51 protein-coding genes, 5 tRNA genes and 1 pseudogene (1 of these 57 running past the window's edge) are annotated in these 55561 nt (G+C 72.6%); 25 read left to right on the top strand and 32 right to left on the bottom strand.

Annotated elements, in window-relative coordinates; all coding sequences use genetic code 11:
- Positions 1 to 186: 186 nt before the first annotated feature.
- From ABT369_RS46250 to ABT369_RS46240, 3 genes are all read left to right on the top strand, one after another.
- The gene (locus ABT369_RS46250; RefSeq protein WP_350622949.1) at positions 187 to 1470 is read left to right on the top strand and encodes a citrate synthase; all 1284 of its coding nucleotides are present in this window, start codon (positions 187 to 189) and stop codon (positions 1468 to 1470) included.
- Between the two features lie 125 nt (positions 1471 to 1595).
- Entirely contained in the window at positions 1596 to 2255 is a 660-nt protein-coding gene (locus ABT369_RS46245; protein WP_350622947.1) for a hypothetical protein, read from the top strand.
- A gap of 565 nt (positions 2256 to 2820) precedes the next feature.
- Positions 2821 to 3576 carry a hypothetical protein gene (locus ABT369_RS46240; protein WP_350622945.1) on the top strand — a complete coding sequence of 252 codons (756 nt, stop codon included), beginning with the start codon at positions 2821 to 2823 and terminating at the stop codon, positions 3574 to 3576.
- Here the strand turns inward: ABT369_RS46240 and ABT369_RS46235 are convergent.
- Both ABT369_RS46235 and ABT369_RS46230 read right to left on the bottom strand, forming a co-directional pair.
- On the bottom strand, positions 3573 to 3959 hold the full coding sequence (locus tag ABT369_RS46235) for an STAS domain-containing protein (RefSeq protein ID WP_350622943.1): 387 nt from the start codon (positions 3957 to 3959) through the stop codon (positions 3573 to 3575). The two genes, ABT369_RS46240 and ABT369_RS46235, sit on opposite strands and share 4 nt — an antisense overlap.
- A 35-nt stretch (positions 3960 to 3994) precedes the next feature.
- Positions 3995 to 4960, bottom strand: a complete 966-nt coding sequence (locus ABT369_RS46230; protein WP_350622941.1) for a sodium:calcium antiporter — start codon at positions 4958 to 4960, stop codon at positions 3995 to 3997.
- 537 nt (positions 4961 to 5497) lie between these two features.
- Between ABT369_RS46230 and ABT369_RS46225 the strand changes: the two genes are divergently transcribed.
- The 9 genes from ABT369_RS46225 (at position 5498) to ABT369_RS46185 (ending at position 8761) form a co-directional block, all read left to right on the top strand.
- Entirely contained in the window at positions 5498 to 6229 is a 732-nt protein-coding gene (locus ABT369_RS46225) for a flagellar basal body-associated FliL family protein (RefSeq protein ID WP_350622939.1), read from the top strand.
- A gap of 59 nt (positions 6230 to 6288) precedes the next feature.
- Positions 6289 to 6699, top strand: a complete 411-nt coding sequence (locus tag ABT369_RS46220) for a response regulator (protein WP_350622937.1) — start codon at positions 6289 to 6291, stop codon at positions 6697 to 6699.
- Between the two features lie 82 nt (positions 6700 to 6781).
- Positions 6782 to 7402 (top strand): hypothetical protein, encoded by a 621-nt coding sequence (locus ABT369_RS46215; RefSeq protein WP_350622935.1) that lies wholly within the window; start codon positions 6782 to 6784, stop codon positions 7400 to 7402.
- A gap of 288 nt (positions 7403 to 7690) precedes the next feature.
- Positions 7691 to 7763, top strand: a tRNA-Leu gene (locus tag ABT369_RS46210).
- Between the two features lie 58 nt (positions 7764 to 7821).
- Entirely contained in the window at positions 7822 to 8265 is a 444-nt protein-coding gene (locus ABT369_RS46205; protein WP_350622933.1) for an HNH endonuclease, read from the top strand.
- Between the two features lie 56 nt (positions 8266 to 8321).
- Positions 8322 to 8394: transfer RNA gene (locus ABT369_RS46200), tRNA-Ala, on the top strand.
- 1 nt (position 8395) lies between these two features.
- Positions 8396 to 8468 (top strand) — tRNA-Leu (locus ABT369_RS46195).
- A 104-nt stretch (positions 8469 to 8572) separates the two neighbouring features.
- Positions 8573 to 8657 (top strand) — tRNA-Ser (locus tag ABT369_RS46190).
- An 18-nt stretch (positions 8658 to 8675) separates the two neighbouring features.
- Positions 8676 to 8761 (top strand) — tRNA-Ser (locus tag ABT369_RS46185).
- Between the two features lie 405 nt (positions 8762 to 9166).
- Here the strand turns inward: ABT369_RS46185 and ABT369_RS46180 are convergent.
- Both ABT369_RS46180 and ABT369_RS46175 read right to left on the bottom strand, forming a co-directional pair.
- Positions 9167 to 10063: a glycosyltransferase family 2 protein gene (locus ABT369_RS46180; RefSeq protein ID WP_350622931.1), complete on the bottom strand. Its 897-nt coding sequence runs from the start codon at positions 10061 to 10063 to the stop codon at positions 9167 to 9169.
- A 527-nt stretch (positions 10064 to 10590) separates the two neighbouring features.
- Complete coding sequence (locus ABT369_RS46175) at positions 10591 to 13320, bottom strand: hypothetical protein (protein WP_350622929.1); 2730 nt, start codon at positions 13318 to 13320, stop codon at positions 10591 to 10593.
- 408 nt (positions 13321 to 13728) lie between these two features.
- Between ABT369_RS46175 and ABT369_RS46170 the strand changes: the two genes are divergently transcribed.
- Complete coding sequence (locus ABT369_RS46170; protein WP_350622927.1) at positions 13729 to 15282, top strand: DUF2334 domain-containing protein; 1554 nt, start codon at positions 13729 to 13731, stop codon at positions 15280 to 15282.
- A gap of 1106 nt (positions 15283 to 16388) precedes the next feature.
- Here the strand turns inward: ABT369_RS46170 and ABT369_RS46165 are convergent.
- A complete protein-coding gene (locus ABT369_RS46165) occupies positions 16389 to 17678 on the bottom strand; it encodes an MFS transporter (protein WP_350622925.1) in 1290 nt (429 codons plus the stop codon).
- 132 nt (positions 17679 to 17810) lie between these two features.
- Here ABT369_RS46165 and ABT369_RS46160 point away from each other — a divergent pair, with 132 nt between their 5' ends.
- Positions 17811 to 18368 (top strand): protealysin inhibitor emfourin, encoded by a 558-nt coding sequence (locus ABT369_RS46160; RefSeq protein WP_350622923.1) that lies wholly within the window; start codon positions 17811 to 17813, stop codon positions 18366 to 18368.
- On the opposite strand, the gene mgrA is transcribed toward ABT369_RS46160, so the two are convergent.
- The 9 genes from mgrA to ABT369_RS46115 all read right to left on the bottom strand — a co-directional run bounded on the left by mgrA (position 18345) and on the right by ABT369_RS46115 (position 28954).
- Positions 18345 to 19349 (bottom strand): L-glyceraldehyde 3-phosphate reductase, encoded by a 1005-nt coding sequence (gene mgrA, locus ABT369_RS46155; protein ID WP_350622921.1) that lies wholly within the window; start codon positions 19347 to 19349, stop codon positions 18345 to 18347. The two genes, ABT369_RS46160 and mgrA, sit on opposite strands and share 24 nt — an antisense overlap.
- 179 nt (positions 19350 to 19528) lie before the next feature.
- The gene (locus tag ABT369_RS46150) at positions 19529 to 20659 is read right to left on the bottom strand and encodes an ABC transporter ATP-binding protein (protein ID WP_350622919.1); all 1131 of its coding nucleotides are present in this window, start codon (positions 20657 to 20659) and stop codon (positions 19529 to 19531) included.
- 11 nt (positions 20660 to 20670) lie between these two features.
- Complete coding sequence (locus ABT369_RS46145) at positions 20671 to 21750, bottom strand: ABC transporter ATP-binding protein (RefSeq protein ID WP_350622917.1); 1080 nt, start codon at positions 21748 to 21750, stop codon at positions 20671 to 20673.
- Between the two features lie 52 nt (positions 21751 to 21802).
- Positions 21803 to 22804 carry an ABC transporter permease gene (locus ABT369_RS46140; RefSeq protein ID WP_350622915.1) on the bottom strand — a complete coding sequence of 334 codons (1002 nt, stop codon included), beginning with the start codon at positions 22802 to 22804 and terminating at the stop codon, positions 21803 to 21805.
- 149 nt (positions 22805 to 22953) lie between these two features.
- Positions 22954 to 24711 (bottom strand): ABC transporter substrate-binding protein, encoded by a 1758-nt coding sequence (locus tag ABT369_RS46135; protein WP_350622961.1) that lies wholly within the window; start codon positions 24709 to 24711, stop codon positions 22954 to 22956.
- A 194-nt stretch (positions 24712 to 24905) separates the two neighbouring features.
- Positions 24906 to 25907, bottom strand: a complete 1002-nt coding sequence (locus ABT369_RS46130; protein ID WP_350622913.1) for an ABC transporter permease — start codon at positions 25905 to 25907, stop codon at positions 24906 to 24908.
- A gap of 492 nt (positions 25908 to 26399) precedes the next feature.
- Entirely contained in the window at positions 26400 to 27215 is an 816-nt protein-coding gene (locus ABT369_RS46125; protein WP_350622911.1) for an exodeoxyribonuclease III, read from the bottom strand.
- A gap of 42 nt (positions 27216 to 27257) precedes the next feature.
- Positions 27258 to 28268, bottom strand: coding sequence for a LacI family DNA-binding transcriptional regulator (locus ABT369_RS46120; RefSeq protein ID WP_350622959.1), 1011 nt, complete (start codon positions 28266 to 28268; stop codon positions 27258 to 27260).
- Between the two features lie 302 nt (positions 28269 to 28570).
- Complete coding sequence (locus ABT369_RS46115; RefSeq protein WP_350622909.1) at positions 28571 to 28954, bottom strand: hypothetical protein; 384 nt, start codon at positions 28952 to 28954, stop codon at positions 28571 to 28573.
- 86 nt (positions 28955 to 29040) lie between these two features.
- Between ABT369_RS46115 and ABT369_RS46110 the strand changes: the two genes are divergently transcribed.
- Together ABT369_RS46110 and ABT369_RS46105 are read left to right on the top strand one after the other, a co-directional pair.
- Positions 29041 to 29586, top strand: a complete 546-nt coding sequence (locus ABT369_RS46110; protein WP_350622907.1) for an AAA family ATPase — start codon at positions 29041 to 29043, stop codon at positions 29584 to 29586.
- 33 nt (positions 29587 to 29619) lie between these two features.
- On the top strand, positions 29620 to 30120 hold the full coding sequence (locus tag ABT369_RS46105; protein WP_350622905.1) for a pyridoxamine 5'-phosphate oxidase family protein: 501 nt from the start codon (positions 29620 to 29622) through the stop codon (positions 30118 to 30120).
- Here ABT369_RS46105 and ABT369_RS46100 read toward each other — a convergent pair.
- Positions 30117 to 33281, bottom strand: coding sequence for a penicillin acylase family protein (locus ABT369_RS46100; RefSeq protein ID WP_350622903.1), 3165 nt, complete (start codon positions 33279 to 33281; stop codon positions 30117 to 30119). The two genes, ABT369_RS46105 and ABT369_RS46100, sit on opposite strands and share 4 nt — an antisense overlap.
- A gap of 125 nt (positions 33282 to 33406) precedes the next feature.
- On the opposite strand from ABT369_RS46100, the gene ABT369_RS46095 reads away from it, so the two are divergent.
- Positions 33407 to 36298 (top strand): DEAD/DEAH box helicase, encoded by a 2892-nt coding sequence (locus ABT369_RS46095; protein WP_350622902.1) that lies wholly within the window; start codon positions 33407 to 33409, stop codon positions 36296 to 36298.
- Positions 36295 to 36708: a hypothetical protein gene (locus ABT369_RS46090; protein ID WP_350622901.1), complete on the top strand. Its 414-nt coding sequence runs from the start codon at positions 36295 to 36297 to the stop codon at positions 36706 to 36708. The genes ABT369_RS46095 and ABT369_RS46090 overlap by 4 nt, the downstream gene beginning before the upstream one ends.
- On the opposite strand, the gene ABT369_RS46085 is transcribed toward ABT369_RS46090, so the two are convergent.
- Both ABT369_RS46085 and ABT369_RS46080 read right to left on the bottom strand, forming a co-directional pair.
- Complete coding sequence (locus ABT369_RS46085) at positions 36682 to 37593, bottom strand: septum formation family protein (RefSeq protein ID WP_350622900.1); 912 nt, start codon at positions 37591 to 37593, stop codon at positions 36682 to 36684. The genes ABT369_RS46090 and ABT369_RS46085 overlap by 27 nt on opposite strands.
- Positions 37577 to 38329, bottom strand: coding sequence for a thioredoxin-like domain-containing protein (locus ABT369_RS46080; protein WP_350622898.1), 753 nt, complete (start codon positions 38327 to 38329; stop codon positions 37577 to 37579). The genes ABT369_RS46085 and ABT369_RS46080 overlap by 17 nt, the downstream gene beginning before the upstream one ends.
- Positions 38330 to 38525: 196 nt before the next feature.
- Between ABT369_RS46080 and ABT369_RS46075 the strand changes: the two genes are divergently transcribed.
- Positions 38526 to 39848 (top strand): MurL-like N-terminal domain-containing, encoded by a 1323-nt coding sequence (locus tag ABT369_RS46075; RefSeq protein WP_502891912.1) that lies wholly within the window; start codon positions 38526 to 38528, stop codon positions 39846 to 39848.
- On the opposite strand, the gene ABT369_RS46070 is transcribed toward ABT369_RS46075, so the two are convergent.
- The 3 genes and pseudogenes from ABT369_RS46070 to ABT369_RS46060 form a co-directional block, all read right to left on the bottom strand.
- Positions 39823 to 40449 (bottom strand): hypothetical protein, encoded by a 627-nt coding sequence (locus tag ABT369_RS46070; RefSeq protein ID WP_350622894.1) that lies wholly within the window; start codon positions 40447 to 40449, stop codon positions 39823 to 39825. The two genes, ABT369_RS46075 and ABT369_RS46070, sit on opposite strands and share 26 nt — an antisense overlap.
- A 59-nt stretch (positions 40450 to 40508) precedes the next feature.
- The gene (locus tag ABT369_RS46065; protein ID WP_350622892.1) at positions 40509 to 41525 is read right to left on the bottom strand and encodes an ABC-2 membrane transporter-related protein; all 1017 of its coding nucleotides are present in this window, start codon (positions 41523 to 41525) and stop codon (positions 40509 to 40511) included.
- Between the two features lie 139 nt (positions 41526 to 41664).
- Positions 41665 to 42336 (bottom strand): annotated as a pseudogene (locus tag ABT369_RS46060) (ABC transporter ATP-binding protein); the annotation flags it as partial.
- Positions 42337 to 42445: 109 nt separating this feature from the next.
- On the opposite strand from ABT369_RS46060, the gene ABT369_RS46055 reads away from it, so the two are divergent.
- Complete coding sequence (locus ABT369_RS46055) at positions 42446 to 42967, top strand: hypothetical protein (protein WP_350622888.1); 522 nt, start codon at positions 42446 to 42448, stop codon at positions 42965 to 42967.
- Here the strand turns inward: ABT369_RS46055 and ABT369_RS46050 are convergent.
- Genes ABT369_RS46050 through ABT369_RS46015 form a run of 8 tightly spaced genes read right to left on the bottom strand, consistent with a single transcriptional unit; the run spans position 42870 to position 48692 of the window.
- Positions 42870 to 43715: an SWIM zinc finger family protein gene (locus ABT369_RS46050; protein WP_350622886.1), complete on the bottom strand. Its 846-nt coding sequence runs from the start codon at positions 43713 to 43715 to the stop codon at positions 42870 to 42872. The two genes, ABT369_RS46055 and ABT369_RS46050, sit on opposite strands and share 98 nt — an antisense overlap.
- Positions 43712 to 43999 (bottom strand): YciI family protein, encoded by a 288-nt coding sequence (locus ABT369_RS46045; RefSeq protein WP_350622884.1) that lies wholly within the window; start codon positions 43997 to 43999, stop codon positions 43712 to 43714. Before ABT369_RS46045 ends, ABT369_RS46050 begins: the two co-directional genes overlap by 4 nt.
- Before the next feature lie 9 nt (positions 44000 to 44008).
- Complete coding sequence (locus ABT369_RS46040) at positions 44009 to 45268, bottom strand: glycosyltransferase 87 family protein (protein WP_350622882.1); 1260 nt, start codon at positions 45266 to 45268, stop codon at positions 44009 to 44011.
- Positions 45265 to 45672 carry a hypothetical protein gene (locus ABT369_RS46035; protein WP_350622880.1) on the bottom strand — a complete coding sequence of 136 codons (408 nt, stop codon included), beginning with the start codon at positions 45670 to 45672 and terminating at the stop codon, positions 45265 to 45267. The genes ABT369_RS46040 and ABT369_RS46035 overlap by 4 nt, the downstream gene beginning before the upstream one ends.
- On the bottom strand, positions 45669 to 46781 hold the full coding sequence (locus ABT369_RS46030) for a molybdopterin-dependent oxidoreductase (RefSeq protein ID WP_350622878.1): 1113 nt from the start codon (positions 46779 to 46781) through the stop codon (positions 45669 to 45671). The genes ABT369_RS46035 and ABT369_RS46030 overlap by 4 nt, the downstream gene beginning before the upstream one ends.
- The gene (locus ABT369_RS46025) at positions 46757 to 47410 is read right to left on the bottom strand and encodes a class I SAM-dependent methyltransferase (RefSeq protein WP_350622876.1); all 654 of its coding nucleotides are present in this window, start codon (positions 47408 to 47410) and stop codon (positions 46757 to 46759) included. The genes ABT369_RS46030 and ABT369_RS46025 overlap by 25 nt, the downstream gene beginning before the upstream one ends.
- Entirely contained in the window at positions 47407 to 48036 is a 630-nt protein-coding gene (locus ABT369_RS46020; protein WP_350622874.1) for a TIGR04282 family arsenosugar biosynthesis glycosyltransferase, read from the bottom strand. Before ABT369_RS46020 ends, ABT369_RS46025 begins: the two co-directional genes overlap by 4 nt.
- On the bottom strand, positions 48033 to 48692 hold the full coding sequence (locus ABT369_RS46015; RefSeq protein ID WP_350622872.1) for a glycosyltransferase family 2 protein: 660 nt from the start codon (positions 48690 to 48692) through the stop codon (positions 48033 to 48035). Before ABT369_RS46015 ends, ABT369_RS46020 begins: the two co-directional genes overlap by 4 nt.
- Positions 48693 to 48804: 112 nt before the next feature.
- Between ABT369_RS46015 and ABT369_RS46010 the strand changes: the two genes are divergently transcribed.
- On the top strand, positions 48805 to 49836 hold the full coding sequence (locus ABT369_RS46010; protein WP_350622870.1) for an NAD-dependent epimerase/dehydratase family protein: 1032 nt from the start codon (positions 48805 to 48807) through the stop codon (positions 49834 to 49836).
- Between the two features lie 78 nt (positions 49837 to 49914).
- The gene (locus ABT369_RS46005) at positions 49915 to 50754 is read left to right on the top strand and encodes an NAD-dependent epimerase/dehydratase family protein (RefSeq protein ID WP_350622868.1); all 840 of its coding nucleotides are present in this window, start codon (positions 49915 to 49917) and stop codon (positions 50752 to 50754) included.
- Here the strand turns inward: ABT369_RS46005 and ABT369_RS46000 are convergent.
- On the bottom strand, positions 50751 to 51146 hold the full coding sequence (locus ABT369_RS46000; RefSeq protein ID WP_350622866.1) for a DUF2267 domain-containing protein: 396 nt from the start codon (positions 51144 to 51146) through the stop codon (positions 50751 to 50753). The two genes, ABT369_RS46005 and ABT369_RS46000, sit on opposite strands and share 4 nt — an antisense overlap.
- 155 nt (positions 51147 to 51301) lie before the next feature.
- Here ABT369_RS46000 and ABT369_RS45995 point away from each other — a divergent pair, with 155 nt between their 5' ends.
- Genes ABT369_RS45995 through ABT369_RS45985 form a run of 3 tightly spaced genes read left to right on the top strand, consistent with a single transcriptional unit; the run spans position 51302 to position 53248 of the window.
- Positions 51302 to 51847 (top strand): Hsp20/alpha crystallin family protein, encoded by a 546-nt coding sequence (locus tag ABT369_RS45995; RefSeq protein WP_350622864.1) that lies wholly within the window; start codon positions 51302 to 51304, stop codon positions 51845 to 51847.
- Between the two features lie 29 nt (positions 51848 to 51876).
- Positions 51877 to 52659, top strand: coding sequence for a DnaJ C-terminal domain-containing protein (locus ABT369_RS45990; protein WP_350622862.1), 783 nt, complete (start codon positions 51877 to 51879; stop codon positions 52657 to 52659).
- A 13-nt stretch (positions 52660 to 52672) separates the two neighbouring features.
- On the top strand, positions 52673 to 53248 hold the full coding sequence (locus ABT369_RS45985; protein WP_350622860.1) for an HdeD family acid-resistance protein: 576 nt from the start codon (positions 52673 to 52675) through the stop codon (positions 53246 to 53248).
- A gap of 16 nt (positions 53249 to 53264) precedes the next feature.
- Here ABT369_RS45985 and ABT369_RS45980 read toward each other — a convergent pair whose 3' ends face one another.
- The 3 genes in view from ABT369_RS45980 to ABT369_RS45970 are tightly spaced (at most 11 nt apart) and all read right to left on the bottom strand, a layout consistent with a single transcriptional unit that may run on beyond the window.
- Complete coding sequence (locus tag ABT369_RS45980) at positions 53265 to 53654, bottom strand: AtzH-like domain-containing protein (protein ID WP_350622858.1); 390 nt, start codon at positions 53652 to 53654, stop codon at positions 53265 to 53267.
- A gap of 11 nt (positions 53655 to 53665) precedes the next feature.
- Positions 53666 to 55231, bottom strand: coding sequence for a regulator (locus ABT369_RS45975; protein ID WP_350622856.1), 1566 nt, complete (start codon positions 55229 to 55231; stop codon positions 53666 to 53668).
- A gap of 3 nt (positions 55232 to 55234) precedes the next feature.
- Positions 55235 to 55561 carry the 3' end of a cysteine hydrolase family protein gene (locus ABT369_RS45970; protein WP_350622854.1) on the bottom strand. It continues 354 nt past the right edge of the window, so only the last 327 of its 681 coding nucleotides appear in the window; its start codon lies off the right edge, out of view; the stop codon is at positions 55235 to 55237.

Below are 55561 nucleotides of genomic sequence, written 5' to 3'. Positions count from 1 at the left end.
CGATGCGACGATGGATTTTCGGGCGCGACCGGATGTCACGAGTAGGAAATATCGCAGTGACACGCCCCGCCGAACGGTGGGCCGGGTTCACGTGTAATCCTGCGCGGAGGCGCCATAAGCGCCGGTCGCGGGCAATGGCGGCCGCGGCCAGGAGCCGGACTGCGGGACGAGACGGGAACGACGCGCATGAGTGAGTACAACATCACATACCCCGACGGCGAGCTCGAGCTCAAGGTACGCAAGGCGACCGAGGGTCCGGGCGGGCTCGAGATCGGGTCGCTGCTCAAGGACACCGGCCAGGTCACCCTCGACACCGGCTTCGTGAACACGGCCTCGTGCGTCTCGTCGATCACGTACATCGACGGTGACGAGGGTATCCTGCGCTACCGCGGCTATCCGATCGAGCAGCTGGCCCAGGGTTCCACCTTCCTGGAGAGCTCCTACCTGCTCATCCACGGCGAACTGCCGAGCGCCACCCAGCTCGCGGAGTTCACGGACCGCATCCAGCACCACACGCTGCTGCACGAGGAGATGCGCCGCTTCTTCGACGGCTTCCCGCGCGACGCGCACCCGATGGCGGTGCTGTCCTCCGCGGTCAGCGCGCTGTCCACGTTCTACCAGGACAGCCTGAACCCGTTCGACAAGGAGCAGGTGGAGATCTCCACCATCCGGCTCATGGCCAAGGTGCCGACGATCGCGTCGTACGCGTACAAGAAGGCCATCGGCCAGCCCATGCTCTACCCGGACAACTCGCTGGGCTACGTCGAGAACTTCCTGCGCATGACGTTCGGCGTCCCGTCCACGCCGTACGAGATCGACCCGGTCAAGGTCAAGGTCCTCGACATGCTCCTGCTGCTGCACGCCGACCACGAGCAGAACTGCTCCACCTCCACGGTGCGCCTCGTCGGCTCCAGCCAGGCCAACCTCTTCGCCTCGGTCTCGGCCGGCGTCAACGCGCTCTTCGGCCCGCTGCACGGCGGGGCCAACCAGGCCGTGCTGGAGATGCTGCAGGACATCCACGCCGACGGCGGCGACATCCAGTCGTTCGTCCGCAAGGTCAAGAACAAGGAGGCGGGCGTCCGCCTCATGGGCTTCGGCCACCGGGTCTACAAGAACTACGACCCCCGCGCGGCGCTGGTCAAGAAGGCGGCCCAGGAGGTCCTCGGCCGGATGGAGACGCCCGACCCGCTGCTCGACCTGGCCATGCAGCTCGAGGAGATCGCGCTGGCCGACGACTTCTTCGTCTCGCGCAAGCTGTACCCGAACGTCGACTTCTACACCGGCCTGATCTACAAGGCCATGGGCTTCCCGACGACGATGTTCACGGTGCTGTTCGCGCTCGGCCGCCTGCCCGGCTGGATCGCCCAGTGGCGCGAGATGATCAACGACCCGGAGACCAAGATCGGTCGCCCGCGGCAGGTCTACACCGGCTACGGCGCCCGCGATTACACGCCGATTGCCGCACGGTAAAGACCCGCTGCGCCAAGTGGTTCTTGCTCGTTTGTCTACTTGACGGAGATCGACCCCGGCTGTCTCATACATGGGTCTGTCTGGGGTCGATGTCCGTTTTGGACGAGTGAGCATACGGAGCCAGCATGAGCGCGCCAACGTTGTCGCCGCTACTGACCGCGGCAGTGCAGGACCGCACGTCGGGGGCCACCGGGGTGGCCCGGCAGGTCCTCGACGGGCTCGCCGAGTTCGTGGACGATCCGGCGACCCTGCGCGCGATGGTGGCGCCGCTGCCGGGCCTGCTGCCCGGGTACGCCTCGATGTGGCACATCGCCCGGGCGGCCAACGACGCCGACCCGGGCCCGGCCCTGCGCGCGATCCGCGAGCAGCTCGACCACGACGTCGCCCGCTCGGTCGCGATCGCGACGAGGGTCCTCGAGCAGCGTGGCGGCTGGGTCCGTACGGCCCCGAGCAGCGCCCTGGTCAAGGCCGTCGTCGCCGCCCTGCCCGCCGGCACCGTCGACGCGCCGGGCACCGAGGGCCTGGAGCCCGTCACGGGCCTGGCCGGCGCCGACGCGATCAGCCCCACCCGCGTGCTCAACATCAAGGGCACCCTGGAGCTGGCCCGCCGCATTCCCACGATCGTGGTGACGACCTCGCTGAAGCTGGTGCCCGAGGACGTCTTCGAGGGCCTGGGCTCGCCGCTGTTCGAGCGCATTCCGCTCGACGCCTTCTGGGCCGTCGTCCTCGATGGGGAGCTGCTGACCCCGGCCGAGGCCGGGCGCCGCGCCGCCCAGCTGGCCTGAGCCGCGGCCGTTCCGGCTCGGCGGGCTGCCCGGCTGGCCTGAGTCGCGGCCGTTCCGGCTCGGCCGCTCAACTGACCTGAGCCGCGGCCGTTCCGGCTCGGCGGTCCGCTCGGCTGACCTGAGTCGCGGCCCCCTTGGCTCGCCGCGCCGCCCGGCCGACCTGAGTCGCGGCCGCCCCGGCTCACCGCGACGGCCGTCGAATTGTCGTCGGTCGATTGCTGGGAGCGCTTCTAGGCAGCCCGCGCCGTTGCCCTCGCGATGATCGCCGCCGGTGAATGCGTGCTGCCCGGCAACGGTCAAGAACCCTTATTAATCTTCCGTTAGGGAATCCCTGGCGGCGCAACGGATGCGGGTTCCTGATCCACATTGGACGGTAGGGAAGACGGCACGGTTTGGGGGCTGTGCAGAGCCGGGTCGGGGGAGTACATTTCCTGCAACCCAAGGACAGCCGGGGCCGCCGCTTCCCCCGTGGCGGCGGCCCCGGTCTTGGTTTTCGCGCTTGAGTTCGCGCCCGGGTTTGCGCGCCGAGGGTTTGCCCCGCGATTCGCCGGGACACCAGAACGGCATGGCAACCGTCGATATGCGACCGATTGAGCATTCCGCCGCGCCCGCGGGGCCGCCGCCTCGCACGGTGTACCTCATCGGCGGCCTCATCATCGTCGCGCTGATCGTGATCGCCGCCGTCGCGGTGGCCGTCCGGTCCCGGCTGACCGGCGAGCGCGCGGGCGAGGCGGCGAACACCGTCACCGGCGCCGTCGACGGCCGCGACCACGCCACCCTCGACCTCGTCACCGGCGCCGCCTCGGTCACCGTCCAGGCCGCCGACCTGGGCGACACGCTGTTCCGCGTCGACAGCGCCCAGCGCCCGGCGGTCAACGACACCCGCGACCGCGTCGAGGTCCACCTCACCGGCGGCGACGCCACCGTCACGATCCGCCTCAACCGGGACGTGCGCTGGGACGTCCGCTTCACCGGCGGCAGCCAGAGCAACGCGGCCGACCTGCGGGACCTGCGCCACCTGGCGAGCGTCGAGTACGTCGGCGGCGTCTCCGCCATCGACCTCACGCTGCCCGCGCCGACCGGCACCGTCCCGGTCCGCGTCGACGGCGGGGCGAGCGCCGTGCGCGTCCACGCACCCGGCTCGGTGCCGGTGCGGGTCAGGGCCGGTGGGGGTGCCGGGCGGGTCGCCGTCGACGGCGACGAGCACACCGGGATCGCCGCCGGGACCGCGTTCGGCTCCGGCGGCTGGGACGCCGCCACGGACCGCTACGACGTGGACGCCGCCGGTGGCGTGTCCACCATCACCGTCGACCGTTTCTAGCGCGGGTCCCGTCCGAGCTCGACGGGCGCGCCCGACACGGGGGCGTCATCGGGCAGGTCGGGCAGGCCGAACAGCTCGGTCAGCCCGGTGATCTGCAGGAGCCGGTGCACGAACGGTGACGGGCTGCGCACCTCGATGCTGCCGCCGACCTCGCGCACCTTGTTGTTCGCCGCGACCAGCGCGCCGATGCCGATCGAGTCCATGAACGGCACCCGGCGCAGGTCGATCGCGAGCAGCCGGGGCCGGTACGCCGCCACGGCATCCAGCACCACGGAGCGCAGCGCACCCACGGTGGCCGCCTCGAGCGGGCCGAGCACCTCCACCACGACCGTGCCGCCTGGTACCTCGCCGGACTGGTGCGTCCGGACCATCGCATCGCCCATTCAAACCGCGTACCCAGCGTGCGGAACTGGAAACGTCACGCGCTGGCGGAGATCAACAGCGGGAGCATCAACGCGTACGCGCACAGCAGTACGCAAGCCTCCGGCCGGGTGATGCGATTGCCCCGCTTGAGCAGCAGCCACGCGAGGATCCCGGCCACGACCATCGCGGTCACCGCCAGGAACCCGAACGGCGCGATCGTCTGCCGGCCGGCCGCGATCCCGACGACCGCCCCGCCGATCAGGCTGTTGAACAGGTTCGAGCCGAGCAGGTTGCCGACCATCAGGTCGCCCCAGCCCCGTCGCTGCGCCTGCACCGACGTCATCAGCTCCGGCAGCGACGTGCCGATGGCCACGATGGTGAAGCCGACCACCGTGTCGCTGACGCCCCAGCGGTGCGCGAGCGTGGAGGCGTTGGTGACCAGCAGCTGCGCGCCGCCCAGGGTCGCGGCCAGGCCCACCGCGCACCGCGTCGCCTCGACCCACCACCGGCCCGGGGCGGGCGGCGGCTCCACGAACGCGGCCACGTCATCGGGCAGGGGATCATCCGGCGGTACCCGCGACAGCCGCACCAGCAGCCAGAGCGCTCCGAGGCTGAGCACGGCCAGCAGTACACCGGCCACGAACTTCAACCCGACCAGCGCGAACGCCCCGAAGATGGCGACCCCGGCGGCCATGAGCGGCGCCTCACGCACCGGAACCGACGAGCGCACCAGCACCGGCGAGACCACCGCGACCATGCCCAGGATCAGCGTCACGTTGAGGATGTTCGACCCGACCAGGTTGCCCAGCGCCAGCCCGGCGTTGCCCCGCACCGCGGCCGTGCCCGAGACCACGAACTCCGGCGCGCTCGTGCCCAGCCCGATCACCACGACCCCGATGACCACCGGCGCGACCCGCAGCACCGTCGCGAGCCGGCCCGCGCCCACGACGAGCTGGTCGGCGCCCACGGTGAGCAGCGCCAGGCCCACGATGCCGAGCCCGGCCACGAACAGGGTCGACATCCGCCTCCTCCACCACCGCGCCTGGCACGACACCATACCGGTCCGGGAGCGACGCGCTGGACCCGGTGAAAATCCGAAACCGGTTCCGGCGGATTGACAGCTTCCACCGCTGGCGCAAAGGCGCGCCGCGTTCTACAGTTTTCAACGAGACCGGCGTCTTCCCCCGTGGATGCCGGTCTCACCATTTTTCCGGCGCTTTGCGGACTGCCTCCACTTTGGACCGCCAGGGTAGATTGTGTTCCCGGCGGAGGGAGTGATCAGGTGCGTTGTCCACGTTGCGGGGCCGAGGGCGTCGACTCGGGCGGATTCTGTGTCGGCTGCAAGTTGCACCGCGGTCAAACCCCGCCCGCCACTCCCACTCCGGCCTCCGCGCCGCCGGTCCAGCCGGCACAGCAGTGGGCCGCGCCCACGCCGCCGGCCCCGCCCGCCACTCCCACTCCCACTCCCGCCTCCGCGCCGCCGGTCCAGCCGGCACAGCAGTGGGCCGCGCTCACGCCGCCGGCCCCGCCCGCCGGTTATCGCACGCCGCCGGCGCCCATGCCCTACTACCCGCCACCGGGCGCGCCGATCCCGGCCCCGCCGCGGTCGCGCAACCCGCTGCTGATCCCCGGCATCATCTTCGGCATCGTCGCGCTGCTGCTCGTCGGCGGCGTGATCGTCTACGCGGTCGCCGGCGGCGACGAGAAGCCCGCGGACCAGGGCCTGACCGGCGGCGAGAACCCCGTCGCGGCCCCGAGCGTCGCCGCGACCGAGGACGAGCCGACCCCGGATCCCACCGGCGCCCTCGGCGGGCTCCCCGGCCCGAGCGGCTCCACGTCCGGCAGCGCGGCCCCGAGCGCGACCGCCGTGCCGTGCATCTGGGGCGTGTTCCTCGAGGAGCAGCACACCGAGCAGGTCACGGTGATCAACACGGGCACGTTCCAGTTCACGGGGAACGGGGCCTACCACCGGTACAACGAGAGCGGCCGGGTCGTGATCGACTACGGCGACGGCATGCACCTGCGCGGCAGCAACGGCTCGACCCAGTTCGAGTACATCTTCGAGGGCTTCATCTCCTACCAGTTCAAGTTCGACGGCCGGACGGTCACCTACTCCTCGCCGCGCCCCGACGGCACCGAGACCTTCATCCGCAACGGCCATGTCGACTACAAGGGCAAGCTCGAGGCCCGCGTCCCCCGGCCGATGCAGGTCAACTGCGGCGCCGTGGCCATGAGCCTCACCAACCAGATCAGCACAATCCAGCTCAAACGCACCAGCAAGGCTCCCTAGCTGGTAACACTCAGGTGCCTCCGGCCGGTGCCGATCATGCACCCGGAGGAGGAGCCTGCATGGACAACACGCTCGCCATGGTCATCGACGACTCGCGCGCGATGAGAGGCATCCTGAAACGGATCCTGCTGCCCCTCGGCTTCGAGGTGCGGGAGGCCACGAACGGCAAGGAAGCGCTCGACAAGATCTGGGACGACGACCTCAAGCCGGCGCTCGCGCTCATCGACTGGAACATGCCGGAGATGAACGGCCTGGAGTTCGTCATGGCGGTACGCAAGCAGAAGCACCTGCGCCAGATGACGCTCATGATGGTCACCACCGAGAGCGAGCACGGCCAGATCGTGCGGGCCCTGGCCGCCGGGGCGCACGAATACGTGATCAAGCCGTTCACCGCCGAGGCGATCGTCGACAAGCTCAGCTACCTGGGACTCGTACCGCTGGCCGGCGCCGAGCCCGCGGTGACCGCTTGATCTGCGAGGTTCTCAGGAAAGGCACGACACTGGGTCCGATAGGCGACGGAAGAACCCCACGCGCCGAACTACCGTGCGACCCATGACGATCGACTTCCCGCACGGCTGGTGGGGCACGGACCTGGGCGCCGCCCGGGCGAGCATCGGAACCTACGAGCTCTACTCCACCGAGAGCCTGCCGGCGGTCGACGACTCACGCTCCGACGGCAGCTTCTCCTGGCTGGTCCCCGACGCCCCGCACGACCCGCTGCGGGCCATGGAGGTCGCCGCCCTCGCCGAGCACATCGAGCTGCCGGTGCCGTTCGCCCGGTTCATGGGCAGCCAGGTGCTGATGGACGCCATCCCGTCCTGCACCGGCTGCGACTTCGACCTGGCCCCGCGCCCGGTCCCGAGCCCGGTGGAGCCCTCCGCCCAGCTCGTGCGGTTCCTGCGTGATCAGCAGGACGCCGTCATCTGGTACCTCTACCTGCGCCCCGGCGCCGAGCCGTTCGTGATCGCCTCGCCGTGGCTGCTGGAGATCGTCGGCCTCGAGGACGTCGACCGCGAGACCCTCATCGCCAACATGGTCAACGTGGCCGACTCCTTCGAGCAGTTCATCCACCGGTTCTGGCTGGAGAACTCGCTGTGGTTCAGCGTCAACGAGGGCGACGAGTCCACCGACGAGATGAACCTGTACCTCGCGCATTACACCGCCGCTATTTAATCTCTTGCGCCGGTGCGGCGGCGAGCCTATCTTGGAATACGTCAAGGCGACAACGAGCAGAGGAGATCGGACGATGAACGGACACCGCGAGCTGCTACCGGAAGCGCCCAGCGCGACCAGTGCCGCCGTGTGGCTGTCCGCCGACGGCCGGTCATCGCTGCTCAGCGCCTTGTCGGCGAGCACGGGCAGGTGGTCTGACTAGAGGTTCGACCTCGCGTCACGACAACCGCCCGAGCTGCTGCCGGGCGGTTTTTTCGCGCCATTTTACATTGATTGTAATGAATTCATGCCGTGATAGCCCAACGGCAGAGGCGTCCCCCTCAAAAGGGGATCGGTGCGGGTTCGAATCCCGCTCGCGGTACGCAAGATCGTTTGGTTCGGTAGTCGGTTTCGCAGTGCAGATGAAGGGAGGAGGCCCGGTGACCGCGGTTCTCGTTCTCAACGCCGACCTCGGACCCCTGCACCGGGTCTCACTCCGCCACGCCATCCGCATGCTCCTGCGTGAGGTGGCCGTCGTCCACGAGGCGGAGCCGGACCGGTTGATCGGGGTCTACCCGCTCCCGCGGGTCGTGCGGCTCGTGTCCTACGTCGTCACCCGGTGGCGCTTCGCCGGCGGGCCGGCCTGGTCCCGCGCCGGCGTCCACGCCCGCGACGGCCGCCGCTGCGGCTACTGCGGCACCGAGGCGACGACCATCGACCACATCCAGCCCCGCTCGCGCGGCGGCCGGAACACCTGGAAGAACACCGTTGCGGCCTGCACGGCCTGCAACCAGCGCAAGGGCGATCGCACCCCCGCCGAAGCGGGCATGGTGCTGCGCGTGAGGCCGTCGATCCCGACGTGGCACGCGCTCGTCCAGCGCTGACCGATGGCCCCGGCGGGTCGGCTCCTTCGCTACCGCCGGCCCTGCCGGGGCCTCCAGGGCTCGTAGCTCATCAGGAAGAGCGCCGCTCTTGCAAAGCGGAGGCGACCGGTTCGAGTCCGGTCGGGTCCACGCCCGGATAGCCCAACGGAAGAGGCGTCTGGTTCAGGGCCAGAAGGTTGGAGGTTCGAATCCTCTTCCGGGTACTTCGCACGTCTTCGTCGCCCCGGCCCCGGCCGGTCCGGCGTCGTCGTCGCGCCGGTTCCGGCCGGTTCGACACTGGCGCGCCGGCCTCGGCCGGTTCGACACTGGAAGGTTGGCCGAGAGGTAAGGCTGCGGCTTGCTAAGCCGTCGACGGGGGCGACCCCGCGGGGGTTCGATCCCCTCACTTTCCGCTGTACCGCACCCCATCTGGGAAGGCCAGCCGATTGGTGCCGGCACCCGTCTCGAAAACGGCGTTGGGTTCACGCCCGTGTGGGTTCGACTCCCACCCTTCCCGCAGGATCGCTGTGCGGAGCCCTCGAAGGGCCCGTAGAGCGCTTTTCGCGAGGCGGCCGAGGTTCGCATCGGCCTCGGCACGTGCGGAGGCATTCACGGCCATCTCCTGCCACACCGGCAACATCGCAGTACTCCTTCGTCGGCTCCCGAGTACGACCTCTTTGTCGTCTCAAGAACATGACGAACGGGTCCCGGGAATCCGGACACGTCTGCGCAGCCAATGTCGCCGCCGCGCGAAACCGGGCCCTCAGGCCGACGGACCCGCGCGAAACCGGGCCCCTCAGGCGGACCGCCCCGCGCGTAACCGGGCCCCCCAGGCCAACCGCCCCGCGCGAAACCGGGCCCTCGGGCCGAGGGACCCGCGCGAAACCGGGCCCTCAGGCCGACCGCCCCGCGCGCCCTCGAATCAGCGCGGCTTGCCGAACGCGTACCTCGTCAGCACCCGCACACTCCCCGCACTGCGCTGCTTGGCCGCGGCGGGCAGCATCGTAAGCGCGTGGATGCGCGAGGACAGGTGCCACCGCGCGGCCTTCCCGGCCCGCGGCCACCCGTGCGCGTCCATGTCCTTCGCCGCCGAGAGGAAGAACGCCCGAGCCTCGCTGAAGCGGCCGCCGGTCACGGCCGAGGAGGCGGACAGGCTCTCGTTGTGCCGCCGGTACTGGAACACCACCTCGGAGTCGGCCACCAGCGACCCGCCGCGGCTCACCAGCGCCAGGATGAGCTTGAGATCCTGGATCACCTTGAGCTCGAGGTCGAACCCGACCGCCCGTACCTCGCTCGTGCGCCAGGCCAGCGACGGAAAATAGAGCCAGTTCCCGCGCAGGAGACTCACCGCGAGCTCCTCGCCGGCCATGTGCACGGTGCCGTCGATCTTCGGCGCGTACACCTTCCGCTTCGTCGTGTCCGCCAGCGTGCGCACCACGGCCCCGTCGGCCCCGATGACCTCCACGCCCGGCTGCACGAGCACCGCGTCCGGATACTGCTCGATCAGTGCGTGAACGCGCGCGACATACCCCGGCAGCATGACGTCGTCGCAGCCCATCATGACCATGAACGGCGCCTCGGCCCGGTCCACACATTGCTGGAAGTTCCGGGTGATGCCCAGGTTCCGGGGATTCCGCTCGTACCGCACGCGCGGATCGTCCAGCCCCGCGAAGTACTCGGGCACCCCGGTCACCCGCTCGGCCGGATTGTCGTCGAACACGGTGAGCCGCCACCGCTCATCAGTCTGCGCGAGGACACTCTCCACGGCGATCTTGAGCAACGGCAGCTCACCGTAGTGCGGCAGCATGATGTCGAGCACCGTGCGATCCTAACGACCCGAACTGCACGACCGCGCACTCACATCCGCGCACCCGCTCACCCCCGACGCGCGAGCCGCCCACACACGCGCAGCCAAACGCCCGCACCGCGCAGGTCACACGGCCGCGCACAGCCGGACGTTCGCTTTGCGCGGGTCGTGCACATCCGCGCACCGTCGGACGTCCGCACCGCGCAGGTCGTGCGGCCGCGCGGCCCGATGTTCGCTTCGCGCGGGTCGTGCACACACGCGCACCATCGGACGTTCGCTTTGCGCGGGTCGTGCACACACGCGCGCAGCCGGCCGCTCGCACCGCGCACGGGTCGTGCACACACGCGCGCAGCCGACCGCTCGCACCGCGCACGGGTCGTGCACACACGCGCACAGCCGGACGATCGCATCACGCGAGGCGTGCACACATGCATGGGGTGAACGAGCTGGTGCTTGTGCGCAGCGGCGCGATCGATGAGGACGCGGCAAAAAATACGGCCCGTCCGTGACAACGGACGGGCCGGCTCGGTGCGTCTAGATCAGTGTCGGGCCCGCCGCGGACCGGCCGGGGGTTGGCCCGCCGCGGCGCGCTTGGCGGCCTGCTGATCCGGGGAGCTCGGGTCTTCGTCCCACGCCTTCGCGCGGCGGATCTCGTCGAAGAACCCGAGGAGCCGGTCCAGCTCCTGCGTGCTCGTCTTGTCGTCAGCCCGGACGGTCTTGCCCTTCTTGTTGTGCGAGCGGATCTCGCGTCCGGTGGTCGTCGAGGCCGAGTCGTCCGACTCGCTCTCGTCCGCCATCGGGGCCCGCTGGGCCGGCATGCGACCGGTCGGGTCCTCGTGGTGCCGGGTCGGCGGCGTGACCGGATCGAAGTGGTGCTCGTCGTAGTCGGGGGCGTCGAAGCTGTACCCGTGCGGCGCGCCCGGCCCGGAGGGCTGCAGCGGCTGGTCCTCGCGGTGGAACGACCGCGGGGGAGCGACGTGCAGGTCCGGGTGCATCGGCGCGTGCCCGTTCATCGCAGGCGCGCCGCCGTTGAAGCCGTTGTGCGGCTGCGCGGTGCCGTTGAACCCGTTCGGACCCTGCGGAGCGGCGCCGTAAACGCTGCCCGGCCCGTGGCCGTTGACCCCATTGGGGCCGTGGCCGTTGACAGGCCCATGGCCGTTAGCGGGACCGTGGCCGTTGACGGGACCGTGCCCGTTGACAGGTCCATGGCCGTTGACGGGACCGTGGCCATTGACAGGTCCATGGCCGTTCACGGGCGAAGGAGCGCCCGGGCCCGGCACGATCGGCACCATCGGCGCGGTCGTCTCCGGGCTGCCGTTGCGGAACGCGGCCGCCGGGAACGAGCCCGTCGTGTCGCCGGGCCGCTGGCGGGGCTGCGGCATCGGAGGCTCGGACTGGTACCCATTGGGACGCCCGGGGCGCTGCGAACCATTCGGCGACAGCGGCGCGAACGAGCCGGTCGGCGACTCGGGCACGGCCGGGAACGCGCCCGTCGCCGGCGAGGCGCCGTTGCGCGGCATCCGCGGCGCGTCGAACGAGGTCGTCGGCGCGTCGGCCGGCGGGAAGGCCGGGAACGAGCCGGTCCGCGAGCCGCGCTCGGCGTCGGCCGCCGGGTAGGCGGGGAACGAGCCGGTGCGAGAACTGTCGACCGGCGGGAACGAACCGGTCCGAGAACTGTCGACCGGCGGGAACGAGCCGGTGCGAGAACTGTCGACCGCCGGGAACGAGCCGGTGCGGGGGGAGTACCCACGCTCGAAGTCCTGCTCGGGCGAGCGTTCGTGCGCGGCCGAGCGGGGCACCGTCGGATGCGCGCCGGACGGGTGACCGTTGGCGGGCCGGCCGTCGACGAGGAACGGGCCGTTCGCGTCGCCGTGGCGGCCGGTGCCGTGCCGCGGCGCGTCCGGCGTGACGGTCGGGAACGAGCCGCTGGTGCTCGGCGTGGACGGCGAGACCAGTTCGACCTCGCCCGGCTCGGGCAGCGACTCGAGCAGCCCGGTCGCCAGGATGAACACGTTGGGGGCGGCGGCGCGCGGCACCGCGATGTACGCCCGCTTGCGCGCGTCGATCGGGAGCTTCTCGAGGATCTCGGCGATCGTGTGCGCGGGCGGCGGGATCTCGGCGGCGTTGGGAGCCCCGACGATCACGGCGCAGCGGTTCACGTCCACCGGGAGCTGACGGACCCAGTCGGCCGGGTCGTTGAGGTGCTCCGGGCGCAGCCACAGGCCCGCCTGGATGACCTCGAGCACCCAGCCGGAGCCGAGCGAGAAGGTGGCCTGCCCGTCCGGGGCGTCGAGGACGTCCGGGCACGGGTTGATCCAGTCGACCGGGCGCGGGGCGGCGGTGCGGGGGGCGTGCCACAGCTCGCGGGCGAAGGTACGCCAGCGGGGGAGGCCCTTGTTGTCGATGGTGACGACGGCGCGCTGGCCGGCGGGCGCGCACAGCGGCAGGCCGGTGCGGACGTGCACGGCCCGGCCGAGTACGTCGGCGACGACCGGACCCACCGGGCCCTCGGCGATGGGATTCTGCCCGTACGGCGTGAAGACGCACCGATCCGCGGCGAGCGTGGGCACGGCCGAGACCGCCTGGGCGAGCTCCTCGCGGTGCAGCGGCTCGTCGCCGGGGTGCCCGAGGATCATCGCCGGGTTCTCGTGGTCGGTCGGCACCGAGTAGGCCAGGTCCGTCACGCTGCCCACGCGGCGGCGGTGCAGCCACAGGCCGGCCGGGATCTGGTCGAGCACGAGGTCGCCGGGCAGCTCCGGGATCTCGGCGCACAGCTCCGACTCCCACGCCGGGGCGGGGAAGCGCCAGCCGACCCGGACCGCGGGCGTGCCGGTGCGAAAGCGCCAGAAGCCGCCGGGCCGCTGCTCGCCGCGCCCGACGGGGGCGAAGAGCGAGCCGCCGGGGACGCCCAGCAGCGGGCCGGCCGCGGCGATGACGTCGATGCCGAGCCGCATCGCGATCATGTGTGCGGCGGCGGGGCGCTCGTTGGTGGCGCAGGCGCCGTCCCAGGCGACGAAGCGCATCGCGGTGAACCCGCGGGGCAGGCCGTTGGCGAGGACCTCGGCCAGCTCCTCGATCATCGCCGGCTGCAGCTTCACCGTGTGGGAGCTGATCACCACCGCGCATTCGGTGGACCCGTGTGGCGAGACGACCAGGGCCGCTGAGCCCGGGCTGGGCTCCTCACCGGAGTGGACGACCGCACCGGCACCGAGCCAGGACACCTTCATCCCGGGCCAGTGACGCAGCCGCACCTGCATCGCCGTGCTCATGCGGACCTCTCAGAGCTATGGAGCCGTGCCCCGTGGAAGGCGGCTGCCGGCCGCGGCACCACCGTCCCGGCGCCTGGCCGCGTACGGCCCGGCTCGTCCGGTGTGCTGGCTGCAAGCGGGCAGCGAGAAAACAAGATCGCCCTCCGTCGGGTGTGCCACGAGCGGTGCGATGCGGAGGGGGTTCCACACCGATCACCGCAGGGCGGCTCTGCCGGATCGTACCGCGCTGAGTGACGGACGCAACCATCTCGTTTGTCGGCGGATGTGCCGAGAAACGCCAACCGGCGGGGGGATTGCGCCCGATTTGCTAGGCTTGGTGACGACTTCTCCGGAGAGTTGCTCATGCTTCGAGCCGCAGTCCGCCGAATACTGGCTGTCACCTTCGGGCCCGTCCGGCGCCTGGCCGTCATGGTCATCGGGATCGCGCTGGTCGTCGTCGCCGCGTCATCGCTGAGCGCCTGCAAAACCTCTCCAATCGGTACTTCCGGGGCGGGCCCGTCACCGGGCCGCTCTCCTGCATACCCGCAGAGCGGGGTGCTCGTCCTGTATGACACGGGCGGGCAATACGGCTCGCTGGGCGAGCTGTATGCGGTCCAAGCTGGGAATCTGGCCTCGCACTTCGGCGCTTGGCAGGCCGTGCCAGTGACGAAGTACACGTCGGGAACGGCACAGAAGTACCTGCTGACGATCTATATCGGATCGACGTATGACGAGCCCTTGCCCGCCGCCTTCCTCGCCGACGTGGCCGCGGGCGCGCACGTGCTGTGGCTCGGGGGGAACCTGTGGCAGCTGATCGGGAAGTACCCCGGAATCGGCTTTCAGACAGCGACGATCGACGATGCCGCACCGACCGGGATCCGGTACCGCGGCACCGAGCTGACCCGCAACGCCAACGCCGGCGGCCTGGTCCACGCCGTGCTTTCCCAGGGTGTGTACTCCACGACGCTCGCCGAGGCCGAGATGCCGGACGGCACGTCGCGGCCCTGGGCGGTGCGCGTCGGCGGCGTGACGTACGTGGCCGAGGTCCCCTTCACATACGCCAGCTTCGACGACCGGTACCTCGTGCTCGCGGACCTGCTGTGCGACCTGCTGGCCCCGAAGACGCCGGAGCGGCACCGGGCCCTGGTGCGCATCGAGGACGTCGGCCCCCACTCCGACCCCGCACAACTGCGCCAGATCGCGGATTATCTGCATTCTCGTAATGCGCCGTTCGCCGTGGCGGTTTTCCCCGTTTACGACGACGCCGCGGGCATCTATTCCGGCGGCGTGCCCGTACACAAGACGCTGAGCGGATCCCCGCAGGTCGTGGCGGCGCTGCGGTACATGCAGCAACAGGGCGGCACCCTGATCATGCACGGATATACGCACGGATTCGCCGGCGCCCCGAATCCGTACGGTGTGAGCGCCGAGGATTACGAGTTCTACCGCGCCCACGTGGACGCCGCGGGCACCGTGGTCCTCGACGGCCCGGTGCCGGGCGACTCCGCGGCCTGGGCGCTAGGGCGCCTGGACTCGGCCCGCCAGGAGTGGACGAAGGCCGGCCTGACGCCCCCGGACATCTGGGAGTTTCCGCACTACACGGCCAGCGAGACCGACTATCGCGCGATCGCCTCGGCCCCGGGAATCCGCGCCCGCTACGAGCAGGTCCTGTACTTCAACGGCATTCTCGGCGGCAGTGGTACACGCTCCGTGAGCCAATACTTCCCATACCTCGTAAAAGACGCATACGGAACGCCGGTCATCCCGGAAACACTTGGAAACGTTGCAACACAAAGATTTAACCAGCACGGCGTCCGCTTGACCCCGGATCTGCTCGCCTCGGCCCGGCGCCAACTCGTGGTGCGCGACAACGTGGCGAGCTTCTTCTACCACCCGTTTCTGGGCCTGCAGTACCTGCCGGAGCTGATCGAGGGCATGCAGCAGATGGGGTACACGTTCGTGTCGGCCCCGTCCCTCCTGTGAACCACCGCCATCCGAAGACTGGAACCCCTCCAGTCTTTCAGTCTTAACTGACAACCGTGGTTTTCTGGTTGAACGTTTGAGCACTTCAGCCCCACCGGCGGCCTCTTGAACACGGTCGACCGTCGCCTTCCGACAGTCCCCACCCTGTCTTCCGCGCAACCGGCCTCGCCACCGGAGCCGGTCTCCCGCGCAAAGCCACCCACCCGGGCACCCGGTTCGGCGCCGCCTCCCCCCGTAGGCCGGCCCGAGCACTCGACCTCGGCAACCCCGCGTCCCGCGGGCCGCTCTCCCCACGCGACCGACCCTTCGCCGCGTCCCGCGCTGGACGACGCCGAACGCGTCCGACAACGCCCGCGGGCCGAGCGGTCAACGCCGGGCCGCACCCCACTCGCGCGGCAGAGCGTCCCCCGGTCTCATCCAGCACGCGAGGAGACTGCGGCCGCAGGTATCCCGATTGCCGCGAGCCCGACGGAAGCGGTCACGGCTCAGAATGCCGCACATCGTATTTATGACCTGCCGGGGTATAAATCCGATAAGTCGCGGCGCGGAGCGCCCGACTTATCGAAAGCCCAACGAGCCCAAGCACCACGATGCCGCCGCAGTCCAGGCACTCGACCGGTCGGCAGCCCGGGCGCTCCGGAGGTCAGGCGCCCGTGCGGCTCGGTGTGCGGTCGGGGAACCGCACGGTGCAAAGCCCGTGCCCGACTTATCGGAAACGCACCAAGCCCGAGCGCCACGATGCCGCCCAGCGGATGCGAGACAGTCATCGTGGCCGAAGCAGTTGACCGGTCGGCAGGCCGAGCGCTCCGAAGGCCAGGCGTCCGTGCGGCTCGGTGTGCTGTCGGGGGAGCCGCGCCGTGCGAAGGCCGTGCGGCGCGGAGCGGTCGGCGGCGGGTGCTCCGACGATCGCGTGGCGCGGTCATCGCGGGTCGAGCGCTGAGCCGTCCGGGGAGCCGTTCGGTGCCGAGCCCGCGCGGCTCGGTGCGGGTCGGCGGCGGGTGCTCTGACGATCGGTCAAGCAATCGAAAGCCGGCGAACCGAGCGCTCCAAAAGCCCAGGCGCCCGGAACCCCGGGCGCCGCGGAAGTTCGGGCGGCCGGGGTGCGGTCAGCGGGCCGGTGCCGAGTGCTCCGGCGAAGTCGCGAAGTCGGCGGTCAGAGCAGCGGGCATCGTCAGGGCCGCTTCCGACACCGGGGGAGTGGGCGCAGTGGCGGCGGCGGTCGGCCCCGGCGCCTGGGTGTCCAAGTGGCGGAAGAACAAGAGCGCGCCGGCGGCCAGGGCGCCCACCAGGCCGACCGCGGCGAACCCCCAAGCCGGCGAGCCCCGGTCGATGGCCCAGCCCGCCAGCGGCGAGCCGATCGCCAGGCCCACGGTCAGCGAGGAGCCGTGCCAGCCCATCGCCTCGCCGCGGGCCGACGCGGGCACCAGGCGGCTCACGAGGTCGACGGTCGCGGTCAGGGTCGGGGCGCACAGGGCGCCCGCCGGCAGCAGCGTCAGGAACAGCAGGGGCCAGGCGGAGCCGACCAGGCCCGCGGGGATCGTGCACAGGGCCAGGGCGCCCAGCAGGGCGACGAGCGGGACCGCGCGCGGCAGGGCGCCGTAGATGAAGCCGCCCACGAGGGAGTAGACGGCCCAGGCGGCCAGCAGGGCGCCCACCAGGCCCACCTGGCCCGCGCCGCGCAGCATGGCCACGATGCCGAGGTCGGTGCCGGCCAGCACCATGGTGGTCGCCGCGGCCGCGGCCAGCACGGCCACGAAGCGCGGGGTCAGCCAGTCGCGGCGGCGGACCGGGGCGGCGGACTCGCCGGGCGTCTCCGACGTGTGCACGGGCGGGTTGGTGACCCACAGCGCCAGGCCGGCGAGGACCAGGGCGCCGCCGATCGACCACATCGCGGTGCGGCTGGAGAGGGCGCTCGTGAGCAGCACGGCCAGGGGCGGGCCGGCCATGAAGGACAGCTCGACCGACATCGAGTCCAGCGCGTAGGCCTGGCGGCGCTGGTCGGCGGGGACCAGGGCGGCGACCGACTGGCGGATCACGGAGAAGACCGGCAGGGAGAGGAGGCCGGCGACGAAGGCGCCGACGAGCAGCGCCGGGAAGCCCAGGAATGGCGCCATGGCCCAGAAGAGCGCCTCGGCCACGGTGGTGACCACCAGCATGGGGCGCAGGCCGCGCCGATCCACGAAGCGGCCGTTGAGCGGGCCGCCGAGCGCCGTTCCGACCGTCAGGGCCGCCCCCACCAGTCCCGCCGCGCCCCACCCCTTGTGGAGGTCCTGAGCGACGTGCAGGGTCATGGTCACCCCGATCATGGTGATCGGGATGCGGGCCAGCAACGCCAGCACCATGAGGGGCCGCACGCCCGGTAGGGCGAGGACGCGGCGGTAGGGGTCGAGACGCATGGGGCCATCATGTCGCGGGGGTACGACAAAATCGCCCGAGTATTCAGGTGGATTGTGGGCGACGTCACCGGGGAACCGTTGAGGTCGGGGCACAGTCCAATGAGCAAGACCTATGGATGGAGCTGAACCACGATGAAGTCCCGGATCCTCGCCGCCGCCCTGCTCACGCTCACGTTCGCGCTCGGCGCGTGCTCGGACGCCACCGACCAGGCCGGCGCCGGAGCCAGCGGTGCCGCGTCCAACGGCGTGCCGGCCTCCAGCGGTGGCGCCGGCACGGACGCGAGCGCCGGGGCGGGCACGAGCGCGGGCCCGAACACGGACCCGAGCTCGAAGAGCAACAGCGGCGGCAACGTGACCGCCACCGACGCGCTGGTGACCTTCACCCGCACCGGTGGCCTGGCCGGCAACAACGACTCGCTGGTCGTGAAGCCGGACGGGTCGTACACGATCACGACCAAGCAGGGCACCAAGACCGGCAAGCTGACCGACGACGAGGCCAACGCGCTCAAGACCGCGCTGGCGTCGACGGACTTCAACAAGCTGCCGACCATGAACGACAACGGCGCGGTGGCCGACGCCTACACCTACACGGTCACCTACGGCGGCAAGCAGATCACGGCGAAGGACGGGTCGATCCCGCCCGCCCTTCAGCCGGTCGTCAGCGCGCTAGGCGCCTTCCTGAGCAAGTAGCCCGTCGATCCGGGCCAGCTCGTCGGGGGAGAGGGCCAGGTTCTCCAGGGCCCCGAGGTTGTCCAGCAGCTGCTTCACGCTCGACGCCCCGATGATCAGCGAGGTGACCCGCGAGTCGCGCAGCGCCCAGGCCAGCGCCAGCTGGGCCAGGCTCTGGCCGCGCTCGCGGGCCACCTGGTCCAGCGCCCGGATGAGCTGCAGCCGGGACGCGGTCAGGTCGGACTCGTTGAGGAAGCGGCTGGTGCGCACGCGGGAGTCGTCCGGAATGCCGTCGAGGTACCGGTTGGTCAGCAACCCCTGCGCCAGCGGCGAGAACGGGATGCAGCCCGCCCCGGCCTCCTCGAGCGCGTCCAGCAGGCCGTCCTCGATCCAGCGGTTCAGCATCGAGTACGACGGCTGGTGGATCAGCAGCGGCGTGCCGAGCTCGCGCAGGATGCGGGCGGCCGCGAGGGTCTGCTCGGGGGTGTAGTTGGAGATGCCGACGTACAGCGCCTTGCCCGCCCGCACCGCGGCGTCCAGCGCGCCCATGGTCTCTTCCAGCGGGGTGTCCGGGTCCGGGCGGTGCGAGTAGAAGATGTCGACGTACTCGAGCCCCATGCGCCGCAGCGACTGGTCGAGCGAGGCCAGCACGTACTTGCGCGACCCCCACTCCCCGTACGGCCCGGGCCATATGTCGTAGCCGGCCTTCGTGGAGATGATGAGCTCGTCGCGGTACGGCCGCAGATCCTCGGCGAGGATGCGCCCGAAGTTCTCCTCGGCCGACCCCGGCGGCGGCCCGTAGTTGTTGGCCAGGTCGAAGTGGGTCACGCCCGCGTCGAAGGCGCGCCGCACGATCGAGCGCTGGGTCTCGAACGGCCGCTCCCGCCCGAAGTTGTGCCACAGCCCGAGCGAGATGGCCGGCAGCTTGAGCCCGCTGCGTCCGCTGCGCCGGTAGAGCATGTCCTGGTATCGGCCCGAAGCCGCCTCGTACGCCACGGCCATGATCCTAAACTGGCCAGATGGACGAGGAGCCCGTGGAGAAACCTCCGGTGGTCGCATCGATCCTAGCGATCACCTCATGAAGCCCCTGCGCCCGAGCCAGCTCATCAGCAAGGTCGACGCAATGCTCGGGGGCCGCCTCGTCATGCGTGCATGACGAGACGGCCCCCATAAAACACCAGCTAGGCGATCGGCTCCGCGAACGGGTCCTCAGCCGTGTCGACCGGGATCTCCGCCGCCGCGGCCCGGGCCGCCTGCGCCCCGCGCGCCGAGCGCTCCTCGTCGGTGATCGGGAAGTGGCAGGCGACCGTCTGCCCCGGCGCGAGCTCGCGCAGCAGCGGCTCCTCCTGGGCGCACAGGTCCTGCGCCTTCCAGCACCGGGTGCGGAAGCGGCAGCCGGACGGCGGGTCGATCGGGCTCGGCACGTCGCCGGTGAGCAGGATCCGCTCCCGCTGCGCCTTGTCGCGCCGCGACGGGTCGGGCACCGGCACGGCGGAGAGCAGGGCGAACGTGTACGGGTGCAGCGGGTTCACGTAGAGCCCGTCGCGCCCGCCGATCTCGACGACCTTGCCCAGGTACATCACCGCGACCCGGTCCGAGATGTGCCGGACGACGGACAGGTCGTGGGCGATGAAGACGTAGGTCAGGTTGAATTCGCGCTGCAGGTCGTCGAGCAGGTTCACGACCTGCGCCTGGATCGACACGTCCAGGGCCGAGACGGGCTCGTCGGCGATGATCAGCTTCGGCTGGAGCGCGAGCGCCCGGGCGATGCCGATGCGCTGGCGCTGGCCGCCCGAGAACTCGTGCGGGTAGCGGTTGTAGTGCTCGGGGTTGAGGCCGACGAGCTCCAGCAGCCGCTGGACCTCGCGCTTCTGCCCGTGCGCGGTCTTGATGCTCTGCACCTGCAGCGGGGCCCCGACGATCGAGCCGACCGTGTGGCGCGGGTTCAGCGACGAGTACGGGTCCTGGAAGATCATCTGGACCTCGCGCCGCAGCGGGCGCATCTTCCCCACGCCGTAGTGGGAGATGTCCTGCCCCTCCAGCAGCACCTGGCCGCCGGTCGGCTCCAGCAGCCGGGTCATGAGCCGGCCGGTGGTGGACTTGCCGCAGCCGGACTCGCCGACCAGGCCGAGCGTCTCGCCGGTCTTGACGGCCAGGTCGATGCCGTCGACCGCGCGGACCGCGCCGACCTTTCGCTTGATGAACGCGCCCCGCATGATCGGGAAGTGCTTCTCCAGGCCGCGCACCTCGAGGAGGTTCTCGCCGTCGCGCTGAGGCGCCGCCGCCGGCTGGGGTTGGGTCGTCGTCGACACTGTCGTGCTCCTCAGAGGTTCGGGGCGATGTCCGACTTGAAGATGGCCAGCCGTTCCGCGGGCGGGATGTGGCAGGCGACGCCGTGCTCGGCGGTGCCCTCCGCCAGGGTCGGCTCGACCGTCTTGCAAGGGATGCCGTTGCGCTCCACGTAGGGGCAGCGCGGGTGGAAGGAGCAGCCGCTCGGGAGGTTGATCAGCGACGGCGGGCTGCCCTTGATCGGCACCAGCCGGTCGCGCACCTCCCGGTCGACGCGGGGCATCGACGAGAGTAGACCCCAGGCGTACGGGTGCTCGGGGCGGCGGAAGATGGTCTCCGCGGTGGCGTGCTCGACGCACTTGCCGCCGTACATCACCAGGATGTCGTCGGCGACCTCGGCCACGACGCCCAGGTCGTGGGTGATGATGATGACCGCCGAGTTGAACTCCGACTGCAGGTCGCGGATCAGGTCGAGGATCTGGGCCTGGACCGTCACGTCGAGCGCCGTGGTGGGCTCGTCGGCGATGAGCAGCTGCGGGTTGTTCACCAGCGACATGGCGATCATGGCGCGCTGGCGCATACCGCCGGAGAACTGGTGCGGGTAGTCGTCCACGCGCCGCTGGGGCTGCGGGATGCCGACCCGGTCGAGCATCTCGATCGCGCGCTTGCGGGCGTCGTTCTTGCTGACCTTGTGGTGGACCCGGTACGCCTCGACGATCTGGGCGCCGACCGTGTAGTACGGGTGCATCGCGGTCAGCGGGTCCTGGAAGATCATCGACATCTTCGCGCCGCGCAGGAGCCGGACCCGCTCGGGCGAGGCGCCGATGAGCTCCTCGCCGTCGAGCCAGACCTCACCGGAGATCTTCGCGGAGCCGCGCCGGTGCAGGCCCAGGATGCCCAGGCTCGTGACGCTCTTGCCGGAGCCGGACTCGCCCACGATGCCGAGGGTCTCGCCGCGCTCGAGCTGGAACGTCAGGCCGTCGACGGCCTTGACCACGCCGTCGTCGGTCTTGAATTGGATCCGCAGGTCCCGCACGTCGAGGAACGACTCTGCGGTGCCCGCGCCGGACCCGGACGGGCTCGGCGTGCCGTCGGTGAGCAGGCTGCTGGACATGCTCACTCCTTTCCTGGGGTGCCGTGAAGCGTGGACCGGGACGGGGAACGGGTCACGAGAGCCGCACCCGCGGGTCGATCACGGCGTAGAGCACGTCGACGACCAGGTTGGCCATGACGATGAAGAACGAGGCGAAGAGGGTCGCGCCGAGGATGATCGGCAGGTCCTTCTGGGTCACCGCGTCGACGCTGAGCTTGCCGATGCCGGGCAGGGAGAACACCCGCTCGGTGAGGATCGCGCCGCCGAGCAGCGTGCCGAGGTCGAGGCCGAAGATCGTCACGATCGGCGTGAGCACCGCGCGCATGGCGTGCTTGCCGATGACGACCCGCTCCTTCAGACCCTTGGCGCGGGCGGTGCGGATGTAGTCCTCGCCGAGGGTCTCGAGCATCTGGGCCCGCGTGAGCCGCGCGTAGGTGGCGGCGAACAGCAGGGCGAGGCTCACCCAGGCGAGGAAGAGCTTGTTGGCCCAGCCCCACGGGTCGTCGACGAAGTTGATGTACTCGCCACCGCGGAAGATCTTCCACTGGTGGACGAACAGCGCCTGGAAGACGAGACCGGTGAAGTAGACCGGTAGGGAGACACCGGCGAGCGCGACGATCATCACTGCTCGGTCGGCGAGTTTCCCGCGTTTCAGCGCGGATATGACGCCGCCGGCGACGCCGCCGAAGAGCCAGAGGAGCGCGGCGCCGATGGCGAGGGAGATGGTGACCGGGAGACGGTCCAGCAGCAGGGGCCAGACCTCGCGGTCGGTGCGGAACGAGTACCCGAAGCAGGGGGCCGAGCAGTGCGTGACCGTGGGACCGCTGTTGTAGTCGCGGCCGGCCACGAGACCCTTCACGAACCGGCCGTACTGGATGTAGATCGGCTGGTCCAGGCCGAGCTTGATCCGCGTCAGCTCGACGTCGCGCGGGGTCGCCGACTTACCGACGTACATCTCAGCGGGATCGGCGTGCGCCGCCTTCGGGATCAGGAAGAAGATCGCGAAGGTGACCATGGAGACGGCCACGATGAGCAGTGCCGCGGTGACCAGGCGGCGCAAAATGTAGTTGATCACGTGTGCGGCCTGACGCCGGCCGGATCGACGGTGTTCCCGTCTCACCGGCCGGCGCCGTGGCCCTCACCTGCCTTCTGTACTCGTGAAGGGCGGGTTACCGGCTGTTCAGGCTTGCTGCTTCGGTGCCAGGGCTACTGCGACCCGAGGGGTCAGCTGACGCCCAGGCTGCCGAAGTCGTACATGCCGTAGTACTCCGTCACGAACACGTTCGTGACGCGGGGGTTGCGGTAGTTGAGCGCCTTGTCGTAGACGAACGGCACCATGACCGCGGCGTCCATGACCTTGTGGTTGATGGTCGTCCAGATGGCCGCGGCCTTGGCCGGGTCCTTCTCCGCCTTCGCCTGGTCGATCAGGGTGTTGATCTCCGGGTCGTTGAGCTCGGCGTAGTTGTTGTTACCGGACGGCAGGATGTTGCGGCCGTCGACCAGCACGGACAGGAAGCCGTACGCGGTCGGGAAGTCGGCACCCCAGCCGGCCATCATGAGGCCGTAGCCCTTGGCCGCGACGTTGGACGGCGCGCCGATGGTCGAGCGGAAGTACAGCGACGGCTCGGTCGGGTCGAGGCGAGCGTTGATGCCCACGTTCTTCAGCGCAGCCTGCAGCGCCTCGGCCGTCTTGGGCTCCTTGCCGGCGTTACGAGTCGCGATCACGGTGTCGAAGCCGTTCGGCTTGCCACACGCCGCGAGCTCTTCCTTGGCCTTGTCGATCTGCGGCTTGCCGGACTTGGTGTTGTACGGGTCGTAGTCGTCGTGACCCGCGATGTTCGGCGGCAGCATGTTGAAGGCGACGTCACCACCGGCGTCGGCACCACCACGAGCGGTCTGCATCGTGATCTTGTCGGTCGCGTACTGCACGGCCTTGCGGCAGTGGATGTTGTCGAACGGCGCGACCTTGGTGCTGATCGAGAAGTAGCGGATGAAGCCCGTGTTCGGGGTGTCCGCGTTCTTCTTCTTCTCCGGGTCGAGCAGGATCTTCGGCTGCGCACCCTGCTGGACACCAGTCTGCGCGGTGTCGATGTCGATCTCGCCGCCCAGCAGCTGGTTGTCGATCTCCTCGACGGCCGTGCCGATGGTCAGCTCGACCTGGTCCGGCAGCGCGGCGCGCACCGTGTCGGTCTTCGGGTCCCACTGGTCGTTGCGGACCCAGACGGCCTTCTTGCCCTGGTCGTACGACTGGAACTTGTACGGGCCGGAGGAGACGGGCTTCTCACCGTACTTGTCGCCGGTGTCCTTCGCCTGCGGGATCGGGCTGGCGTCGGGCGCGGCGAGCAGGTAGATGAAGTCCGACAGCGGCTCGGCCAGCTTGAAGACGATCGTGCTGTCGTCCGGCGTCTCGACGGACTTCAGACCCAGCTTGTTCGGGTCGGTGTCCTTGTACGGGCCGGGGTACTTCTGGCCCTGGTCGAGCACGTCGACCAGGTAGGTCGGACCACCGGACAGCACGTCCTGCGCGAAGATGCGCTCGATGCCGTACTTGAAGTCCTTCGAGGTGATCGGCGAGCCGTCCTCGAACTTGATGCCCGACTTGAGCTTGAAGGTGTAGGTCTTGCCGTCGGCCGAGATCTCCGGCATGGCCTGCGCCAGGTCGGGAACCAGCTTGAGGCCGTCCTCGCCGGGCTTCGCCTCGTTGGTGACGAGGGTGCGGACGTAGTAGCCCTTCATCAGGTTCCACACGTACGCGTAGTAGGCCCGCGCCGGGTCCCACGAATCCGGGTCGGACTGGTTGACGAGCTTGAGCGTGCCGCCCTTCTTGGTGGACGGGTTCACGATGCCCTTGGTGGCGGCGTTGAAGCCGGACACACCCGAGCCGCCGCTCTCACCGGTCTTGGGCGTGTCGCCGCTGCCACCGCAGGCGGACAACGCCAGGGCGATGGTGACCGAACCGGCCACCAGAACCCCTGTCCTCATTCTCACTGGGTTTCCCTCCTTGTTTGGCGCGACCCGCCGAGGGACGGGCCGTCCGAGCTGTGCTGCTGTGCGAGTGAAGCCAGGTGCGCACACAGGGTTCGACCGGGCCTGCTGAGCCATCGGCTCAGCCGCATGCCGGACGGGGTGGTGCGGGGTGTGCGTGACGGCCGGAGGCCACCGGTGGCCCGAGGGGGCTACCGGTTGGCCTTCGGGTCCAGGGCGTCACGCAGGCCGTCGCCGAACAGGTTGAAGGCGAGGACCATGAGGAAGATCGCGAAGCCGGGCACGAACATGTACATCGGGTCGTACTCGTAGTACTGCACGGCGTCGGAGAGCAGCCGGCCCCACGAGGGGGTGGGCGGCAGCACGCCGACACCGAGGAACGACAGCGCGGCCTCGAAGAGGATGTTCGCGGGGATGATCAGCGTCGCGTAGACGAGGATCGGTGCGGTCAGGTTCGGCAGCAGTTCCCGGAAGAGGATGCGGGGCGCGCCCGCTCCGATGCTGCGTGCCGCCTCGACGAACTCGCGTTCCCGCAGGGAGAGAGTCTGGCCGCGGACGATGCGCCCGATGTACGGCCAGCTGAAGAACGCGATGACCGAGATGACCACGCCGACCCGCCAGCCGGTGCTGGCCGGCACCACGGAGATCAGGGCGATCGAGAACAGCAGGTACGGGAAGGCCAGGATCAGGTCCATGAGCCGGCTGATGAGGCTGTCGACCATGCCGCCGAAGTAGCCGGAGACGACGCCGAGCACCACGCCGATGGCGACCGCGACGAGCGTGGCGGACAGCGCCACGAGCAGCGAGACCTGGGCACCGTAGATGATCTGCGAGAACAGGTCCCGGCCGCTGACGGGCTGGACGCCGAGCAGGAAGTCCTTGCTGACGCCGCCCCAGGTTCCGACGGGCGGGATGCCGCCCAGCGATGGGTCGATCAGTTCTTGGTGGAACTCGTTGACCGGATGCCCGAACGCCTTGTTGATCAAGGGGGCGAACACCGCGACCAGCACCAGGAAAATAATGAACCCGCCTCCAGTGAGCGCGATCTTGTCGCGCTTGAGCCGGGTCCACGCAATCTGACTGAGCGAACGACCTTCGATGGCCTTCGCGGGAACACCGGCAGGCGTGGCGGTCGCCTCTTCGACCGTCGGCACCTGCTCGTCGCTCTTCGACGTGACGGGTCCCATAGTCATGGGCGTGGTGCCCCTCTCCCCGGCCGTCTGCCCGCCTGCAAGCCGCCAGCGATGACCGTCGCACCGTGCAGCGAGCATGCGTCGGCCAGACCGGGGCCCGTGGCAGTCAGCAGCCGATCGGCTGTGTCTTCGTGGACTCCTGGTGCCCTATCCGCAGGTTCGGTCCACGGGCAGAGCGTGCACGAAGCCGACGTGGTGTTGTCGCCTTCGTTGGACGAACCCTGTCTCCCGTTCGGCCGATCGTCAAGGGTCACCCGCTGTCCTGTAACCAAGTCCACGCCGCGCCGTGATGAGGGCGTGATCCAAGCACAGCGACTTTTGGATCATACACCCCCTAAACGGGCGATTTGCCGGCGAATCGTAACGGTGTGATCACGCAATGTGCTGGAAACATGGCGCCAAGAACGGCGAGAACGGGCTATCCAGGACGATCGTTGATCGTTTCACACTTAACAGTACGGTCCGGGCGGAGTTCATGGTGACACAGCGTGCTCAAATATCGAAATCGATTACGACCGGAGCGTGGTCAGAGGGCCCTTTGCCCTTCCTGGCCTCTCTGTCGATGTAGGCACCCTTGACCGCACCCGCGATCGTTGCGCTGACGCAGGCCAGGTCGATCCGCATGCCCTTGTCCTGGTGGAACATCCCGGCCCGGTAGTCCCAGTACGTGAAGGGGTTGGAGCCCTTCATCGGCTTCGGGACGATGTCGGTCAGGCCGGTGTCCAGCAGCGCGGCGACCGCGTCCCGCTCGGGCTGCGTGACGTGCGTGGCGCCGGCGAAGGCCGCGATGTCGAAGACGTCGGAGTCGCGCGGGGCCACGTTGAAGTCGCCGCAGACGGCGACCGGGTCGCCGGTGGCGAGGTCCGCGGCCACCGCCCGGCGCAGGGCGGCCAGCCAGCTCAGCTTGTACCCGTAATGCGCCGACTCCGGCGTGCGCCCGTTGGGCACGTAGACCGACCAGACCCGCACCCCGCCGCAGACGGCCGAGACGGCGCGCGCCTCGATCCGCGGCTCCTCGAGCAGGGGCTCCTCGCCGCCGGGCTCGCCACCCCAGCCCGGCGCGTCCTCGAAGCCGCAGCGCACGTCGTGCAGCCCGACCCGGGACAGCACCGCGACGCCGTTCCAGCGCCCCTCGCCGTGGTGGACGGTGTCGTAGCCGAGCGACTTGACCTCGTCCGCCGGAAACGCGTCCGTGGCCAGCTTGGTCTCCTGCAGGCAGAGCACGTCAGGCCCGGCCAGCTCCAGCCACTCGAGCAGGCGGGGCAGCCGGGCCTTGACGGAGTTCACGTTCCAGGTGGCGAGCCTCACCGCAGCAGCATGACATGCCTAGACTGCATCCCCGGCCGCCTTTCAGGCTGATTCGCGCTTCACCAATTCCGTAGGGAGTAGCAGAACGGGCTCGATCGTCTCGCCACCGGCCATCCGCAGCACCTGGCGGGCCGCCATCCGGCCGAGGTCGGTGATCGGCTGGCGCACGGTGGTCAGCGGCGGCTCAGTGTCGCGGGCGAAGTCCATGTCGTCGAAGCCGACCACGGCCACGTCGTCGGGGACCCGGCGCCCGGCCTGCCGCAGCGCGCGCAGCGCCCCCTCGGCCATCGCGTCGGAGGCGGCGAAGACGGCGTCGAGCTGCGGGTCGTCGCCGAGCAGCTGGCTCATGGCCAGCGCGCCGGACTGCCGGGTGAAGTCGCCGACGGCCACCAGCGAGCGCCGGCCGCTGTCCTGCATCGCCGCGCGGTAGCCCTTGAGCCGGTCGATCCCCGCGCTCATGTCCTGCGGCCCGGCGATCGTGGCGACCCGCCGGCGCCCGGTGTCGAGCAGGTGGCGCACCGCGGCCCGGGCCGCGTCCTCGTTGTCCACGTCGACGTAGGGCACCGACGACTGGATCAGCAGGCGCCCGTTGCACACCACCGGCACCCCGGCCCGGCTCAGCCGCTCCGGCAGCGGGTCGGCGCCGTGCATCGAGAAGATGATGGCCCCGTCGACGTGCCCGCCGGTGCAGTAGCGCTCCACGCGGTCGTGGCTCGGCCCGCTGGGCCCGACCATCATGAGCACGAGCTGCTTGTCCACGGCCTCGAGCTCGAGGCTGACCCCGCGGATGATGCTCGAGAAGAAGGGGTCGTCGGAGAAGACCCGGCTCGCGGTCTCGGAGGCGACCAGGGCGATGGAGTCGGTCCGCTGGGTGACGAGGCTGCGGGCGGCCTGGTTGGGCACGTAGCCCAGCGCCTCGACCGCGCTGAGCACCTTGTCGCGGATGTGCGGCGCGACGGACGTCGACCCGTTGACCACGCGCGAGGCGGTGGCGCGTGACACCCCGGCGCGTTGCGCGACGTTTTCGAGCGTGGGCCGGTCCCGCCCCGACATCACCATTGTGGCGACCCCCATATCTGTTCTGCCGGACCATCATGACTGAAGCTCAGCAATGTGTAGCGCACAAACAATGACGGGCGATGGAGCATGTCGCTCCATCGCCCGTCGCACCCTCACACCGGTTACACCCTGATCACGATTCGCCGGGACGCGATACGCCGGTCACCCAAGCCGCCGTATCGGCCGGAGAGCGCTCTCAAGACTGGAATCAGACTGGCCCATGACTAGCCCAATGTCAATCACAGAATCGGTTGAGAGCGCTCTCTGCAATATGTTGTGGGAAACGCCAAATCCCCTTATGCCGCCTGGCGCCGCCGGCAGGCCTCGAGGTGGGCGGCGATCACCGCGGCCGTGGACGAGCGCACGCAGGCGTCGGCGCCGGCCTCCAGCACGTCGACCACGGCCTGGTGGTCGCTGTAGGGGCTCAGCACGGCCACGATCGAGGCGGACGGGTGGCGCAGGCAGGCGGCGGTGACGGAGCGGGGGCCGGGGTCGTCGAGCACCACGATGTCGGGCTCCCGGCACCCGGCCGGCATCTCGGCCCGCCGGGTCACCACCCAGCCCTGGGGGAGATGCCGGTCCAGCTCCGGGAGGCGATGGGCCGGGGCGATGAGCAGCACGTCGATGCGCTCCTGGTCGAGCACGGCGGAGGAACGCGGGGGAAGGGTCAGGATCGTCATGTCTCATTTATCGCGTGCCGGGCTGGCATCCCCCTCGGTTCCGCCTGCGAGAATCCTGGAAGCCGTACCGGCCGTGGGGAGGACCCGTGATCGTCTGGCTCAACGGCCCGTCGGGCGTCGGCAAGGCCACCGTGACCGCCGAGCTGTGCCGCCGCGAGCCGCGGGCCCGGGCCTTCGACGCCGAGCGCGTCGGCTGGGTGCTGCAGCGCACGGCCGGCCTGGTCCGGCCGGCGGTGCGCCACGGCGACTACCGTGACCTGCCGGCCTGGCGCGCGGCCACCGTCGTCGCCGCGGCCCGCCAGGCCCGCGGCGCCGACCCGCTGCTCGTGCCCCTGACGATGCTGCGCCGCGGGCACCTCGAGGAGATCCTGGGCGCGCTGCGCGACCGGGGCCACGAGGTGCGCCACGTGCTGCTGGACGTCTCGGCGCCGGCCCTCGTCGAGCGGGTCGAGGCCGACGACAGCGCGGACGCGGGCGGGTGGCGGCTGGAGGACCTGGGCAGGTATCTGACCGCCCGCCGCGACCTGTACTCCCTCGGCGAGGTCGTGGACACGGACGACCTGCTCGCCGGCGAGGTCGCCGACGAGGTCCAGGAGCTCATCCGGAATTTCCGGCACCCGAACATGAATTGACCCGGTGGGCGCCGGTGCGCGAGTCTGAGCGCCATGCTCTCGTGGGGGCGCTTCCGGCGATCGGCGCCGGACCTCGCCGCGGCCGGTCGCGCGCTGCTCTACCGCAGCGGCGTCGGCCTGGCCTACCTGGGCACGGTGCGCGCCGACGGCGGCCCGCGGGTGCACCCGATCAGCCCCCTGCTCGTCGAGGACGGCCTGTTCACCCTGCTCATGGTCTCGCCGAAGCTCGAGGACCTGCTGCGTGACAGCCGCTTCGCGCTGCACACCTTCCCCATGGACCCCGGCGAGGAGGCGTTCTACCTCACCGGGCGGGCCGTGTTCCCGCGCGAGCCTGCCCTGCGCCGCTCGGTGGCGGCCGCGTTCGTCGCCGAGCGGGCCCTGGCCACGCCGCCGCCCGGCTTCAGCCAGCACGTGCTCGTCGAGCTGCTCGTGAGCACGTGCGTGCTGAGCCGGGCCGGGCAGTACGTGACCTGGGCGGCCGCCGAGGTGCCCGCGCACGAGCTCCCCGGCGGCCGCCACCGCGCGGCCGTCTAGCTCTCGTAGACCTCGAACTCCCACAGCGAGTACCCGTAGGTCGTGCTGCGGGCGACCCCGGTCATGCGCACGTACCGGGCGCTGACCGGCGAGAACGTCACGTTGTCGATCCCGCCGTTGCCCGCGTCGACCGTGGCCGCGGTCGTCCACGTGCTGTTGTTCGTGGACACCTCGATCCGGTACCGCGACCCGTACGCCGACTCCCAGCGCAGGATCACCCGCCGGACCTGCTGGGCCGAGCCGAGATCCACGGTGATCGACTGGTTGTCGCTCCACCCGCTGGCCCACCGGCTGGTCGGGTTGCCGTCCACCGCGGCGCCGGTCGAGTAGCCGAGCTGCGTGCTGCTCGCGCTCACGCCCCGGCCCAGCGCCAGGTTGGTGAGATCGTCGCCCCGCTTGGCCGGGAACGAGACCACCTGCTGGTACGTCGGCCGGTTCTGCCACGAGATCTTGTCGTGCGTGATCCCGCCGAGCGGCGACTGGATGATCGTGTCCGCGCACCACTGGTCGCCGGCCGAGCAGTTGGTGTCGCCCGGGTAGGTGGTCGCCGCGGGCTCGGCCGCCGCCGTGGCGAGGGTCGTGACCAGCACCTGCTTGCACGCGGCCAGGTTCCCGCCGCCGCAGTAGGTCTTGCCCAGGCCGCTGCTCACCGGGTCGCCGAGGACCGACCGGAGGTCCTTGTCGAGGTACCCCCACCACCCGTACTGGAACGAGGACCCCTTGTGCCCCTGGGTCTGGTTCAGCGAGCCCGCGTTCGTCGGCCCGGTGGCCCCGGACGGCGACTCGTCGATCTGCAGCGCCCTGGTGAGCGCCCCGTACACGTCGTCGCCGAGCCCCGGCCGGAAGGCGCCGTCGACGAGCTTGGGCCACCAGGCGTCGAACGTGCGGATGGCGGCCGCGTGCTGGTACACGTGCGACCCCGGCGACGTCTCGACCCGCTTGGCCCCGGCCGCCAGCCAGGCGCGCAGTGCCGTCACGTTCGGGTCGGTGCCGGTCCCGGCCGGGTCGAGGATGCGCAGCAGCTCGGGCAGCAGGTTCTCCGCGCGCAGGTCGGTGACGGCGGCGTCCTCGACGATGCGCACCACGCCGGCCCGATCGACCTTCTTGCCGCCGCTCAGCGCCGATTTGACCCGCTGGTCGAGCAGATCCGCGCGCTGCACGGCACCGAAACTGAAGTTTCCGTCGGCCGCCGAGAAGTCCTTACTTTGCTTGTTATTCCAAGAGACGAAATAATCCTGTCCCGTCGACTGCGGATGCTGGTTCACCGGAATGTAGTCGGCCGTATTCGTATCCGCATTCCACCCGGACCATTCATAAGCCGGGTCCGCCTTCGCCGGCAGGTTCGGGTTGGCGCCCGTCTTGCGCACCGGGTTCGCGCCGGAGTTGAAGTACGCGGTGTCCGTCGAGTTCACGTAGAACCAGTTGAACGCGTAGCCGACGTCGGAGGCCGAGGCGATGAACTGCGCCGGCGAGCCCATGGCGGCCGGGTCGTTGAACGCCTGGAAGCCGATGGCCGAGTCGGCCTCGTGCCGGTACGTCGAGCGCAGCTGGGCGAAGGCGACGGGCTGCCCGCCGACCGTCCCGCGCCACGCGACCAGGCCGTACTTCGTGCGGTACGTGATGAGCTGGTAGGACCCGGCGGCCGTGCCGTCGGCGACGGTGGGCGTCCAGGCGTTGGTCTGGGTCAGCGCCTCCATCGGCGTGCACGTGCCGTGGAAGAGGTACGCCGTCGACGCGGTGGTGGCGGGGGAGCCGTTGGTGTTGCACAGCGGCACCGCGTAGGTGTCGGTGATGTCCTGCTCCGCCGAGGTGGCGCTCCACGCGTAGTCCTGGCCGCGGCCGAGCAGCACGTAGAGGTTGAGCCCGGCGAAGGCGACCCCGTGCGCGCTGATCCCGGGGCCCTGCAGCTCCTGCAGCATGAGCAGCTGCGGGGAGAAGTACCCGGTCTGCGGCCCGAACACCGCGATCGGGTGCCCGCCGGCCGAGTGGGCCGCGTCCACGACGACCGCGTTGGACATGCCCCGCTTGGTCGCCGAGCTCGGCGGGAGGCCCGATGCGAGGCCGGCGGTCGAGGTGGCCGAGCCGGTCGGGTTGAACACCACCGGCTGGGCCGTCACGCTGCCCGCGTCCGGCAGTGCGACGCTCGCGGCGTTCGGGTCGGCCGCGCCGTACGGGAACGACTGCCCGTTGTGCAGCGTGAGCACGGTCTCGTCGTCGTTCTGCTCGCGGAACGCGGCCCAGAGCCGGTCGCCCTCGGTAACGCCGTAGCGGGCGCGGGCGGTGACGCGCACGAGCGCCGACTCCACCTCGCCGCCCCCGCCGCCGCCGAAGAGCCCGCCGACCACGCCGGCGATGGCGATCAGGTCGGTCATCTGGAACGGCTCCGGCCCGCCCGCGTTGGTGATCGCGTCGAGGTGGCCGGTGAGCACGTACTCCCCGGGGCAGTTGCGCCCCGACATGCACGCGGCGATGTAGGCGTTGATCCCCGCGACGTAGCTCTGCACGTCGTCGTAGAGCTGGGCCCCGCGGGTGCCCTTGGTGCGCAGCGCCGCGACCTGGGCCTGTAGGTCGGCCTCGGTGTACGGGGCCTGGCGCCAGATGCTCTGCTCCAGCTCCCGGTTCCCCGGCGCGCCGCCCGCGAACGGGGTCAGCTTGCCGCGGCCGACCCGGCGCAGCAGGTCCATCACGAAGAGCCGGTCCTCGGCCCCGGCGTACCCGGCGCCGAACATGGTCCCGGCCCGGGTCGTGCCGGTCACGTGCGGCACGCCGAGCGCCTTGTCGCGCACGATCGTCACGTCGGAGCGGGGGCTGTAGCTGCGGTCGACCTGCCCGGCCGGCACCCCGAACGAGGCGTCGTTGTAGAAGTTCGAGATCTGCTCGTCGGTGAGGCCCGTGTAGGCCGAGACGAGGTTCGCGTACGGGCCGAGCTGGTCGGCCGAGTGCGCGGGGCGGAAGCCCAGGGCCTTGTGGGCCAGGATGTCGGCGAGCGTGGCGTTGCCGTTCTGGCCCGGCGGCAGGATGTCGTTGCACTGGCCGAGGCAGTAGTCGTTGGGGGCGAGGACGGCGGCCTCGGCCGGGGCGGCGGCGAGGGCGGGGGCGACGAGCACCGAGGAGGCGAGCAGTAACGCCGCCAGGGTGCGTTTGAGGACAGGCAGGGACATGGCGGATCCCTTCCGGAAAGAGTCAACGTGAAAACGACTCGGATTACCGGATGGTAACAACGACACCGGTCACTGAATAGAGGTCTCATCCCGTCGATACGCTGGGACTCCACTACGCTGCACCGGTGCTCGTGGTCCATGCGCTCTGGGTGGAAGGCCGGGTCGGCCTGTGGGCCGAGGAGGCCGGTCGGGCGCTCGCGGGCCTCAACCTCGACGGCGACGCCGGCATCGCGGCCGAGCGCACCCTGGCGCTGCCGACCCGCAACCGGCGGCCCGAGCCCTGGCCGGCCGTCACCGCCAAGGCGCAGCTGCGGCCCTGGCCGGTGGCGACCGTCGAGTACGAGCCGGACGACGCGCTCGGCCTGCTGCGCGGGCTGCCCGGGCTGGCGGGTGACGACATCGCGCTGGCCCAGTCCACCGAGTGGTTCGTGAGCCTGGCCGAGTTCGCCGCCGCCCTGGTCGCCCGCGGCCGGATGCTGCCCGCGATCGTGGGGGAGCAGGCCCGCTGGGCGCCGGTGCTCACCGGCCGCGACGCCGCGCACGCCCGCGCGCTGGCCCTCGCCCTGCCCTCGGCCGCCCTCGCCGCCACGCCCGGCGTGACCCGGGCCGCCGCCGTCACCGAGGCGCTGGACGCCTTCGTCGACGCGGCCGCCCGGCCCGAGCGCGAGGAGGGCATCGGCTGGCTCACGGCCCTGACCGGCCGGGATCGCCGGGTGCCGGTGGACGTGCCGCAATCCCTCGCCCAGCGCCTCGCCGCCTGGGAGGCCGACGCGGTCGGCGGCTCGGTGCGGGCCTGCTTCCGGCTGGTCGAGCCGCCCGAGCCCGAGGTCGGGGAGGAGCCCGCGCCCGACCCGCACTGGACCCTCGAGTTCGCGCTGCAGGCCGCCGACGAGCCCACCCTCGTCGTCGCGGCCGAGCGGGTGTGGCGCTCCCGCGGCGCGCTCAAGGCGCTGCAACGGCACATCCCGGCGCCCCAGGAGACGCTGCTGGCCGAGCTCGGGCGGGCCAGCCGGCTGTACCCGGCGCTCGAGGACGCGCTGCGCGAGGCCCGCCCGGTGGCGCTGCGCCTCGACACCGACGGCGCCCATCGCCTGCTCAGCGAGAACGCCCCGCTGCTGGCCGCGGCCGGCTTCGGCGTCGTGCTCCCGGGCTGGTGGCGCAAGGCCTCGGCCCGCCTGGGCGCCCGCTTGAAGATCAAGGACGGCGGCGGCGGTACCGCACCGGGCACGGTCGCCATCGACAGCGGGCTCGGCCTCGGCGCGGTCGTGGACTACCGCTGGGAGCTCGCGATCGGCGACGAGCCGCTCAGCGAGGACGAGCTGCGCCGGCTCAGCGAGCTCAAGGCCCCGCTGATCCGGCTCCGCGGCCAGTGGGTCGAGCTCGATCCCCGCCGGCTCGCCGAGGGCCTCTCCTTCATCGAGCGCCACCGCGAGCAGGAGGCGATGACCGTCGCCGACCTGCTCAACCTCGCCGGCGGCGCCGCGGAGGGGCCCGGCGGGCTGCCCGTTGTCGAGGTCGCCGCCGACGGCTGGCTCGGCGACCTGCTCAGCGGCGAGGCCGACCTGCGCATCGGCGACGGCGACGTGCCCGGCGGGTTCCGGGGGGAGCTGCGGCCGTACCAGCGGCGCGGGCTGAACTGGCTGCGCTTCCTCGAGACCGCCGGGCTCGGCGGCATCCTGGCCGACGACATGGGCCTGGGCAAGACCGTCCAGCTGCTCGCCCTGCTGGCGGGGGCCGCGCCCGGCCCGACGCTGCTGGTCTGCCCGATGTCGCTGGTCGGCAACTGGCAGCGGGAGGCGGCCAAGTTCGCGCCGGACCTGCGGGTGCACGTCCACCACGGCGCCGACCGGGCGCGGGCGCTGGACCCGGCGGACTTCGACGTCGTCGTGACCACCTACTCGGTGGCGACCCGCGACGCCGACGCGCTCGCCACCGTGCCCTGGCACCGGGTCGTGCTCGACGAGGCCCAGGCCGTCAAGAACGCCGCCACCAAGCAGGCGGCGGCGGTGCGCCGGCTGCCCGCCCGGCACCGCATCGCCGTCACCGGCACCCCGGTCGAGAACCGCCTCGCCGACCTGTGGTCGATCATGGAGTTCGCCAACCCGGGCCTGCTGGGCAGCGCGACGAAGTTCAAGGAGCGCTTCGCCGAGCCCATCGAGCGCGACGGCGACGCCGAGGCCGCCGCCCGGCTGCGGCGGATCACCCAGCCGTTCGTGTTGCGCCGGGTGAAGACCGACCGCACGATCATCTCGGACCTGCCCGAGAAGCTGGAGATGGACGTGGTCTGCAGCCTCACCCCCGAGCAGGCCAGCCTCTACCAGGCCGTGGTCGACGACATGATGGCCCGCATCGAGAGCAGCCAGGGCATCGAGCGCCGCGGGCTGGTGCTGGCGACCATGACCCGGCTCAAGCAGATCTGCGACCACCCGGCCCTGGCCCTGCGCGACGGCAGCCGCCTGCCCGGCCGCAGCGGCAAGCTCGCCCGGCTCGAGGAGCTGGCCGAGGAGATCCTCGCCGCGGGGGAGCGAGCGCTGATCTTCACCCAGTACGCGGAGTTCGGCGGCATGCTGCGCGCCGAGCTCTCCGCCCGCTTCGGCCGCGAGGTCGCGTTCCTGCACGGCGGCGTGCCCAAGGCGGCCCGCGACGCGCTCGTGGCCCGCTTCCAGGAGGCGTCGCCGTCCTCGCCGCCGCTGTTCGTGCTCTCCCTCAAGGCGGGCGGCACCGGCCTGACCCTCACCGCGGCCAACCACGTGATCCACGTCGACCGCTGGTGGAACCCGGCGGTGGAGGACCAGGCGACCGACCGCGCCTTCCGCATCGGCCAGCGCCGCGCGGTGCAGGTGCGCAAGTTCGTCACCGCGGGCACGGTCGAGGAGAAGATCGCCGAGCTCATCGCGGGCAAGCGCGGCCTGGCCCGGCAGATCGTCGGCACCGGCGAGGGCTGGCTGACCGAGCTGTCCACCGCCGACCTGCGCGACCTGCTCACCCTCGACCCCGCCGCGGCGGTGTCGGCGTGAGCGACGGCTTAGCCGAGGCCAGGCGCCTGTGCGCGTTCGTCGCGCTCGTCGCGGACGCCCCGGCGCCGCCGCGCACCGAGCTGCACTGGCGCCTGCACGGGGCGATCGAGCAGGCGGCGGCCCGGGCGGGGATCGACTTTCTGGCGGTACACCTGCAGATGCTCGGCGACGGGGCGCTCGTCGTGTTCCCGGCCGGCGTCAACGAGCCGCGGGCGTTCGCCGCCCTGGTCAAGGTGTTCCGCGGCGGACTGCCCGCCGAGGGCCAGGTGCCGGTGCGCATCCGGCTGGCTGCCGCCGTGGGCCTGCCCGAGGCCGCGACGATCGAGGTGGCCCGGCTGGCCGAGTCGCCCTCGGCCCACCCCGGCGCCGTCCTGGACGTCGTGCTAGGCCGGGAGGGGATTGGTGCCTAGGCCCTTGAGCGACGAGTGCAGGATCTTCGCGGTGGAGACGTTCAGGAAGCAGTGCGCGGTGCGGTCGCCCAGCTGCCACTGGGACCTCGTGAGGCCGTCCCAGAAGGTGTAGACGTCCTTGCGCTGGTACAGCTGCAGGTCGGTCAGGCCCATGAACGCCGCCACCTCGGCGAAGCAGGCCTTGCTCACGGTCGCGTTGAGCGCCTGCGCGTCGGCCGGGAACGCCCCCGCCGGCGCCGCCCACACCCCGACGAACTCGGTGTCGTGCGGGTCGCCGCAGCTCACCGGCGTGACCGCGTCGACGCTGCGGTAGAACCCGTCCGGCGTGAGGTCCCCGCCGTCGAGGGCCGCGCACGACAGCGCGAGCGGCCCCGGGTCCGCGAGGCCGCCCCGCAGCGAGCCCGTGCGCGGCTTCGGCGCGAACAGGTCGTCGCCGGCCTCGGCGAGCCCGCACACCCAGGTGCGGACCCCGCCCGCCCACGCCGGCCCGCTCGGCAGGGACAGGAACGGGAAGAGCCGGCCGGTGTGCCAGTCGCCGCCGGCGTACTCGCTGGCGGCCCGGTCGCACGCGGCGTACGCGGCCCGGACCGGATCGGAGTCCCACGCCGGCAGCGCGTCCGCCGTCACCGTGCCGGTCGCGACCACCTCGACGCTGTGCTCCTCGGCGCAGCCGGTCCCGGCGAGCACCGCGGCGCTCGGCTGCTCGAACGCGCTGAACGGCCCGCCGGCCAGGCACTGCCCGGCCGTGGGCGCGACGTACCGGGCCGCGGGCAGCGCCACCCACCCGTTCACCAGGTCGCCGTCGGTGCCCGCGGGCGCGCCACAGGCCGCCGTCGCGAGGACGACGGCCAGCAGGAACGGCAGCCGCCTACTCCGCGAGGCCATTGCTGCAGGGAGTCCCCGGCTCGAGGCTGGCCGTCTCGCGGAACCGCTTGATGAACGCGTCCACCCGCGGGTCGTCGGCCTTGTCGACCCGCAGCTGATAACCCCAGGCCTGCAGCGAGATCGGGCTGGGCTGCCCCTCGTACGGGCTCATGAGCATGAAGTCGTTGGTGCGCACCTTGCCGGCGAGCCGGTCGACGTCGCCCTTGGCCAGGCTCGGCCGGTAGGTGATCCAGACCGCCCCGTGCTCGAGGCTGTGCACCGCGCGGCCCTCGATGACCGGCTTGTCGTACACGTCCCCGGCGCACCGCTGCCAGATCCCGAAGTGCTTCCCGCCTGCGGCCGGCACCATCTGGTACGACGGCGTTGCGTCGGCCGGCAGGTGGTCGCGCTCGAGCCAGTCGGGGTGGGTGAGCCGGTAGTCGATGAGCCCGGCGATGTCGCCGCTGTCGCCCTTGCCGCCGTTTGAGCGGTTGACGAGCCAGAACGCCCCGATGGCCCCGGCCGCGCACAGCAGCGCGAGCACCCCGACGACGCTCACGACGGCGATGACGACCCCGCGGTTGCTCTTCGGCGGCGGCGGCGCGGCGGCGTAGGGCGGCGGCGCGGCGGCGTAGGGCGGCGGCGCGGCGGCGTAGGGCGGCGGCGCGGCGGCGTAAGGCGGGGGCCCGGCGGCGTGGGACGGCGGGTAGGCGCTCGCCGGGGGCTGCGGGGGCGGCTCGGGATAGGGGCCCGTCATGGCGCCGAGATTACCGGGCCGAGATTGCCGGATTGCCCGGATAGGCCCGAGGGTCGGAACGTGGCCGACGCGATATGTCCGACTTGTCGGACATTAGCGTGTATCTCCATCGGGACGGCGACCGAGTGCCGGGTGCGAGTGCGGGCCGCGGGCTACCATTGCGCGTCGGCTGGCGGCACGGATGGGGAGTGACGGCGTGAACGCGTGGGAGCAGGTCGAGGCGCTGCGGTTCCCCGGGCGGGAGTTCGACCCCGCGACCGGCGTGGCTCGCTTCCACTATGCGCTCGGTGACCTCGTCCTGACCGAGACCGTCGACTTCGGGCCGCCCTCCGTCGAGTCCCCGGCCCTCGACCGGGTGCTCGACCTGCTCTACGTGGCCGCGTCCACCTCCTACTACAAGATCGCCGCGCCGCGCCGGGTCGAGCTCGGGGACCTCGCGCTCGCCGAGGGGGCGCTGCCGTGGGTGCGCGCCCTGTACCACGAGGGCCTGGGCGAGTTCGCCTACCGCAACAAGCTCGAATACGTCCTCGACCTGCCCATCGACGCGGCGCGCACCGCGGCCGGCCCCGGCTGGGAGCACACCCCGGCCGGCCCGCCGCTCGCCGCCGTCGGCGGGGGCAAGGACTCGATCGTGTCGATGGAGGCGCTGCAGTTGGCCGGGCTCGACCCGGTGCTCTTCTCCGTCAACCCGAACGCGATCATCACCAGCGTCATGGCGGTCTCGCCGCAGCCGGTGCGCACGGTGCGGCGCCGGCTCGATCCGCGCATGCGGGAGCTGAACGAGGCGGGGGCGTACAACGGCCACATCCCCGTGACCGCGATCAACTCGCTGATCGCCGTCGCCACCTCGGTCATGCACGGGCTCGGGCCGGTCGTGATGTCCAACGAGAGCTCGGCCTCGGTGCCGAACCTCAGCTGGCTCGGGCGGGACATCAACCACCAGTGGTCCAAGGGCCTGCCCGCCGAGCGGCACCTGCGCGACGCGCTGCTCGCCCACGCCGGCCTGCGGGATGCGTACTTCTCGCTCCTGCGCGGCCTGTCGGAGCTGCACATCGCCGGGCTGTTCGCCAAGTTCACCACCTACGACGAGGTGGTGACGAGCTGCAACGCGGCCTTCAAGCTGCGCGACGCGAGCGAGCGCTGGTGCGGCCACTGCCCGAAGTGCCGGTTCGTCTTCCTGGCCCTCGCCCCGTTCACCGGGCGCGAGCGGCTGGTGCACATCTTCGGCACCGACGTGTTCACGGACCTGTCGCAGCTGGAGGGGTACCGCGAGCTGATGGGCCTCACCGCGCACAAGCCGTTCGAGTGCGTCGGCGAGATCGAGGAGTCGCTGGTCGCCCTGCGGCTGCTGACCGAGCACCCCGACTGGCACGACGCGCCGATCGTGGCCGCCCTCGCCGCGGAGGTGCCGGTGCCGCCCTCCGACGCCGAGGTCGAGGCGGCCTTCAAGGGCGACGCCCCGAACGTGGTGCCGCCGCGCTACCTCGAGGCGCTCACCGCGCTGGGCTCTCCGCGCTGATCGTGGCCCGGATCGCCGCGATGATCCGCGGGATCTCGCGCCGCTCCAGCTGCGTCCAGCTGTCCCCGTAGGGCGCGTCGCGCACCAGCGTGGCCAGCCCGTCGACCACCTTGCAGCGCGCGAGGGCCCTGGCCACCATCGCGACCGGATACCCGCCGGCGGGCCGCGCGAGCAGCCCGGTCGTCCACTCGCGGGTCTCCGGGATCTCCTGCATCTCGGTCCACTCGAAGCGCCCGATCACCCACAGCGCCCCGACCTCGATCTCGTCGATCTCCTCCCGCGCCCGGCCGAAGCGCTGCTTCACGAACCGCGAGTGCCGCTCGACCACGGGGATCGGCGCGATCCCGGCCGCGTAGAGGTCCATCGCCGCCTGCCCGGACGTGACCCAGGTACGCTCGGTCGCGGCGCGCGCGTCGGCGCGCGCGTCGGAGCCGCCGGCCACCCGGGCGCGGCGCTCGAGGCACTGGATGCACAGCGCCGCGTACCCCTCGCCGGTGACCTCGTTGTGCGCCTGGTGCGACATGCAGAACGCGCGGCCGCACTCCCGGCACCGCCCGATCGCGAGCACGGCGCATCCATCGATCGCACACTCTGCCGCCATGCGGCCGACGATATCGCGCCCCATCCACCCCCGCAGCGCTCGGCCTTCCCGGCGACGGATCAGCGCGAGGTGTGCCGGATCCTCCACAGGGCCAGGGCGCCGACGAGCGCGGTCAGGAGCAGGTACAGGGCCGTCTCCAGGCACTGGAAGGTCCAGAAGCGCTCGTTGGGCTGGTAGGCGATGTCCAGGTGCAGGTCGCGGGCGGCCAGGCACACCGACGAGTCGCCGAACGTCCCCGTCGCGCCCGTCTTCGGGGCCCGCATCAGGCAGTCGTCGAAGATCTTCGGGTCCAGGGGGCGGCCGTCGGCGGTCAGCAGCTCGCTCACCGACGTCACCCACACGCCGGGGATCTCGATGCCCTTCAGGACCGGGGCGCTGCCGAGCGTGCCGAGGCCGTGGGCGGCGTCGATCGCCTCCACCGTCATCGGGCGGGTCTCGTGGCGGGCCGGCATCAGGTGCGGGCGGATCGCGTTGGGCATCACGAAGAGCACGACCAGCACCAGCAGGCCGGTGCCCGCCATCGCGGGCAGGGTGCGGCGCAGGAACAGGCCCGTCACGGCGCCGAGGACCGTCGCGAACGCGGCCTGGCCGATCGGGGACAGGGCCCGGGCGCCGAAGTTGACGGTGCCGAAGCGGTCGCCGGCGATCGCGTCCACCGGCGACGCGGCCCAGCTCAGCAGGGTGCCCGCGGCCGCGGCGAGGAGCATCGCGGCGAGGATCACCGTGCCGAGGCGCACGGCCAGCCAGCGGCGCCGGGTCACGCTCTGGTTCCAGGCCAGCCGGTGGGTGCCCTCCTCCAGCTCGCGGGCGATGAGCGGGGCGCCCCAGAACATGCCGATCAGCACCGGGACGAGGCCGAGCACGCCGGCGAGCAGGAGCAGCCGGGTGCGGTAGTCGCCGACGAGGCGGAGCATCGCGGCGGCGCAGTCCCCGGTGGCCTGGCACTGCGCCGTGTACCCCTCGCGCGCGGCGCGGATGTCGAGGCCGGTGATCACGAGGTACGCCGCCAGGGCCCCCAGCACGAGCACTCCGGCGATCGCCTGCGCGCGAAACTGCCGCCAGCTCATCCAGATCATGACGCGGCCTCCGCTTCGCTCCGGCCGCGCCATGACCGAGGCTGTGCTTGCTGATGAGCGGCCACTCCGCTTCGCTCCGTACCGCTCATGACGATGCCTCCCGCAGGGACGTGAGCACCAGGTCCTCCAGCGGCGCGCCGTGGTTCGCACACAGCTCGCGCACGTCCCCGGCCAGCCGCACCCGGCCGCCGGCCAGCACGATGAGGTAGTCGCAGACGCGCTCGACGTCGGCGAGCAGGTGGGAGCTGAGGATCGCGGCGGCGCCGAGCTCGGCGACGGACTCGAGCAGCCCGCGCAGGAAGCCGTCGCGGGCCAGCGGGTCCAGGGCCGCCGCCGGCTCGTCGAGGATGAGCAGCTCGGGGCGCTTGGCCGCGGCCAGGGTCAGGGCGAGCTGGGCCCGCTGGCCGCCGGAGAGCCGGCCCGCCCTCTGGGTCAGCGGCAGCCCGGCCTGCCCGATCCGGTGGCGCGCCAGGGCATCGTCCCAGCCGGGGTTCATCCGCGCGCCCATGCGCAGGTGGTCGGCGACGGTCAGGCCGCCGTACACGGGCGCGTCCTGCGCCACGAACCCGACCCGGGCCAGGTGCGCCGCGCCGGCCGCGGGCCGGGCGCCGAGCACCGTCAGCGTTCCCGCGCTCGGCTCGATGAGCCCGCACGCCAGCTGCAGCAGCGTCGACTTCCCGGCGCCGTTGGGCCCGACCAGCCCGATGATCCGCCGCGCCGGGACGTCGAGGTCGACGCCGCTCAGCGCGCTCCGGCGTCCATAGCGCTTGTCCAGCGCGGACGCCCGCAGTACCGCATGAGATTTCGCCATGCGCCGAATCCTCGGCGGCGGCGCGGGCCCGGACATCGTGCCGAAGCAGGGGCGCGATCGTGCTTTCGGCCGGTTCGCGGCGGCCGCGCCCCTCCTAGCGTCGACGGACATGAAGCGCATCGACCTGGCCCTCGCCGTGGCGGTCACCGCGGCCCTGGCCGTCACCGCCGGCATGCTCGCCAACAGCTGGGGCGGCACGTACTGGCTGCTCGACGCCGTCTGCGGCGCGGCCGTCCTCGCGCTCGTCCTGCTGCGCCGGGGCTGGGCCGCGCTCGCGGTCGCCCTGGCCGCCGCCGTCGCCGCGGGGGTGGCCGATCAGCCGCAGGAGCCGGGCCCGGCCGCGGCGCTGGCCCTCGCGTTCCTCGGCGCCCGGGCCGTCGCCCGGGGCGCGTACCTGGTGCCCGCCGGGGGCCTGGCCGTCGTGGTGGCGACGTGGGCGACGGCGCTGCCGGACGAGCACGGGTTCACCGCTGTGACCGTCATCAACGCGGCCGCCTGGGTGCTCGGGCTCGCCGCCGGCGTCGTGGCGCGGGTCAGCGGTACCAGCGGCGCAGGCGGCGCAGCGTCTCCGGGCCGCCGAGCTCCGCGGGCGGGGGCGGGAGCTGACGCAGGAGAAGATCGCGCTCGGTGACGTGCGACGGGGCCGGGCCGGTCAGCGGGACCGGGGACAGCCAGAAGCGCTCGATCTCCACGTCCGGCTCGGCGAGGGCGGCCAGCGCACCGGCCGTACCGATGGGCGATGGAACCTCGGCGAGGACCGGCTCGGGCTCGTCCCCCTCCGCGGGACCGCCGCCGCGCAGCGTGCGCAGCGCGGCCAGCAGGTCGGCCCGGGAACGGCCGCGCCAGAGCAGGATGTCGAACGGGTCGGCGTCGAAGCGCTCGGCGAGCAGGTAGCACGCGGCCGCCAGGTGCTTGCACGGCACCGCCTGGTCCGGGCAGCTGCAGCGCATGGTCAGGTCGGCGAACCGGGCCGGGAACAGCGGCGCGCCCGCGGCCAGGAACACGTCCTCGACGTGCGGCGGCAGCTCGCCGGCCAGCAGCTTGGCCGCGCCGAGCGCCTCGGCGGCCAGGGCCCGCTCGACGCCGGCCCACACCGTGTCGCCGAAGACCGCGAGGCCGATGCTCACGTCGTAGGGCCGGGGCCTCGAGCCCTGCACGCTCGCGGTCACCGTGCCGGGCGCCACCTCGAGGCGCAGCACCTGCCCGGCGCGGGCGTAGTTGCGGCCGCGGGTCAGCCGGGTGCCGAGCGCGAAGGACTCCAGCACGGCCAGGAAGCGCTTGGACCACCAGCTCTCGCCGATGGCCCCGCGCGTGCTGCGGGCCCGGATGCCGCCTTCGACGCGGACGGTCCGGGACCCCCAGTACTCCGGCGCGGTCACGCCTGCAGACGCTCCAGCCCGGCGGCGACCCGGCGCGGGGTGAACTCCACGACGGTGTACTCCGCCAGCCCCTGCTGCCGGAACGGGTCCAGCGCGAGGCGGGCCTCCAGCTCGGCGCGCTCCAGCCCGGTGGCCAGGATCACGCCGCCCTCGCGGGGCACCATGGCCCCGGAGGCGACGAACACGCCCGCGTCGTACTGCCCGTCGACCCAGTCGGTGTGGGCCTGGCGGGCCTCGTCGATCCGGTCGAGCCCGGCGGTGTACCGCAGCGTGATGACGAACATGCCGGGAGTCTACCCAGCCCGGGCCGGCCGCTGTGACCTGCGTGAGCGCAGCGCCAGGCCGGTCGCGAGCACCAGCAGGGCCGCGCCGTAGCCGATCCGCTGTGCGGTCGCGGTGGACAGGCCGAGATCGCCGGCGAACTGGGGGAGGTACGCGGCCGCGGCGACGGTGAGCCACTCGGCCGGGGCGCCGTACGCCACGAGCATGACCAGCAGCAGCGCGTACCACGGGTAGGCGGGGGCGGCCACGAGCAGCGTCACCGCGACCATCGCGGCCGCGGCCCGCCACGGCCGGTCCGGGTCGGCGCGCCGCCGCACCAGCACCGCGGCCGCGGCGAGGATCAGGGCGGCCGCCGGTGCGGTGAGCGCGCGGGGCAGGACCAGGCCGAGCAGGGCGAAGCGCGCGCCGTCGGCGTAGCCCTCCTCGTGCAGGTAGCCGGGCAGGTACCCGAGCACCGCGGGCCCGACGGCGAGCACGTGGGGGAGGTAGACGGCCGCGACCGCGCCGGCCGCGCACGCGAGCACGACGAGCGGGCGGCGGCGCGACAGGGCCGGGACCAGCAGGGCCGGGGTGAGCTTGGTGGCGACCGCGAGCCCGAGCACCGCGCCCGCGCGGGCGTTCGAGCCGCGGGCGGCGAGCAGGAGCGCGAGGGCGGCCAGGAACACCGCGGCCGCGTCGGCGTGCGCGTTGTTGCCGGCCTCCAGGGCCACGAGCGGGCACCAGGCCCACAGCACCGCGCGGCGCGGGTCGCGGCCGAGGGACGCCAGCGCGAACCACAGCAGCGCGCCCGTCGCGGCGGCGAAGGCGGCCATCGCCAGCTGGAAGGCGCCGACCCGGGCCGGGAGCGCGGCGAAGAGGGCCTCCGCCACCGGCGGGTAGATGGTCGGCACGGCCGGGCGGTTGATCAGGGTGCAGCCGTCGGGCACGCACCAGGGCGCGCCCGGGTGCCACAGGGTGTCGTCGCGCAGGGGACGCAGGTGCGGGGCGGCAGGTGGATAGCGGTACGGGTCGATGCCCGCGCGCTGCACGCGGCCGTCCCAGAGGTAGCGGTACACGTCGTCGCTGCTGTTCGGCGGGTGGGCGGCCGCGGCCAGGGGCAGCAGGGCGCCGCCGAGCAGCACGAGGACGAGCGCGGCCCGGCGGCCGGTGCGCGCGACGAGCCAGGCGCCGGCCGCGAAGGGGAGCCAGGCGAGCAAGTACCAGCGCCCGGGCAGCAGCAGCGCGCCGAGCAGCAGGGCCAGGGCGGCCGCGGCGGCGGCGGTCCGCTTCACGGCTTCCGGCGCCGCCCGCGCGGCAGGCGCGCGGCGGTCCAGGCGGCCGCGCCCAGCCCGGCGAGCGCGAGCAGGATCAGCAGGCCGCGGCCGTAGTGCTGGGGGAACGCGGAGGGGTTGTCGGCGATGCGGCCCGCGCCGATGACGAACGGGAGCGCGACCGCGGTCAGGGCCGCCCCGACCGCGAGGGCGGCCTGCACCGGGCGCCGGGCCGGCTCGGGCACGAAACGGGTGGTCAGGGCGGCGGTGGCGAGCACCAGCGGTACGACCACGAAGTCGTGCGCCACGAGCGCCGCCGCGGCGAAGACGAGCCGGCCCCACAGCTCGTGGCCGGGCGCGTCGAGCCAGCCGGCGACCCCGTAGCCGAGCAGGGCCAGGCCGGCCAGGGCGAGGAGCACCCTCATGCGATCACCCGCGCGACCCACTTGGTCTGCAGCACGCCGGGCCGGTTCGGGGCGATGAGCCGGCACGGGTAGCCGTGGTCGAGGTGCAGCGGCTCCCCGCCGAGGCGCAGGGCGAGCAGGGTCAGCGGGTCGCGGGCCGGGCCGGGCTCGAGGACCGACGCGCGGTAGGGCCCGTCCGCCTGCAGCGACTCGACGGTGACCGGCCGGCCCGTCCCGGCCGCGCCGACGAGCCGCAGCAGATCGGCCACGCGCACCCCGGACCAGACGGCGCCCGCGCTCCAGCCCTCGACGCACGCGATCGGCAGCTCGGCCTCGGCCTGGGGCAGGGCGAGCAGGTCGGCGAGGCTCAGCGCGTGGCGCCCGGCTGGCCCGGTGACGAGCAGGCGGTAGGACTCGTCGACCCGCACGATCCCGGCCGCGGCGGCGGTCTTGTTCACCGGCACGCCCTGCGGCCCGACGCCGGGCAGCCGCGGGGCGAGCAGCGAGACGCGGCGCAGCGGGGCCACGGTCTGCCCCGCGGTCGCGAGCGTGATCGCCCCGGCCGCGGTGCCGGTGAGCGCGAGCACGCCGCGCCGCGTCCAGCCGCCGTCGCCGGCCGGCTCGGCCCGCCGGGCGTCGCGGATCACCGGGAGCTTCGCGGCCAGGTGCAGCAGCAGCGCTCCGGCGAGGATCCACGCGGTCCAGTAGTGGGCGCCGATGAAGCCGAAGGGCATGAGCGAGTACCAGTACGCGATGTTGAGCACCCCGGTCACGAGCTCGAAGACGGCCGCGGCGGAGAGCAGGCCGACCGCCCCGCGCTCCAGGGCGTGCCCGAGGCCGCGCACCGGTGGCCAGGCGAAGAGCTTCGGGAAGACCGACCAGATCTTGGCGGTCAGCAGGGGTACCGCCGCCAGACCGCTGGCCACGTGCAGGCCCTGGGTGATGCGGTACAGCTGCACGGGCCGCGCCGGCCAGTGCCACCAGCCCGGCGGGTGCTGGACGTAGTGGCTCAGCACCCCGGTGACGAGGCAGATCGTGAACGCGATGCCCAGCCAGGCCCCGAGGTGCACGGTCAGCCGGGGGCCGCGCACGCCGCCCGGCCGGGTCAGGAACGCAGGCGGGCGAACCATCGGCCGGCCTCCGTCCACGTCTCGACCAGGTCCAGCGCGGCGGCTCCGGCCGGCGCGGCGAGGTCGTCGGCGGCCACGAACGCCCACGCGAACGGGGCACTCGTGCGGCCGCCGCGGCGCTCGTCGGCCAGCGCCACCGGGCCGCTCCAGCTGCCCGCGCCCGGCGGGTCGACCTCCACGAGCACCGTCCCGCCCGCGCCCACCAGCCGGCGGCAGCGGCGCAGCAGGCGGACGGGGTCGCCGCCGATGCCGATGTTGCCGTCGGCGAGCAGGGCGCCGGGCCAGCCGCCCTCGCCCGGCAGCGGGCGGAACAGGTCCTGGCGCAGGACGGGGGCGCCGTGGCGGCGGGCGTACCGCACCGCCTGCGGGCTCACGTCGACGCCCAGCACCCGCCGCCCGCTCGCGGCGAGGGCCCCGGTGAGCCGGCCCGGCCCGCAGCCGAGGTCGACGGTGCCGTCCGGGCACCGGGCCACGAGCGCGCCGTCGCCCGGCCGCACCTCGCCGTGCCACGCGTGCGGGTCCAGCGCCCGCACGGCCGTGCCGTCGGGCCCGACGAGCCGCAGCGCGGCCGGCTCGCCGCGCTCGGCCCGCCGCAGCGCCGCCCCGAACACCGCCACGGGCGCGGTCATCGTGCCCCCTCGGCGATCAGCAGCGCGCGGGCGAACCGGCCACCGGGTGCCGCCCGCGCCGCCGCGAACGCGTCGGGCGCGGTGTCCACGTCCCGCAGCGTCGCGGTGGTGGACACGGCGAGGCCCCGGGCCCGCAGCGCCTGGAGCGTCCGCTCGCCGGTGTCCGCCGCGGACATCGGCACGTCCGTGAGCACCTCCGCCGCGGCGGGGTCGCGCAGGCCGAGCAGCCACCAGCCGCCGTCCTCGGCCGGGCCGAGCACGGCGTCCGCGGTCGCCAGCCGCGCGGCGGCGGCGACGAGGTGGCCGACCCGCAGCTGCGGCGTGTCCATGCCGACGAGGATGGTGGCGACGCCGGGGCGGGCGGTGTCGGCGAACGCGGCCGCGAGCCGCGGCCCGAGCCCGGCACCGCGCTGCGGCACCCGGCCCCAGCCGTGCGGCGCGGCCAGGTCGCCGTCGACGACCAGGGTGCGGGCCGTCGCCGGGGCGGCGCTCAGCACGTCCTCGGTGTCGGCGATCGCCGCGGCGGCGAGGGACGCGGCCTGCTCGGGCGTCCACGGTGGACACAGGCGCGTCTTCACCCGCCCCGGCACCGGCGTCTTCGCCAGCAGCAGCACCTGGACGTTCACGACGCGAGCACCCGGGACATGTCGCGCACGGCGCGCAGGGTGCCGCGGACGGTGCCGGTCACCTTCGAGCGGCCACCGGCGGCGCGGGGCGCGTAGTCCACGTCGACCTCGGCGATCCGCCAGCCCGCGGCCGCGGCCCGGACCATCATCTCCAGCGGGTAGCCGAAGCGGCGGTCGGTCAGGCCGAGCGCGAGCAGCGCCTCGCGGCGGGCGGCCCGCATCGGGCCGAGGTCGTGCACGGGGATGCCGGCGGTGCGCCGCAGCCGCCACGCGACCACCGCGTTGCCGGCGCGGCCGTGCAGCGGCCAGGCGCCGCGGGTGGTGGGCCGGCGGCGGCCGAGCAGCAGGTCGTGCGCGCCGGCGGCGACCGGGCCGGCGACCCGGGGCAGCTGGCGGGGGTCGAACGAGCCGTCGGCGTCCATGAAGCACACGACGTCCGCGGTCGCGGCGCAGAGCCCGGCGTGGGCGGCCGCGCCGAAGCCGCGCGGGGTGGCGGGCACGACCGTCGCGCCGTGGGCCGCGGCGATCTGCGGGGAGCCGTCGGTGGAGCCGTTGTCGGCCACGATCGCGCGGAAGCCGGCCGGGAGCCGGGACAGCACCCACGGCAGCGCGGCCGCCTCGTCGAGGCAGGGCAGGACGACATCGATCACGGGCATGGTCCGGACGCTACCGATGATCTTGGATGCAAGGTCTTACGAGAAGCTGACGGACCATTACGAACCACGAACGCGGGCCGCCGCCGCGCCCGGGCCCGCCTAGCGTCGGGGCATGCGCATCCTCGTCACCGGCGGCGCCGGGTTCATCGGCACCCACGTCGTCGCCGCGCTGCGGGCGGCCGGCCACGACGTCACCGTCCTGGACCTGCTGCACCCCAAGGCCCATCGCACGGAGCCGGCGGTCGGGCCGTTGCTGCGCGCGGACGTGCGCGACGCGGCCGCGGTCGCCGGGGCGCTGGCCGGCGTCGACGCCGTGGTGCACCAGGCCGCGCTGGTGGGCATGGGCGTGGACCTGGCGGACCTGCCGGAGTACGCCGGCTGCAACGACCTCGGCACCGCGGTGCTGCTGGCCGGGATGGCCCGGGCCGGCGTGCTCCGGCTGGTGCTGGCCAGCTCGATGGTGGTCTACGGCGAGGGCGCGTACGCCTGCCCGCGCCACGGCGCGACGGAGCCCGCCGAGCGCACGCCCGCCGACCTGGCCGCCGGGCGGTTCGAGGCGCGCTGCCCGGCCTGCGGCGCGGCGCTCGAGCCGGGCGAGGTCGGCGAGGACGCGCCGCTGCGGCCGCGCAGCGTGTACGCGGCGACGAAGACGGCCCAGGAGCACCTCGCCGCGGCGTGGGCGGCCGGCGCGGGCGGGGCCGTGGCCGCCCTGCGCTACCACAACGTCTACGGCCCCGGCATGCCCCGCGACACGCCCTACAGCGGCGTGGCGGCGATCTTCCGCTCCGCGCTGGAGGCCGGGCGGGCGCCGCGCGTGTTCGAGGACGGTGGGCAGCGCCGCGACTTCGTGCACGTCACCGACGTCGCCGCGGCCAACCTGGCGGCCGTGGACGCGACCGGGCGGGCGGGCTTCCGGGCGTACAACATCGCCTCGGGGCGGCCCACGACGGTCGGCGGCCTGGCCGCGGCCCTGGCCACCGCGACCGGCGGCCCCGAGCCGGTCGTGACCGGCGAGTTCCGGGCCGGCGACGTGCGCCACGTCGTGGCCTCCGCGGCCCGGGCCCGGCGCGAGCTGGGCTTCACGGCCGCGATCGGGCTCGCGGAGGGCCTGCGCGAGTTCGCCACCGCCGCGCTGCGCGCCTGAAACCCCGTCCCCGCACGCGTTATTCCGAGTCGTACGACACGGCGCGCGACGGCGCCCCGCGGCCTAGCGTGAGCTTCCATGAGGATCGTGTTGACCGGGGGAACCGGGTACATCGGGTCGGCCGTGGTGCGGGAGCTCGTCGCCGCCGGGCACACCGTCACCGCGCTGGTGCGCAGTGACGAGGCCGCGGACAAGGCGCGCAAGAACGGGGCCGAGCCGGCCGTCGGGGACCTGTTCGACGCCGGCTGGACCGCGGCCCGCTTCGCCGAGGGCGACGCCGCCGCGCACATCGCGGCCACGGGCGGGCCCGACACCGTCGAGTTCGACAAGGCGATCGTCGCCGCGGCGATCGAGGCGGGGACGCCGTACGTCCACACGAGCGGCATCTGGCTCTGGGGCGACAACCCCGACATCACCGAGGACTCGCCGCTCGCCCCGCCGGCCCTGACCGAGTGGCGGGTGCCGGTCGAGCGGTCGGTCCTCGACGCCGACCAGCCCACGAGCATCGTGGCGCCCGGCATCGTCTACGGCCACGGCGGCGGCATCCCGGCCGGCGTGCTCGCGCCCGCCCGGGACGAGCGGGGCCGGGTCCGGCTCGTCGGCGACGGCTCCCAGCACTGGACGAGCGTGCACGTGGACGACGTCGCGGTCGTGTACCGCCTGGTCCTCGAGCACGGCTCCGGCCTCGGCCGCCTGGTTGTGGCTTCCGGCGTGAACCCGACCGTGCGCGAGCTGGCCGAGGCGGCCGCGGGCGGGGCCGGCGTCGCGCCGGAGACGGCCGGCGAGTCCCGCGCGCGGCTCGGTGAGCGGTTCGCGGACGCGCTGCTGCTCGACCAGCAGGCCTCCGGCGCGAAGGCCCGCGGTCTCGGCTGGACCCCGAGCGGCCCTTCGCTGGTCGAGGAGCTGCGCGCGAGCTAGGCGGGCAGCAGCGACGCGTCGGACTCGGTGAGCGCGAGCACGTCGCTGGTCAGCGGCTGGTACACCCGCCGGAGCAGGGCCGGGTCGCACACGCTCGCCACGGTGGCGAAGACCGCCCGGGCCAGGCGCTCGGCCTCCGGGAGCGGCACCGCGGCGCGCGCGGCCACGTCGGCGAGGAAGTCCAGGTGGACCTCCTGGTCGTACAGGTGCTGGAAGGACCACAGCGGCTCGGCCAGAGTCGGCGGCAGCTCGGCGGCCAGGTGGTGCACCCAGCCGTCCGGCAGCCGGGTGGCCAGGGCGTGCAGCACGCCGCGCAGGGCCCGGCGCGCGCGCTCGGGATCGGTGATGCCGGTCTTGTCGCGTACCTCCGCGATGAACACGTCTTCGTACATGCCGCGAACGCTGCCCGGCCTTGAGGTGAGCGGCCATCACTCGGGCGGGACGGGCGGGACGTGAATGTGGTCATCCCGACCGGGTGGGACCGGGTCACCCGGCGCTCGCCCAGCATGGCGGGGTACAGGCAGCCCGCTTCCCTGGGAGGCTCACCATGACACTGCTGGTCACCCGTCCCCGCCGGTCGCTGGCCATGTATCCGGCGCTGGGCCTGCCCGTGACGAGCGGCGCGCCCGTCGACATCGAGGAGACGAGCGAGGCGTTCCGCATCGACCTGGACCTGCCCGGCGTGGCCCCCGGTGACGTGGAGATCGAGCTGCGCGACAGCGAGCTGCGGGTCTACGGCTCGTTCCGGGAGCCCGAGCGCACCGGCACGCTGCGCCACCACGCGCGGCGGACGGGCGAGTTCGAGTACCTGGTCGCCCTGCCGGGTGACATCGACGCCGACGCGGTCGCGGCCGACCTGGAGGGCGGGGTGCTCACGATCATCGCGCCCAAGATCGCCGGGCGGCAGGCCCGCCGGATCGCGATCCAGGGCCGCGAGGCGCGGTCGGAGGTGCGGCCCGGCGCGCCCGACACCCCGGCCGCGCAGGCGAAGCAGATGAAGGAGGGCCAGGGGCGGCCCGGCCCGGCGAGCCAGCAGGCCGGCTCCACGGGCGTGGGCAGCACCGGGCAGGTCGGCCGGAGCGCGACGGCCTGAGGCGCGGCCGCGGCGCGGGGACGGCCGTCGTGGCCGCCGCGACCCGAGACCCGTACGAGGTGCTCGGCGTGCCCCGGGGGGCGGGGCGGGAGGAGATCCAGCGCGCGTACCGGCGCCTGGCCCGCCGCCACCACCCGGACGTCAGCGCCGAGCCGGGCGCGGAGGAGCGGTTCAAGGAGATCAGCGCGGCGTACCGGTGGCTCGTCGCCCGGGCCCGGACCCGCGGGCGGGGCGACGTCGACCTCTCGAGTTGGCTGTTCCGCGGCGCACGCGGGGCCGACCTGCGGGCCGAGGTCACCGTCGGCGTCGAGGTCGCCTACACCGGCGGCCGGCGGCGGGTGACCGTGGCCGGGCCGGCGGGGCGGCCGCGGCAGTACGACGTGCACGTCCCGCCGGGCGTGGCCGACGGGGAGCGGCTGCGGCTGCCCGGGCGCGGCGAGCCCGGCGTGCGCGGCGGGGTAGCGGGGGATCTGCTGCTCGAGGTACACCTGGCGCCCCATCCTCGCTTGCGGGTCGCCGGGCGGGACGTCCGGGTCGCGGTGCCCATCAGCCCGTGGGAGGCGGCCCTCGGCGCCGTGGTCCCCGTCGGGCTGCCCGGCGGCGACGTGCGGCTGGAGGTGCCGGCCGGCTCGTCGTCGGGGCGGCGCGTGCGGCTGCGCGGGCACGGGCTGCCCAACCCCCGCGGCGCACCCGGTGACCTGTTCGCGGAGCTGCGCATCGTCGTGCCGGAGCGGCTCACCCCGGGCGAGCGCGCCCTGTTCGGCTCGCTGGCCCGCGAGTCGCCGTTCGACCCCCGAGACGAATCAGGCTGAGAGAGGGGATCCCATGCTCAAAAGGGAAGCGTGGCTGCTGGGCATCCGCGGCGTACTCGCCGTCGTGTTCGGCATCCTCGCCGTGATCTGGCCCGGCGTGACGGTGATCGCGCTGGCCCTGCTGTTCGGCATCTTCGCCATCGTTACCGGCATCGAGCAGATCGTGCACGCGATCCGCCCGGCGCCGGGGCCGTCGAACCCGGTCACCGGGTTCGCGGACGGCACCGGCCCGCGGGTGGCCCGCGGCGTGGCCGGGTTCGTCGGGCTGATCCTGGGCGTGCTCGCGGTCGCCTGGCCCGGGGTCACCGCGGTGGCGCTCGCCATCCTGGTCGGCATCTGGGCGGTCGTCACGGGCCTGGCGGACCTGTGGCTCGCGACCCGCCAGCACGGCGGCTGGTCGATGGCCCTCATCGGCGCCCTGGCGATCGTGGCCGGCCTGTTCATCATGGTCCGCCCGACCGCGGGGGCGCTGGCCATCGCCTGGGCCATCGGCATCTACGCGATCGTGAGCGGCGTGCTGCTGATCGTGGCCGCGTACCAGCTGCTGCACCAGGGCTCGGGCCGGGGCCGGATGGCGGCCGCGCACTGACCGCCGGCGCGCGGCGTCACCCGGCGGGGCCTTCGGGCCGTGAGACGTGCGCGTGGACGATGCGCCAGCCCGGGGGCAGGCGGACCCAGGTCTGGGACTGCCGGCCCGGCCGGTCCTCCTCGCCCGGGTAGTCGAACAGGGTCGTCACCGTGGCGAGGTCCGGGCCGAACGTGGTGACCCGGGTCTCGAAGAGGCGCCGGCCCGCGGGCAGGGGCGGCTGGGCCGCGCGCCAGGCGTGCAGGCCCGCGGCCCCGCTCTGGCGGTCGGCGAGGCCGAAGCGCGTGACGGCGGGGGAGTCCCAGAACCAGGCGCCGAGCGCCCCGGCGTCGTTGGCCACGAGCGCCTTCTCGTAGTCGGTGAACGCGGCCAGCACCTCGGCCACGACGTCGGGGCGATCGATGTCCACAGCGGATACTCCTAGACGGGTGCGGATTCCAGTTCGAGCTCGTCGGGCTCGGGCACCCGCGGCTGCGGGCGGGCCAGGGCGCACAGGCCGCAGACGACGGCGATGAACAGGTAGCCCAGCGCCACCGGGCCGTTGGCGTTCCAGGCCACCCGCTCGGCGTGGATGAGCCCGGTGAAGCTCAGCAGCGCCCCGGCCGCGGCGAAGACCCCGGCGTGCACGAAGCGTTTGTCGATGACGAACGCGACGACGGAGCCGAACACGAGCCCGGCCAGAATGGCGCCCTGGCCCAGGGTGAGCAGGCCGGAGTACACCACCCCGTTGCCCTCCAGCGCCCCCTCGCCGACCTTCGCCGCCGTCGTGCCCGCGGCCGCCAGGGAGTTGTCGATCTGGCCGGTGGCCCACTGGGCGATGTTCGGCACCAGGGCCGCGATCACCGCCGCCGCGTGCGCCCGCGGGCTGAACTGGAACGCCTGGGCGCCGATGAGCAGGCCGATGTAGAGCAGGATCGGCACGATCGCCGGCATCGGCAAGACCGCCCCGAGCAGGCCGAACATGCTCAGGAAGCACAGCACCGCGATGACGATGCCGGTCGCCATCGAGTAGCCGGTGCGCCCGCCCGCCTTCTTCCAGCCGGGGTGGCCGACGTAGACGGCGGGCGGGAACGGCGAGCCGAGCGCGGAGCCGATGATGGCCCCGGCCCCGTCGGCGAGCAGGACGCTGCGCAGGTTGTAGTCGTCGCCCGCGGCCGCGGCGCTCTCCACGTTGGACATGCCCTCGGTGAAGTTGTAGACCCCGAGCGGGATCGCGGTCGCCAGCAGCGGCGCGACATCGGACAGGCCGGACAGGAGCAGCCCGAGGTGCGGCCCGGGCAGCGCGAACCCCACCTCGTGGGCGGCGGCGCTCACCGCGTTGCCGTCCATCGCGCCGCCGATCCAGCCGATCGCGGTGCCCAGCAGCAGCGCGGCCAGGCCGATCGGGAAGTTCCCGGGCAGCCTCGTGTCCGTGAGCAGGCCGATGAGCAGCAGCGCGAAGACCGGCAGGGCGACCCAGGCCAGGTTCCACATCCGGGCCGCGGGCAGCATGGAGATGAACGTGATCGAGATCCCGGCGAGCGTGCCGAGCAGGGCGGCGCGCGGCGCGTAGCGGCGGATGTACGGCCCGACGAAGGCGCCGATCAGCACGATGACGCCGATGATGAACGCCCAGGCGAGGCCGGCCTTCCACGCCTTGGTGGCGTCCTGCGTCTTCAGATACACCGGCAGCATGATCACGAAGATGACGATGAACATGTGCGGAACGCTGGGCCCGTAGGGCAGGGCCGTGACGTCGGTGCGGTGCTCGCGCCGGGCGAGCCGGCGGGCCAGGAAGGTGTAGTAGACGTTGCCGGCGACGAGTGCGATGCCCAGCGCCGGCAGGATCGCGTGGAACACGTCGCGCTCGCTGAGCTTCACCACGCCCAGGCACAGCGCGGTCAGGGTCAGCACGTTCACGAGCACGTTGACGCCGAAGCCGAAGAAGGCGTTCGTGTCGCCGCGCACCCACCAGGGCACTTTCAATGCGGTCGTTTCGGTGGCCATCTGTCACGTCCTCCGCTGCGAGGCTTGCAGGGCGGCGATGAACGCCGGGGACTCGGCGACCCAGCCGAAGATGCCGCCCTGCGCGGCGATCATCGCCAGGCCCGCCCGCTGGAACTCCGGGAAGTAGGAGCCGACGCAGTCCGCGAGCACGAGACACTCGTAGCCGCGGTCGTTGGCCTCCCGGACGGTGGTATGCACGCAGACCTCGGTGGTGACGCCGGTGACGACGAGGCTGCGGATGCCCTTCGCGGTCAGCAGGTCGCCGAGCCCGGTCGCGTAGAACGCGCCCTTGCCCGGCTTGTCGATGACCGGCTCGCCCGGGGCCGGGGC

The organism is Dactylosporangium sp. NPDC000244, from assembly GCF_040300725.1.
Taxonomy (GTDB): Bacteria; Actinomycetota; Actinomycetes; order Mycobacteriales; family Micromonosporaceae; genus Dactylosporangium.
Note: the sequence above shows the minus strand (reverse complement) of the source record. Positions and strands in the feature narration are given on the sequence as shown.

Bases quoted from the DNA above. Each gene is read 5' to 3' on its own strand.
- ABT369_RS46250 (WP_350622949.1), top strand. From the start codon at position 187: ATGAGTGAGTACAACATCACATACCCCGACGGCGAGCTCGAGCTCAAG.
- ABT369_RS46245 (WP_350622947.1), top strand. From the start codon at position 1,596: ATGAGCGCGCCAACGTTGTCGCCGCTACTGACCGCGGCAGTGCAGGAC.
- ABT369_RS46240 (WP_350622945.1), top strand. From the start codon at position 2,821: ATGGCAACCGTCGATATGCGACCGATTGAGCATTCCGCCGCGCCCGCG.
- ABT369_RS46235 (WP_350622943.1), bottom strand. From the start codon at position 3,959: ATGGGCGATGCGATGGTCCGGACGCACCAGTCCGGCGAGGTACCAGGC.
- ABT369_RS46230 (WP_350622941.1), bottom strand. From the start codon at position 4,960: ATGTCGACCCTGTTCGTGGCCGGGCTCGGCATCGTGGGCCTGGCGCTG.
- ABT369_RS46225 (WP_350622939.1), top strand. From the start codon at position 5,498: ATGCCCTACTACCCGCCACCGGGCGCGCCGATCCCGGCCCCGCCGCGG.
- ABT369_RS46220 (WP_350622937.1), top strand. From the start codon at position 6,289: ATGGACAACACGCTCGCCATGGTCATCGACGACTCGCGCGCGATGAGA.
- ABT369_RS46215 (WP_350622935.1), top strand. From the start codon at position 6,782: ATGACGATCGACTTCCCGCACGGCTGGTGGGGCACGGACCTGGGCGCC.
- ABT369_RS46175 (WP_350622929.1), bottom strand. From the start codon at position 13,320: ATGAGCACGGCGATGCAGGTGCGGCTGCGTCACTGGCCCGGGATGAAG.
- ABT369_RS46170 (WP_350622927.1), top strand. From the start codon at position 13,729: ATGGTCATCGGGATCGCGCTGGTCGTCGTCGCCGCGTCATCGCTGAGC.
- ABT369_RS46165 (WP_350622925.1), bottom strand. From the start codon at position 17,678: ATGCGTCTCGACCCCTACCGCCGCGTCCTCGCCCTACCGGGCGTGCGG.
- ABT369_RS46160 (WP_350622923.1), top strand. From the start codon at position 17,811: ATGAAGTCCCGGATCCTCGCCGCCGCCCTGCTCACGCTCACGTTCGCG.
- mgrA (WP_350622921.1), bottom strand. From the start codon at position 19,349: ATGGCCGTGGCGTACGAGGCGGCTTCGGGCCGATACCAGGACATGCTC.
- ABT369_RS46145 (WP_350622917.1), bottom strand. From the start codon at position 21,750: ATGTCCAGCAGCCTGCTCACCGACGGCACGCCGAGCCCGTCCGGGTCC.
- ABT369_RS46135 (WP_350622961.1), bottom strand. From the start codon at position 24,711: ATGAGGACAGGGGTTCTGGTGGCCGGTTCGGTCACCATCGCCCTGGCG.
- ABT369_RS46130 (WP_350622913.1), bottom strand. From the start codon at position 25,907: ATGACTATGGGACCCGTCACGTCGAAGAGCGACGAGCAGGTGCCGACG.
- ABT369_RS46120 (WP_350622959.1), bottom strand. From the start codon at position 28,268: ATGTCGGGGCGGGACCGGCCCACGCTCGAAAACGTCGCGCAACGCGCC.
- ABT369_RS46115 (WP_350622909.1), bottom strand. From the start codon at position 28,954: ATGACGATCCTGACCCTTCCCCCGCGTTCCTCCGCCGTGCTCGACCAG.
- ABT369_RS46105 (WP_350622905.1), top strand. From the start codon at position 29,620: ATGCTCTCGTGGGGGCGCTTCCGGCGATCGGCGCCGGACCTCGCCGCG.
- ABT369_RS46100 (WP_350622903.1), bottom strand. From the start codon at position 33,281: ATGTCCCTGCCTGTCCTCAAACGCACCCTGGCGGCGTTACTGCTCGCC.
- ABT369_RS46085 (WP_350622900.1), bottom strand. From the start codon at position 37,593: ATGGCCTCGCGGAGTAGGCGGCTGCCGTTCCTGCTGGCCGTCGTCCTC.
- ABT369_RS46080 (WP_350622898.1), bottom strand. From the start codon at position 38,329: ATGACGGGCCCCTATCCCGAGCCGCCCCCGCAGCCCCCGGCGAGCGCC.
- ABT369_RS46070 (WP_350622894.1), bottom strand. From the start codon at position 40,449: ATGGCGGCAGAGTGTGCGATCGATGGATGCGCCGTGCTCGCGATCGGG.
- ABT369_RS46065 (WP_350622892.1), bottom strand. From the start codon at position 41,525: ATGATCTGGATGAGCTGGCGGCAGTTTCGCGCGCAGGCGATCGCCGGA.
- ABT369_RS46055 (WP_350622888.1), top strand. From the start codon at position 42,446: ATGAAGCGCATCGACCTGGCCCTCGCCGTGGCGGTCACCGCGGCCCTG.
- ABT369_RS46045 (WP_350622884.1), bottom strand. From the start codon at position 43,999: ATGTTCGTCATCACGCTGCGGTACACCGCCGGGCTCGACCGGATCGAC.
- ABT369_RS46035 (WP_350622880.1), bottom strand. From the start codon at position 45,672: ATGAGGGTGCTCCTCGCCCTGGCCGGCCTGGCCCTGCTCGGCTACGGG.
- ABT369_RS46030 (WP_350622878.1), bottom strand. From the start codon at position 46,781: ATGGTTCGCCCGCCTGCGTTCCTGACCCGGCCGGGCGGCGTGCGCGGC.
- ABT369_RS46025 (WP_350622876.1), bottom strand. From the start codon at position 47,410: ATGACCGCGCCCGTGGCGGTGTTCGGGGCGGCGCTGCGGCGGGCCGAG.
- ABT369_RS46015 (WP_350622872.1), bottom strand. From the start codon at position 48,692: ATGCCCGTGATCGATGTCGTCCTGCCCTGCCTCGACGAGGCGGCCGCG.
- ABT369_RS46010 (WP_350622870.1), top strand. From the start codon at position 48,805: ATGCGCATCCTCGTCACCGGCGGCGCCGGGTTCATCGGCACCCACGTC.
- ABT369_RS46005 (WP_350622868.1), top strand. From the start codon at position 49,915: ATGAGGATCGTGTTGACCGGGGGAACCGGGTACATCGGGTCGGCCGTG.
- ABT369_RS46000 (WP_350622866.1), bottom strand. From the start codon at position 51,146: ATGTACGAAGACGTGTTCATCGCGGAGGTACGCGACAAGACCGGCATC.
- ABT369_RS45995 (WP_350622864.1), top strand. From the start codon at position 51,302: ATGACACTGCTGGTCACCCGTCCCCGCCGGTCGCTGGCCATGTATCCG.
- ABT369_RS45985 (WP_350622860.1), top strand. From the start codon at position 52,673: ATGCTCAAAAGGGAAGCGTGGCTGCTGGGCATCCGCGGCGTACTCGCC.
- ABT369_RS45975 (WP_350622856.1), bottom strand. From the start codon at position 55,231: ATGGCCACCGAAACGACCGCATTGAAAGTGCCCTGGTGGGTGCGCGGC.